General features: G+C 64.0%; 50 protein-coding genes (1 of these 50 only partly in view). 17 read left to right on the top strand and 33 right to left on the bottom strand.

What is annotated here, in order from left to right:
- The 3 genes in view from KVT37_RS09265 to KVT37_RS09255 are tightly spaced (at most 27 nt apart) and all read right to left on the bottom strand, a layout consistent with a single transcriptional unit that may run on beyond the window.
- Positions 1-971, bottom strand: partial view of a CaiB/BaiF CoA-transferase family protein gene (locus KVT37_RS09265; RefSeq protein WP_217571977.1) — the 5' portion only. 208 nt of this gene lie to the left of the window's left edge; the window shows 971 of its 1,179 coding nt (coding positions 1-971); it begins with the start codon at positions 969-971; the stop codon falls past the left edge of the window.
- A 5-nt stretch (positions 972-976) separates the two neighbouring features.
- Positions 977-1,738 (bottom strand): 3-hydroxyacyl-CoA dehydrogenase, encoded by a 762-nt coding sequence (locus tag KVT37_RS09260; RefSeq protein ID WP_217571974.1) that lies wholly within the window; start codon positions 1,736-1,738, stop codon positions 977-979.
- A 27-nt stretch (positions 1,739-1,765) separates the two neighbouring features.
- Entirely contained in the window at positions 1,766-2,371 is a 606-nt protein-coding gene (locus KVT37_RS09255) for a GNAT family N-acetyltransferase (RefSeq protein WP_217571972.1), read from the bottom strand.
- Between the two features lie 292 nt (positions 2,372-2,663).
- Between KVT37_RS09255 and KVT37_RS09250 the strand changes: the two genes are divergently transcribed.
- A complete protein-coding gene (locus tag KVT37_RS09250) occupies positions 2,664-3,650 on the top strand; it encodes a glutathione S-transferase family protein (RefSeq protein ID WP_217571970.1) in 987 nt (328 codons plus the stop codon).
- Here the strand turns inward: KVT37_RS09250 and KVT37_RS09245 are convergent, their stop codons facing one another.
- A complete protein-coding gene (locus KVT37_RS09245; RefSeq protein ID WP_217571968.1) occupies positions 3,651-4,154 on the bottom strand; it encodes an NUDIX domain-containing protein in 504 nt (167 codons plus the stop codon). It abuts the gene before it with no gap.
- Between the two features lie 170 nt (positions 4,155-4,324).
- Between KVT37_RS09245 and KVT37_RS09240 the strand changes: the two genes are divergently transcribed.
- Positions 4,325-5,260 carry a metallophosphoesterase gene (locus KVT37_RS09240; protein WP_217571966.1) on the top strand — a complete coding sequence of 312 codons (936 nt, stop codon included), beginning with the start codon at positions 4,325-4,327 and terminating at the stop codon, positions 5,258-5,260.
- Here the strand turns inward: KVT37_RS09240 and KVT37_RS09235 are convergent.
- The 4 genes from KVT37_RS09235 to leuA form a co-directional block, all read right to left on the bottom strand.
- Positions 5,250-5,870, bottom strand: a complete 621-nt coding sequence (locus KVT37_RS09235; RefSeq protein ID WP_217571964.1) for a hypothetical protein — start codon at positions 5,868-5,870, stop codon at positions 5,250-5,252. The genes KVT37_RS09240 and KVT37_RS09235 overlap by 11 nt on opposite strands.
- Positions 5,871-5,942: 72 nt before the next feature.
- Positions 5,943-6,743, bottom strand: coding sequence for an alpha/beta fold hydrolase (locus KVT37_RS09230; RefSeq protein WP_217571962.1), 801 nt, complete (start codon positions 6,741-6,743; stop codon positions 5,943-5,945).
- 260 nt (positions 6,744-7,003) lie between these two features.
- Positions 7,004-8,785: a hypothetical protein gene (locus KVT37_RS09225; RefSeq protein ID WP_217571960.1), complete on the bottom strand. Its 1,782-nt coding sequence runs from the start codon at positions 8,783-8,785 to the stop codon at positions 7,004-7,006.
- Between the two features lie 182 nt (positions 8,786-8,967).
- Positions 8,968-10,707 (bottom strand): 2-isopropylmalate synthase, encoded by a 1,740-nt coding sequence (gene leuA, locus KVT37_RS09220; protein ID WP_217571958.1) that lies wholly within the window; start codon positions 10,705-10,707, stop codon positions 8,968-8,970.
- A gap of 432 nt (positions 10,708-11,139) precedes the next feature.
- On the opposite strand from leuA, the gene KVT37_RS09215 reads away from it, so the two are divergent.
- The 4 genes from KVT37_RS09215 to KVT37_RS09200 all read left to right on the top strand — a co-directional run bounded on the left by KVT37_RS09215 (position 11,140) and on the right by KVT37_RS09200 (position 14,637).
- Positions 11,140-12,306 carry an ATP-grasp domain-containing protein gene (locus tag KVT37_RS09215; RefSeq protein ID WP_217571956.1) on the top strand — a complete coding sequence of 389 codons (1,167 nt, stop codon included), beginning with the start codon at positions 11,140-11,142 and terminating at the stop codon, positions 12,304-12,306.
- A gap of 4 nt (positions 12,307-12,310) precedes the next feature.
- Entirely contained in the window at positions 12,311-13,087 is a 777-nt protein-coding gene (locus tag KVT37_RS09210; RefSeq protein WP_217571954.1) for an esterase family protein, read from the top strand.
- Positions 13,087-13,401, top strand: a complete 315-nt coding sequence (locus tag KVT37_RS09205) for a nuclear transport factor 2 family protein (protein WP_217571952.1) — start codon at positions 13,087-13,089, stop codon at positions 13,399-13,401. Before KVT37_RS09210 ends, KVT37_RS09205 begins: the two co-directional genes overlap by 1 nt.
- A 216-nt stretch (positions 13,402-13,617) precedes the next feature.
- The gene (locus tag KVT37_RS09200; protein ID WP_254633924.1) at positions 13,618-14,637 is read left to right on the top strand and encodes a siderophore-interacting protein; all 1,020 of its coding nucleotides are present in this window, start codon (positions 13,618-13,620) and stop codon (positions 14,635-14,637) included.
- A gap of 19 nt (positions 14,638-14,656) precedes the next feature.
- Here the strand turns inward: KVT37_RS09200 and KVT37_RS09195 are convergent, their stop codons facing one another.
- On the bottom strand, positions 14,657-16,768 hold the full coding sequence (locus KVT37_RS09195) for a TonB-dependent siderophore receptor (RefSeq protein WP_217571948.1): 2,112 nt from the start codon (positions 16,766-16,768) through the stop codon (positions 14,657-14,659).
- Between the two features lie 101 nt (positions 16,769-16,869).
- The gene (locus KVT37_RS09190; protein ID WP_217571946.1) at positions 16,870-18,405 is read right to left on the bottom strand and encodes an MFS transporter; all 1,536 of its coding nucleotides are present in this window, start codon (positions 18,403-18,405) and stop codon (positions 16,870-16,872) included.
- 146 nt (positions 18,406-18,551) lie between these two features.
- Here KVT37_RS09190 and KVT37_RS09185 point away from each other — a divergent pair, with 146 nt between their 5' ends.
- On the top strand, positions 18,552-19,439 hold the full coding sequence (locus KVT37_RS09185; RefSeq protein WP_217571944.1) for a LysR family transcriptional regulator: 888 nt from the start codon (positions 18,552-18,554) through the stop codon (positions 19,437-19,439).
- A gap of 23 nt (positions 19,440-19,462) precedes the next feature.
- Here KVT37_RS09185 and KVT37_RS09180 read toward each other — a convergent pair whose 3' ends face one another.
- The 6 genes from KVT37_RS09180 to KVT37_RS09155 all read right to left on the bottom strand — a co-directional run bounded on the left by KVT37_RS09180 (position 19,463) and on the right by KVT37_RS09155 (position 24,086).
- Positions 19,463-20,227 (bottom strand): SDR family NAD(P)-dependent oxidoreductase, encoded by a 765-nt coding sequence (locus KVT37_RS09180; RefSeq protein ID WP_217571942.1) that lies wholly within the window; start codon positions 20,225-20,227, stop codon positions 19,463-19,465.
- A gap of 37 nt (positions 20,228-20,264) precedes the next feature.
- Entirely contained in the window at positions 20,265-21,347 is a 1,083-nt protein-coding gene (locus KVT37_RS09175) for an AbrB family transcriptional regulator (RefSeq protein WP_254633904.1), read from the bottom strand.
- Between the two features lie 178 nt (positions 21,348-21,525).
- Positions 21,526-22,209, bottom strand: a complete 684-nt coding sequence (locus tag KVT37_RS09170; protein WP_217571940.1) for a hypothetical protein — start codon at positions 22,207-22,209, stop codon at positions 21,526-21,528.
- Positions 22,210-22,435: 226 nt separating this feature from the next.
- Positions 22,436-22,744 (bottom strand): putative quinol monooxygenase, encoded by a 309-nt coding sequence (locus KVT37_RS09165; RefSeq protein ID WP_217571938.1) that lies wholly within the window; start codon positions 22,742-22,744, stop codon positions 22,436-22,438.
- 51 nt (positions 22,745-22,795) lie between these two features.
- Positions 22,796-23,569, bottom strand: coding sequence for an SDR family NAD(P)-dependent oxidoreductase (locus KVT37_RS09160; protein WP_217571936.1), 774 nt, complete (start codon positions 23,567-23,569; stop codon positions 22,796-22,798).
- Positions 23,570-23,651: 82 nt separating this feature from the next.
- Complete coding sequence (locus KVT37_RS09155; RefSeq protein WP_217571934.1) at positions 23,652-24,086, bottom strand: DsrE family protein; 435 nt, start codon at positions 24,084-24,086, stop codon at positions 23,652-23,654.
- A 97-nt stretch (positions 24,087-24,183) separates the two neighbouring features.
- On the opposite strand from KVT37_RS09155, the gene KVT37_RS09150 reads away from it, so the two are divergent.
- The gene (locus KVT37_RS09150; RefSeq protein ID WP_217571932.1) at positions 24,184-25,284 is read left to right on the top strand and encodes a hypothetical protein; all 1,101 of its coding nucleotides are present in this window, start codon (positions 24,184-24,186) and stop codon (positions 25,282-25,284) included.
- 224 nt (positions 25,285-25,508) lie between these two features.
- On the opposite strand, the gene KVT37_RS09145 is transcribed toward KVT37_RS09150, so the two are convergent.
- The 6 genes from KVT37_RS09145 to KVT37_RS09120 all read right to left on the bottom strand — a co-directional run bounded on the left by KVT37_RS09145 (position 25,509) and on the right by KVT37_RS09120 (position 33,161).
- Complete coding sequence (locus KVT37_RS09145; protein WP_217571930.1) at positions 25,509-26,456, bottom strand: cation diffusion facilitator family transporter; 948 nt, start codon at positions 26,454-26,456, stop codon at positions 25,509-25,511.
- 5 nt (positions 26,457-26,461) lie between these two features.
- Positions 26,462-28,651: an anthranilate synthase gene (locus tag KVT37_RS09140; RefSeq protein ID WP_217571928.1), complete on the bottom strand. Its 2,190-nt coding sequence runs from the start codon at positions 28,649-28,651 to the stop codon at positions 26,462-26,464.
- A gap of 237 nt (positions 28,652-28,888) precedes the next feature.
- Positions 28,889-29,944: a succinylglutamate desuccinylase/aspartoacylase family protein gene (locus KVT37_RS09135; RefSeq protein ID WP_217571926.1), complete on the bottom strand. Its 1,056-nt coding sequence runs from the start codon at positions 29,942-29,944 to the stop codon at positions 28,889-28,891.
- Positions 29,945-30,036: 92 nt separating this feature from the next.
- Complete coding sequence (locus tag KVT37_RS09130; protein WP_217571924.1) at positions 30,037-31,209, bottom strand: MFS transporter; 1,173 nt, start codon at positions 31,207-31,209, stop codon at positions 30,037-30,039.
- Between the two features lie 117 nt (positions 31,210-31,326).
- Complete coding sequence (locus tag KVT37_RS09125) at positions 31,327-32,703, bottom strand: FAD-containing oxidoreductase (RefSeq protein WP_217571923.1); 1,377 nt, start codon at positions 32,701-32,703, stop codon at positions 31,327-31,329.
- Positions 32,700-33,161 carry a DUF4126 domain-containing protein gene (locus KVT37_RS09120; RefSeq protein WP_217571921.1) on the bottom strand — a complete coding sequence of 154 codons (462 nt, stop codon included), beginning with the start codon at positions 33,159-33,161 and terminating at the stop codon, positions 32,700-32,702. Before KVT37_RS09120 ends, KVT37_RS09125 begins: the two co-directional genes overlap by 4 nt.
- 191 nt (positions 33,162-33,352) lie before the next feature.
- Here KVT37_RS09120 and KVT37_RS09115 point away from each other — a divergent pair, with 191 nt between their 5' ends.
- Positions 33,353-33,910, top strand: a complete 558-nt coding sequence (locus KVT37_RS09115; protein ID WP_217571919.1) for a sugar O-acetyltransferase — start codon at positions 33,353-33,355, stop codon at positions 33,908-33,910.
- Here the strand turns inward: KVT37_RS09115 and KVT37_RS09110 are convergent.
- On the bottom strand, positions 33,897-34,874 hold the full coding sequence (locus tag KVT37_RS09110; RefSeq protein ID WP_217571917.1) for a helix-turn-helix domain-containing protein: 978 nt from the start codon (positions 34,872-34,874) through the stop codon (positions 33,897-33,899). The two genes, KVT37_RS09115 and KVT37_RS09110, sit on opposite strands and share 14 nt — an antisense overlap.
- Positions 34,875-35,001: 127 nt before the next feature.
- On the opposite strand from KVT37_RS09110, the gene KVT37_RS09105 reads away from it, so the two are divergent.
- Both KVT37_RS09105 and KVT37_RS09100 read left to right on the top strand, forming a co-directional pair.
- Complete coding sequence (locus KVT37_RS09105) at positions 35,002-35,643, top strand: cysteine hydrolase family protein (RefSeq protein WP_217571915.1); 642 nt, start codon at positions 35,002-35,004, stop codon at positions 35,641-35,643.
- A gap of 390 nt (positions 35,644-36,033) precedes the next feature.
- Positions 36,034-37,347: a hypothetical protein gene (locus tag KVT37_RS09100; RefSeq protein WP_217571913.1), complete on the top strand. Its 1,314-nt coding sequence runs from the start codon at positions 36,034-36,036 to the stop codon at positions 37,345-37,347.
- 65 nt (positions 37,348-37,412) lie between these two features.
- Here the strand turns inward: KVT37_RS09100 and KVT37_RS09095 are convergent, their stop codons facing one another.
- The 9 genes from KVT37_RS09095 to KVT37_RS09055 all read right to left on the bottom strand — a co-directional run bounded on the left by KVT37_RS09095 (position 37,413) and on the right by KVT37_RS09055 (position 48,387).
- Positions 37,413-39,092, bottom strand: a complete 1,680-nt coding sequence (locus tag KVT37_RS09095) for a formate--tetrahydrofolate ligase (protein WP_217571911.1) — start codon at positions 39,090-39,092, stop codon at positions 37,413-37,415.
- Between the two features lie 320 nt (positions 39,093-39,412).
- A complete protein-coding gene (locus tag KVT37_RS09090) occupies positions 39,413-40,537 on the bottom strand; it encodes a DUF2333 family protein (RefSeq protein WP_217571909.1) in 1,125 nt (374 codons plus the stop codon).
- A gap of 105 nt (positions 40,538-40,642) precedes the next feature.
- Entirely contained in the window at positions 40,643-41,938 is a 1,296-nt protein-coding gene (locus tag KVT37_RS09085; protein ID WP_217571907.1) for a DUF6638 family protein, read from the bottom strand.
- A gap of 67 nt (positions 41,939-42,005) precedes the next feature.
- On the bottom strand, positions 42,006-42,416 hold the full coding sequence (locus tag KVT37_RS09080) for an endonuclease domain-containing protein (RefSeq protein WP_217571905.1): 411 nt from the start codon (positions 42,414-42,416) through the stop codon (positions 42,006-42,008).
- 61 nt (positions 42,417-42,477) lie between these two features.
- The gene (locus KVT37_RS09075; RefSeq protein ID WP_217571903.1) at positions 42,478-44,382 is read right to left on the bottom strand and encodes an ATP-binding protein; all 1,905 of its coding nucleotides are present in this window, start codon (positions 44,380-44,382) and stop codon (positions 42,478-42,480) included.
- Between the two features lie 24 nt (positions 44,383-44,406).
- On the bottom strand, positions 44,407-45,555 hold the full coding sequence (locus KVT37_RS09070) for a hypothetical protein (protein ID WP_217571901.1): 1,149 nt from the start codon (positions 45,553-45,555) through the stop codon (positions 44,407-44,409).
- Between the two features lie 136 nt (positions 45,556-45,691).
- Positions 45,692-46,780: a hypothetical protein gene (locus tag KVT37_RS09065; RefSeq protein WP_217571899.1), complete on the bottom strand. Its 1,089-nt coding sequence runs from the start codon at positions 46,778-46,780 to the stop codon at positions 45,692-45,694.
- Positions 46,781-47,055: 275 nt separating this feature from the next.
- Entirely contained in the window at positions 47,056-47,445 is a 390-nt protein-coding gene (locus tag KVT37_RS09060; protein ID WP_217571897.1) for a cytochrome c family protein, read from the bottom strand.
- Between the two features lie 84 nt (positions 47,446-47,529).
- On the bottom strand, positions 47,530-48,387 hold the full coding sequence (locus KVT37_RS09055) for a LysR substrate-binding domain-containing protein (RefSeq protein ID WP_217571895.1): 858 nt from the start codon (positions 48,385-48,387) through the stop codon (positions 47,530-47,532).
- Positions 48,388-48,486: 99 nt separating this feature from the next.
- Here KVT37_RS09055 and KVT37_RS09050 point away from each other — a divergent pair, with 99 nt between their 5' ends.
- The gene (locus tag KVT37_RS09050) at positions 48,487-49,383 is read left to right on the top strand and encodes a DMT family transporter (protein ID WP_217571893.1); all 897 of its coding nucleotides are present in this window, start codon (positions 48,487-48,489) and stop codon (positions 49,381-49,383) included.
- A 6-nt stretch (positions 49,384-49,389) separates the two neighbouring features.
- Here KVT37_RS09050 and KVT37_RS09045 read toward each other — a convergent pair whose 3' ends face one another.
- On the bottom strand, positions 49,390-50,001 hold the full coding sequence (locus tag KVT37_RS09045) for a thymidine kinase (protein ID WP_217571891.1): 612 nt from the start codon (positions 49,999-50,001) through the stop codon (positions 49,390-49,392).
- Positions 50,002-50,250: 249 nt separating this feature from the next.
- Here KVT37_RS09045 and choX point away from each other — a divergent pair, with 249 nt between their 5' ends.
- The 5 genes from choX (at position 50,251) to KVT37_RS09020 (ending at position 56,764) form a co-directional block, all read left to right on the top strand.
- The gene (gene choX / locus KVT37_RS09040; protein WP_217571889.1) at positions 50,251-51,186 is read left to right on the top strand and encodes a choline ABC transporter substrate-binding protein; all 936 of its coding nucleotides are present in this window, start codon (positions 50,251-50,253) and stop codon (positions 51,184-51,186) included.
- Positions 51,187-51,387: 201 nt separating this feature from the next.
- The gene (gene choW / locus KVT37_RS09035; RefSeq protein ID WP_217571887.1) at positions 51,388-52,242 is read left to right on the top strand and encodes a choline ABC transporter permease subunit; all 855 of its coding nucleotides are present in this window, start codon (positions 51,388-51,390) and stop codon (positions 52,240-52,242) included.
- Complete coding sequence (gene choV, locus KVT37_RS09030; RefSeq protein ID WP_217571885.1) at positions 52,239-53,420, top strand: choline ABC transporter ATP-binding protein; 1,182 nt, start codon at positions 52,239-52,241, stop codon at positions 53,418-53,420. The genes choW and choV overlap by 4 nt, the downstream gene beginning before the upstream one ends.
- Positions 53,421-53,530: 110 nt before the next feature.
- Positions 53,531-55,561 carry an autotransporter outer membrane beta-barrel domain-containing protein gene (locus KVT37_RS09025; protein ID WP_217571883.1) on the top strand — a complete coding sequence of 677 codons (2,031 nt, stop codon included), beginning with the start codon at positions 53,531-53,533 and terminating at the stop codon, positions 55,559-55,561.
- A 165-nt stretch (positions 55,562-55,726) separates the two neighbouring features.
- On the top strand, positions 55,727-56,764 hold the full coding sequence (locus KVT37_RS09020) for an MBL fold metallo-hydrolase (protein WP_217571881.1): 1,038 nt from the start codon (positions 55,727-55,729) through the stop codon (positions 56,762-56,764).
- Positions 56,765-56,937: the final 173 nt, after the last annotated feature.

The raw sequence follows: 56,937 nt of genomic DNA, 5'->3' as shown, positions 1-56,937 counted from the left end.
TGCCTGGCTTCGGCCAGCGACAGCACCGGCGCCACGCAGGCATCGGTGGCCGCGAACAGTTCGGCCCATTGGTCGCGCGTTTTCTCCTTGACCCGTCCGGCGATGGCGGCGCGCAGCGCGGGCCATAGCGACCTGTCGTACTGGCCGCCGGCAAAATGCTCGGCGAGCGGCAGCAGCCTGGCGAATTCGGCGAAGAAGCGCGGTTCGAGGCAGCCGACGGCGATGTGTTTTCCATCGGCCGTCTCATAGGTGTCGTAGAACGGCGCGCCGGAATCGAGCAGGTTCTCGCCGCGCCTGTCGCTCCACAGACCCGCCGCCATATAGGCGTGGATCGGCGCCGCCAGCATCGAGGCGCCCTCGATCATCGAGGCATCGACCACCTGGCCCTTTCCGGTCCGTGAACGCTGGAAAAGGGCGGCGAGCACGCCGGCGATCAGCATCATGGCGCCGCCGCCCTGGTCCGCGACGAGGTTGAGCGGCGGCACCGGCGGCGCGCCCCGCCTGCCGATCGCATGCAAGAGACCGGCATAGGCGAGATAGGTGATGTCGTGCCCGGCTCGCCCGGACAGCGGCCCGTCCTGGCCGAACCCGGTCAGGCGGCCGTAGATCAGCGCCGGATTGCGTTCGAGCAGGATATCGGGCCCGAGACCGAGCCGCTCCATCACGCCGGGGCGGAAGCCTTCGACAAGCAGATCGGCCGCCGCCGCGAGGCGCAGCATCAGTTCCGCGTCCGCCGGACGCTTCAGGTCGAGCTTGAGGATGGAACGGCCGTGGCGGTCGAGATCGTAGTCTTCCGGCAGGCTGAGCAACGGCTGGCCGGCATCGGCGCGTTCGATGCGTAGCACCTCGGCGCCCATCTCCGACAGCATCAGGGCGGCGAGCGGCACCGGGCCGAGCCCGGCCATCTCGATGACTTTCAGGCCGGCGAGCGGGCCGGTCTTTTCGGTGGAACCACCGGCGCCTGTCGGCATTCGGCTTATTTCGGCGCCATGCGGATGGCGCCGTCGAGGCGGATGGTCTCGCCGTTGAGCATCTGGTTCTCGACGATGTGGAGCGCAAGGGCCGCATATTCCGACGGCTCGCCCAGCCGGGGCGGGAAGGGCACCGAGGCGCCGAGCGAATCCTGCACCTCCTGCGGCATGCCGGCCATCATCGGCGTCTTGAAGATGCCGGGCGCGATGGTGCAGACGCGGATGCCGGATCGCGCCAGATCGCGCGCCACCGGCAGCGTCATGCCGACGACGCCGCCCTTGGAGGCCGAATAGGCGGCCTGACCGATCTGGCCGTCATAGGCGGCGACCGAGGCGGTGTTGACGATGACGCCGCGCTCGCCGCCGGCGAGCGGGTCGAGTTTCGCCGCCCGGTCGGCAACCAGGCGGATCATGTTGAAGGTGCCGATCAGGTTGATCTCGATCACCTTGCGGTACTGGTCGAGCGGATGCGGCCCGTCCTTGCCGATCGTCTTCACGCCGATGGCGATGCCGGCGCAATTGACCAGGATGCGCGGCGGCCCGAGCTTTTCAGCCGCTTCGGCGATCGCGGCCGTGGCGCTGTCGCCGCTGGAGACATCGCATTGGACGGCAATGCCGCCGATATCGGCCGCGACTTTCGCCGCGCGCTCGATGCCGACGTCGAGGATGGCGACGCGGGCGCCCTTGCTCGCCAAGGCGCGCGCCGTCGCTTCGCCCAGGCCCGATCCGCCGCCGGTGACGATCGCGATCTGGCCGTTCGGGTTCATGCAAGCCTCCCAGGATTTCGGACTATGCTACGAAGCCCGCAACGGCGGCGCAACCGCAATAGCCGGGTCGATCGAGGGCGACGCACTTGCCGCCGGGCGCGCCAAGGCCGGGGCAAATTCGGCAACCCTAGCCGTGTTGGCGTGACAGACATCGCCGGCAAAGCGTGCGACGGCGCCCGGCTTGATTTCGTGATGCAGCAGCCGGTCGAGGTCGACCGGGCGCGGCATGGTTATCTGGCCGCGCGGGAAGCGCTTGAAGCCGAGCGGCCCGTAATACGGCTCGTCGCCAACCAGGATGACGGCGGGCGCGCCGGCCTTCCTGGCCTCCTCCAGTGCGATCGCGACCAGCTTGCGGCCGATGCCGAGGTTCTTGAAGGCAGGGCGCACCGCAAGCGGGCCAAGCATCATGGCGCGGCCGGCGCCCGCCGCCACGCGCGTCATGCGCACGGAAGCGATCACCGCGCTGTCCTTGACCGCGACGAAGGACATCGAGCGGTCATGCCCGCCCGACTCGCGGATCTTGTAGGCGGCAAGCACGAAACGGCCGGGGCCGAAGGCCTCGTCGTTGATGGCTTCGATTTCAGCATCATGCGCCGGGGTTTCCGGCAGGTATTTCACGTCGGCAAGGCTCATGGTCTTTGCGTTCCGGTATGCGAGGAAGGTTTGCTGCAAAGCGGCAGCGTTCGCCAGTCAGCGCTGTTTAAGCGCGGGCGCCCTTTCGTCGTCGGTCGAACCGGATCGAGGCAAAGTCGAACATGGGCGCCTCCGCTAGCACCAATTTTGTTTCGCTGCAATCGCGGCTATTCGCCTCCTTTGCGTCATTTTGACGAACCCGTTCATCGTTTGACGGACTGTTCAGTGCCTCGGGACCTTCGCCGGCTCGGTCAGTGGCCTAGATAAGGTGAAACCGCCGGGAGATTTTCGCATGGGATTGCTGATCGAAGGAAAATGGCAGGACCGCTCGCGCAACACCGATGGCGGCGGGCGATTTGTGCGGACGGAGTCGCAATGGCGTGACTGGATCACGCGCGATGGCAAGCCGGCGCAGGGCCGCACGCGCGGCTTCAAGGCGGAGCCGGGCCGCTATCATCTCTATGTCTCGCTCGCTTGCCCTTGGGCGCACCGCACGCTGATCTTCCGTGCCCTGAAAAGGCTGGAGGGCATCATCTCGGTGTCGGTGGTGCACCACTTCATGGGCGAAAACGGCTGGACTTTCAAAGCCGAGGACGGCGCCACCGGCGACACGCTCTACGGCCTCGATTTCCTGCACCAGATCTATGCCAAGGCAGATCCGGCCTATTCGGGCCGCGTGACGGTGCCGGTGCTGTGGGACAAGCAGGAAAAGACCATCGTCAACAACGAATCCTCCGAGATCATCCGGATGCTCAACACCGCTTTCGACGAATGGGGCGAGGCGGGTCTCGACTTCTATCCGCCAGCGCTGCGCGCGGAAATCGACAAGATCAACGGGCTGGTCTATCCGGCGATCAACAACGGCGTCTATCGCGCCGGCTTCGCCATCACGCAGAGCGCCTATGACGAAGCGTTCGGCGAATTGTTCTCGGCGCTGGATACGATCGAGGAGCGGCTGTCGCGACAGCGCTACCTGGCCGGCGAACACATCACCGAGGCGGACTGGCGGCTGTTCACGACGCTGGTGCGCTTCGATCCAGTCTATGTCGGCCACTTCAAATGCAATCTGCGTCGCATCGCCGACTATCCGAACCTGTCGAACTATCTGCGCGATCTTTATCAGGTTCCGGGCGTGTCAGGCACGGTCAACCTGCACCACATCAAGGCGCATTATTACGGCAGCCATAGATCGATCAATCCGACCGGGATCGTTCCGGTGGGGCCGGAGCTTGACTACGCGGCGTCGCATGATCGGAGCAGGTTCAGGAAGGCCGCCTGATTACCAGTAGGCCGAGATCCGCTCGCCGCCAAAAATCTCCTTGATCCGCCGCAGCGTCGCCGGGGTGGTGTCCTTGGGCAAGCGATCGATCGGGAAGAAGCCGGCTTCGGCAATCTCGTGGTCCGGCAGTTTCGGCGCCGTCTGGCTGAAGGCCTCGATCAGGTAAAGGCCGACATGGTCGCGGTTGCTGGAGCGGCGGTTGAAGTGCATCGACTTCAGCACCGGCGGCGCGGTCAGCGCGATGTTGCCTTCCTCGGCCAGCTCGCGCGCCAGCGCTTCTTCGAGGGTCTCGCCGGACTCGACCCCTCCGCCGGGCAATTGCCAGCCCGGAACATAGGTGTGGCGGATCAGGAAGACGGCGTTGGAGGCACGGTCATGAACCAGACCGCGCACGCCGAGCGTCATCGGGCGGCGCAGCAGAAAGTAAAAATGGAAGAGTCTAGCCCGCAGGCCCGGCCAGCCGGTCTGGCGGAAGGCTTCTTCCGGATCGGCGCGGCGGTTCATGCAACGATCCCCATGCAGATGTTCGTGGGTAGCCCCACCAGCATCTGCTTGGCCTTTCTCGTTTTTCGCAGGGTCTGGCCGCAAAACCGTCGGACACTTTTGCGGAACCTGCTTGGGCGAACAGCAAAGGGTGAGTGGAAAGCCTCGTCGGCGTCGCTTAAGAAGGGGCCATGTTCAGGCTCGCGCATATTTCCGATGCTCATCTGGGACCGCTGCCCGATGTAACCTATCGCGACCTCGCGTCCAAGCGCGTGCTGGGCTATGTCAACTGGCAACGCAACCGCCGCCGCCATATGCATGACGCGGTGATCGACAGCCTCGTCGCCGACATCAAGGCCAGCGCGCCCGACCACCTCGCCATCACCGGCGACCTCGTCAACCTGGCGCTCGACGGCGAGATCGAGATGGCGAAGCACTGGCTGGAGACGCTCGGGTCGCCGCACGACGTTTCGGTGGTTCCCGGCAATCACGACGCCTATGTGCCGAGCGCCTTCGACAAGGTCTGCCGGGCGTGGGCTCCGTGGATGACCGGCGACGGCGTCAACAGCCCGGTCGACCGCAACTCGTTTCCATATCTGCGCGTGCGCGGCGATGTCGCGCTGATCGGCGTCACCACGGCGCGCGCCACCGCGCCCTTCATGGCCAACGGCTTCTTCATGGAGGGGCAGGCCGAACGGCTCGGCAAGGTTCTCGACGATACGGCGAGACAAGGGCTGTTCCGGGCCATCATGATCCACCACCCGCCGGTGCGCGGCGCCGTCCCGCAGCACAAGCGGCTGTTCGGCATCGCCCGTTTCCACAAGGTCATTCGCCGGCATGGCGCCGAACTCGTCCTGCACGGCCATTCGCATTTGCCGTCGCTGTTCACCATCGGGCCAAAGGCGGCCAAGGTGCCCGTGGTCGGGGTTGCCGCCGCCGGCCAGGCGCCCGGTGGCAAGCACCCGGCAGCGCAGTACAACATATTCGAAATCGACGGCGAAAAGGGCAGCTGGCGCCTGCGCCTGATCCGGCGCGGCCTCACCGGACCGGCGATGCCGCCTTCGGACCTGCAGACCATGGACCTCGAGGTGCCCGCCGGGCCGGCTCGCCAACTCGTCAGAAGCTGATCTTCATCTGCATGATGCGGTCCCAGAACAAGGCCAGCGAAACCGCCAGGCCGACGAGCGCGCCAGCGGCGATCAGGCCGAGGCCGGCGAAGAAGGTCGTCCAACCGCCGTTGCGGCGGGTTTCGGATTGAATGGGCGGCTGCGCTTCCTGGACCACGGCGCGATGCAGGCCGGGAACGGCGCTCTCGATGCCGCCTTCCATCATGCGCTGCCGCTCGACGACGCGTTCCGCCACATAGCGCGTCACCGCATCGGCGACGGCTTTCATCTCTGTCGATTCGGCCAGCATCACACGGCCGACGCGCGTATCCTTGAGGAAGCGGTAGGTGCGGCGGTCGCGGCCCATGGCGACGTGGCTCACGGCATCGATCCATAACCGCGGCTGCAGGCCGGACGAGACGGCGAAGTCGAAGCTGTCCATGTCGGCCGGGACATCGGCAAAGACCGGGGCAAGCTCGCTCGCCAGCAGCTCGAGCCGCATGCGGTGCGCCTCGCGCATGTCGACCACGACGTCATCGCGGTCGGCGAAGGCGTTTTTGATGTCGCGAATGGCATCGGAAAGCTTGCGCGACGGCTCGGTCGGGGTGATTTTGTCGCCTGCATCTTTCATGGCGGCTGTCTCGCGTTGGTTAACAGCGGGTTAACACAATCGCTGGCAAAATGCACTGAATGATGGCGCCCGTCAGCTTGCCGCGGCGCCGAACACCGGCCGTTGCCGCCTGCCGCGGCGGCGCGTGTTGCGGCGCACGATCTCGGCAACCAGGTCCGGAGCCTCCTCGACCAGCATGTGACCGGCATCGAGGACATGGTGCAGATGGAAACGCGACGGCAGAGCCTCGCTCTGTTCGACGGGCAGCAGCGGATCCTCCGCTCCCCAAACGACCATGACCGGCATTTCGAGCGTATCCAGTTGTGCGCTCGGAATGACCCCTTGCCGGTCATCCCTGGTCATTGCGGCCGCCATGTCGATCAAGGCCTGCGCCTGGCCCGGCCGTTTGCGCATCTGGCAGAGCGCGTCCACCACATGCTCCGGCGGCACGCTCCGCCGGCCCGACATGGCGGCAAGGCAGGCGCGAACCTTTCTCTTGTCGGCCGCGGCCGCATAGCGGCGCAGCAGGGGTGCGTTGATTTCAGGACCGAAGCCGCCGGGCGCCAGCAAAGTCAGCGAGGCAACCCTGCCGGGATCGGCAAGCGCCATCAAGGTCGCGACGGCGCCGCCCATGGAATGGCCGACGAGGTGGACCCTGTGCAGCCGACGGGCGGCAAGGTCGGCAAGGATTGTTCGGGCAGCTTGCTTGGCGCTCATGCCTCCGCATTCCAGCGAATGGCCGTGTCCGGGGAGATCGTAGGCCAGCACTCTCATGCCTGGCACAAGCGATGCGGCCACGTCACGCCAGATCGCCCGGCAGGAACCGAAGCCGTGCAAAAGCACGACCGTTTTCGGGCCTGCGCCGCATTCGACAGCATGGGGGGATGACGACATGAAAACGAGGGTAGCGAGGCAAGAGGGGCAACAATTGCGAATTGTGGCTGGATTGCTCCCGGGCCAGATCGATAGCCAGTAAAATCTTTGCGACCTTTTCGCCCCTTTGCCGCCTGCGCCCGGAAGCGCACGGCACGATGGTCCGGTATCCAGGAAAGTCCATCCTAATCGTCTTAACCGCTTGTTTTTGCGTAGCTTAGGCAAAGCCGGGCGCAAGCGACCGGCGGACCTGGCGGAACAGCCGCGCCGGGCAATTGCCGTCAGCTCGGGTTGCCTATCCCAGCTTCGCGCAAAGCTTGTACCAGCCGCTCGGTCAGGTCGGCAGGGTATTTGCGGTCGACGAATGTCGCGCGCGGATCGGCGGCGAATTTCGGGAATTCGGCGGTCAACTGGTTGGCAAGCTCGCTCGCCAGCTTGTCGCGGCCGGAAATCCTGGCGCCGATCAGGCGCGCGGCCAGATAGTGCGATTTGGACGCCGTCGTGCGCAGCGACTCGCTGGCGATCGCGGCCTTCTTCATGTCGCCCTGCATGAAGGCTCCGACGAACAGGCCGTAGTCCCACCAGGTCGGGTGACCGCTGAAGGCCTCGACCGCGTGGCTCAGGATCGGCGTTCCCTCACCATATTTGCCGGTGAAGATCAGGCCGTAGCCATAGGCGGCGGCCATGCCGAGATCATAAGTGTTCAGTTCGTAAGCTTTGCGCATCAAGCGGATCGCTTCGTCGGCGTTGCCGAGACGCGAGTTAAGGTAGCCGAGGGCGCGATGCGCGTGTGGGCTCATCGGCCCCATCTGGACAGCGCGGTGCGCAAGCGACATGGCCTTTTCAAGCGTCGCTTCCGGCGGATAGGCATAGTGCGCGGTGACGGCCTCCACATGAAGCGCGGCCAGTTCCGCATAGACGAGCGACGATTTGGTGCCTTCGGCGGCGAGCTTCTCCAGGCAGCGATACGCAACCTCGTGCGTCTGGGCGTTCATGTCGAGGTAATAGCGGTCGTCGAGCACCAGGCACCCGATCTGGCTGGTCCGGATGTCGCTCTGGTCAATATAGCTATAGATCGCGCCGGAGGCGGGAACCGTCGAGGTGAGCAGGCTGGCGATGTTGCTTTCGACCATACCGGGCGCGCTTTCGACCGATGTCAGGTTGCGCGACAACAGAACCCGTCCGGTCGCGACGCTCTGCAGTTCCACCGTCACGTCACCGGCGGCGGGCCCGGGAGCGATATCGAAGACGAAACTGACCGGGTCGGCAGACTGGTCGCGCGTCGAATCCGCATCGCGCCCGATGAAATCGATGGTGTCGAAACCCGCGAGGCCGGCGCGCAGCGATGTTGCGACGCGGGCCGCCTCAGGGCCATCGGCTTTCACGGCGATGTAGATCAGCGGCAGGGAGTCGAATATCGGCTGAGCGGCCGCGCCCGCCGTCTCGACCGGTGCGGCCGTGTCGGCGCTGCCAAGGAACGCATTGCTTTGACGTGCGATGAGCACACCGAGCATCACGATGACCAGGACCATGGCGGCCCAGAAGAAGCGCAGCTGCCGCGTCAGCGACGGGGCAGGCGCCGCCGGTGCCATCAGCGGCACAGGCTCGCCAGGCGCATGGTGGTCTGGATGCTCGGCTGCGGCCGGAGCCGCTTCGGCCGATGCGTCGGGCCGCTGCGCGATGGTGCCGGAGGCGGACTTGGCATCGCCTGGCAGCCGGATCGCGTTCAGCTCATAGGATGGGACATAACCGCCGCGCGGGATCGCGATGCGTACCGGCTCGGCGACGCCTTCATTGGCGAAATATTGCTCCAGAAGCTCGCGCAGCCGGCCGGCCTGGACCCGGACCACGGCGTCGGTGGAGGCGTCGAAATCGCCGTCCTTGCCGAAGACGTCCATGGCGATGGAGACGCCCTTCAGCCTGTCCGCCTCGCCGGCCTGCTCGCGTTCGACAAGATAGCGTAAAAGCCTGCGTGCACGTTCGGATCGTCCGAACGTTTCGCTGGCAAGCAGTCGCTCCAATGTCTCGCGCACTGCGGGGGCGGCAGGCGGGGCATGCTCCAAGTGTCGATCCTTCCGAACGGCACAGGTTAGGGCGCGATCATATAGCGCCCGCGCCGGCGCACAAGGATGCTTCTTGTTATGCGATCGCGTAAGCACCGGAAATTCCCCCGCCGGTTAACGAACAACGGGGGAATTGCGTCTGTTTTGCAACGAGGCGCGCCTTGCGGACACGCCGTGTTCGCTTAGCCGGCCTTGCGACCAAGGATACGGTTGGCGGCCGAAACCACGGCCTCCAGTGAAGCGGCGACGATGTTGGTATTGATGCCGGCGCCGAACAGCTTGCCGCCCGGATGCTCCATCTCGACATAGGAGATCGCCGAGGCGTTGGAGCCACGCTGCAAGGAATGCTCGGAATAGTCGAGCACCGACATGTCGACGCCGACATGACGCGAGAGCGCATCGACAAAGCCGTCGATCGGGCCGGTGCCCGAGCCGGTGATCGTTACTTCCTTGCCGTTGTCGAGGATATCCGCCTCGACCATGCGCCGGCCCTTCACCTCGGTGTCGGGATAGGTGCGGTGGTCGAGGAATTTCAGCCGCGCGCCGGGCTGGTCGACATAGGTTTCGAGGAAGCGATCGTGAATGCGCTTGGCGGGCACTTCCTTGCCTTCGGCATCGGTGATCGCCTGGATCGCCTGGCTGAACTCGATCTGCAGGTTGCGCGGCAGATTGAGGCCGTAATCGGCCTGCAGCACATAGGCGATGCCGCCCTTGCCCGACTGCGAATTGATGCGGATGATCGCCTCGTAGGTGCGGCCGACATCGGCCGGGTCGATCGGCAGATAAGGCACCTCCCAGATCGGCGTATTGGCCTTCTTCAGCGCCTTCATGCCCTTGTTGATGGCATCCTGGTGCGAACCGGAGAAGGCCGTGTAGACCAGTTCGCCGACATAAGGGTGGCGCTCCGGGATCTTCAGCTGGTTGGAATACTCGTAGACATCCTTCATCCGGTTGATGTCGGAGCAATCGAGATCCGGATCGACGCCCTGGGTGAACATGTTCAACGCCAGCGTGACGATGTCGACATTGCCGGTGCGCTCGCCATTGCCGAACAGCGTGCCCTCGACGCGATCGGCGCCGGCCATCAGGCCGAGCTCGGTGGTCGCGATGCCGGTGCCGCGGTCATTGTGCGGATGCAGCGAGATGATCAGGTTCTCGCGGTTGTCGAGGTTGCGGCACATCCATTCGATGCGGTCGGCATAGATGTTGGGCGTCGACATCTCGACCGTCGAAGGCAGGTTGATGATCAGCTTGTTGTCGGCCGTCGGCTTCACGATCTCGGTGACGGCGTTGCAGATCTCCAGCGCGACGTCGAGCTCGGTGCCGGTGAAGCTTTCGGGCGAATATTCGAAGCGATAGCCGCCGCCGGCCTTGGCCGCCATGTCGGTGATCATCTTGGCGGCGTCGGTGGCGATACGCTTGATGCCGGCGACGTCCTTTTCGAAGACGACGCGACGCTGCAACTCGCTGGTCGAGTTGTAGAAATGCACGATCGGGCGGTGCGCGCCGTTCAGCGCCTCGAAGGTCCGCGTGATCAGCTCGGGCCGGCATTGCACCAGCACCTGGAGCGACACGTCGCGAGGCACGCCGCCTTCCTCGATGCACCAGCGGGCAAAGTCGAAATCCGTCTGCGAGGCCGAGGGGAAGCCGATCTCGATCTCCTTGAAGCCCATGTCGAGCAACAGTGCGAACATGCGCGCCTTGCGCTCATGGCCCATCGGGTCGATCAGCGCCTGGTTGCCGTCGCGCAGATCGACCGAGCACCAGATCGGCGCCTTGTCGATGACCTTGTTGGGCCAGGTGCGGTCGATCAGGCCGACGGTCGGGTAGGACTGGTATTTGCGTGCTGCGTCCGGCATGTGGCCGGCCGCGCGCTTGTCGGCTTCAGCCTCGCCGGCGCGGATTTCTTCTCGTGCGTTCATCGTCATTTCTCCCGGCGGCTCGCATGCCCGCCCTGGGCGGATTGGTGGCGAGCGTCGCCTCTACCAGAATTTCGTTCGCTTGATATGACTTTGCCAAGGAGCCTGCGCCTTAAGCGGCGGGTATCGACCGCCGGGCGCTCCTTCAGCGAACCCGGCGATCGCCGATAAGGCCGAGAAGAAGCAGGGTCGAAGCGAGCGCGCGCGCGGTCTCGCCGGCAAAGCCGGTGCGAGCGGAAGCGACGGTGCGGACGCGCGTGGTCATGCCGGCTCTCTTACAGGAGCGGCCCGTCAGAGGCAAGCGCGGCGGATAGCTGACCACGATCCGCCTCATGCCAGCCCGACGCGGATGGACTTCCCCGCGCCTCGCAAATGCGCCAGACTTGGTTTTGAAGGCTTGGCTACCGATGAGAGACACCGGGGAGGGGGTCATCCATGAATTTCGTGTTCTTCTCGCCGCATTTTCCGGCCAACGGCGCCGATTTCTGCGACCGGCTGAAGAAGGCGGGCGCCACCGTGCTCGGCATCGGCGATGCGCCTTACGAGAGCTTGAACAGCAAGCTCAAGCCGGCGCTTTCGGAATATTACCGCATCGCCGACATGGAGGACTATGATGCGGTGTTCCGGGCGATGGGGCATTTCATCCACAAATGGGGCCGCATCGACCGCTTCGAGTCGCTCAACGAGCATTGGCTGGAGCTCGAAGCCAACATCCGCACCGACTTCAACATCTACGGCACCAAGCTCGATTTCGTGAAGAATTTGAAGCGCAAGAGCCGCATGCGCGCCTTCTTCCGCAAGAGCGGCGTCGAGACCATCCCGCAGCGCAAATGCTCCGACCGCGCCGGCGCCATGACCTTCATCCGCCGCGTCGGCTATCCGGTGGTGGTCAAGCCGGATTCAGGTTCCGGCGCATCGAACACCTTCAAGATCTCCAACGCCAGGGAGCTCGACCAGTTCTTCAGGGACAAGCCGGAGGGAGTCACCTTCGTCATGGAGCAGTTCATCGAAGGGCTGGTGGTGACCTTCGACGGACTGGTCAACCGCGACGGCGAGGTGGTGCTGGCGGCCAGCCACCGTTACGACCAGAGCATCATGGATGCGGTCAACAAGGACCGCCACATGAGCTACACCTGCTTTCCCGAGATCACGCCGGCGGTGGAAGAGGCCGGCCGCAAGATCCTGAAGGCGTTCGACGTGCGCGAGCGCTTCTTCCACATCGAGCTGTTCGAGACCAAGGACAATCGCGTCATCGCGCTCGAGGTCAACATGCGTCCGCCCGGCGCCTGGATGACCGACGCCATCAACTACACATTCGATATCGACGTCTATGCCGCCTGGGCCGACATGGTGGTCAAGGATGCGGCCGGCGGCCCTTACAAGGGCAAGTATTTCACCGCCTATGCCAGCCGCAAACGCCATATCGACTATTTGCACAGCCATGCGGACGTGCTAGCCGCGCACGGCGACAAGATCGTCCATCACCAGGCCATCGAAGAGGTTTTTAGCCGCGCCATGGGCAATTACGCCTACCAGATGCGTTCGAAGGACCAGAAGGCGCTGCGCCAGGCGGTCGACTATATCCACGCGGAAAAGGCCTGAGCCGATGGACGTCTCCTATCACAAGGGCCATGCCCGCAATCTCGGCCGCGACATGGAATACAAACGCTACGGCCATGCCGGGCGCCCGGTGGTGGTGTTCCCGACCTCGCAAGGGCGGTTCTACCAGTTCGAGGATTCGGGCGGGGTCGGCGCGCTTGCCGAGTTCATCGACACCGGCCGCATCCAGCTGTTCACGCTGGACGGCATCGATTCGGAATCCTTCTTCAACAAGCATGCCGATCCGGCGCATCGGATTGCCCGCCACGAAGCCTATTTCCGCTATGTGCGCGAAGAGGCGCTGCCTGAGCTGCAGGCGGTCGCCGCCAAGGCCAATGGCGGGCGCGTTCTCAAGCCGCTATTCAGCGGCTGCTCGATGGGCGGCTACCACTCGTCGAATTTCGTGTTCCGCTTTCCGGAGCTGGCGAGCGGCGTCATCTCGCTTTCCGGCGTCTATTCCGCCCGCGATTTCTTCGGCCGGGCGCTGGAAGGCAACATCTACTTCAACTCGCCGCTCGACTACCTGCCTGGCATCGTCGACCAGAAGCTGCTCGGGCGGCTGCGGGGCCTGCGGCTGATCTTCTGCTGCGGCCAGGGCGCCTGGGAAGAGCGCATGCTTGTCGAAACGCGCGAGCTGGAACAGGTGCTGCGCGACAAGTCCATTCCCGCCTGGGTCGACTATTGGGGCGGCGACGTCAGCCATGACTGGCCGTGGTGGCACAAGCAACTGGTCTATTTCTTCGGCCGGTGGCTGGATGATGACCTGATGCACAGGTTGGACTGATGACCACGCCCGATCCGATCCGCCGCTTTGTCGAAGCCACCAACGCAGGTGACACCGCAGCCTTTCTCGACGCATTTACTGACGACGCTTTTCTCAGCGACTGGGGCCGCGACTTCCATGGCCGCGACGGGGTCGCGCGGTGGAACCAGTCGGACAATATCGGCGTGCAATCCAAGCTTAGCATCGTCCGCGTCACGCAGCGCGACGGCGTCCACCACGTCCGCGTCGCCGTGACGGGTAATGGCTTCAACGGCGAGGGCGACATGGCCTTCACGCTGAACGGCGAGCGCATCGCAAGCCTGATCATCAGCTGAAACCGGAGGCGTGACGGGCGCGCCTCCCTGCGGTTCGGTTAAAAATATGACTTTTATATTCATGTTTTTATGGCAATGCCGCCGAGGCTGTGGCATGCCGATGCCATGGCGACCTCGGGCTTCGGCCGATGCCGCCGCAATCGGTATCGAAAAGGCCCGGCGATGAATCTCTTGAGCGCGCAAACCCGAATCCGGAACGATGATATCCGCGCGGTGATGGACAGGCTGCGCGCCGAGCACAGCGACGACGAGATCGACACCGGCGACGCCGGCCGATGGGAATTCCGCATGCATTACGGCTCGTTGAATGCCGCGTTCGACGACGGTGGCGTGCTGGTCCGGGTCGCGGCGGAAGACGAGACCTGCCTCTCCTACATGAAGATGATCTTTGCCGGCCACATCGCAGCGCATCTCAGCACGACCGAATGCCTGCGCTGGCAAGGCGACGGCACCGATGCCGGGACACCTATTTTCTTCCGCGAGATTTCGGTCCTGTCCTCGACGCGGCTGTCGCCGCATATGCAGCGCGTGCGCTTCTCAGGCCGCGACCTCGGCCGTCTCGCCCATGGCGGGTTGCATGTCCGGCTTCTGCTGCCGCCGGCCGGACGGCAAGCGGTTTGGCCGACCATGGGTGCCGATGGCCTCATCGTCTGGCCGTCGGGCGAGGACGCGCTGACCGTGCGTGTCTATACGATCCGCGCGCTCGACGCGCTGAGCGGCTGGCTCGACATCGACTTCGTGCTGCATCCGGGCGCCGAGACGCCAGCCGCGAGCTTCGCGCAGAATGCGCGGCCCGGCGATGTCATCGGCATGATCGGCCCCGGTGGCGGCGGCGTGCCGGAAGCGCGGAACCTGCTACTCATCGGCGACGATACCGCGTTGCCGGCGATCGCCAGGATATTGGAAGAGCTTGCGCCATCGAGCAGCGCCGAGGCCTATATCGAGGTCGATGGTCCGGAAGACCGGATCGCGTTGGCGCGAGGCAAGAACATCGCCGTCCACTGGCTTTACCGGCACGGCCGTGAAGCCGGCGGCGCCGGCCTGCTGCCGGCGGCGCTGCGCGAGCGCGGCCATCCGGCCGACGATCTCCATGTCTGGGCGGGGTGCGAGTTCGCCGACTTCCGCGACATCCGCAAGATCGTGCGCAAGGAATGGGGCCTGCCGCGCGACCGGCATTTCGTCACTGCCTACTGGCGCCGCGGCGCGCAGGGCGGGGACGGAGGCGGTGACGAGTAGTCACCGCCTGGCACTGTTTTCAGAACCTGTAGCGCAGACTGCCGAACAGCGAGCGCCCTTCGTCGCGGTAGCAATAGCCGGCCGAGCAGATGGTCTGCCGGTTGTCGAACAGGTTCTTGGCGTTGAGCTGCAGCTTCACGCCTTCGAGCTTCGGATTGCGGTAGCCGAAGTCGTAGGACACAGACGCGTCGACGAAGGCGCGCGCATCGTTCTTGAAGGTGTTGGTGTCGTCGCCATAACTCGCGCCGGCGAAGCGCACGCCTGCGCCGAGCCCAAGCCCTTCCAGCGTGCCGTTCTCGAATTGATAATGGCCCCAGAGCGACAGGATGTGGTTCGGCGTCGCCGACAGTTGCTTGCCGTCGGTGCCTTCGGCGCCGCGCTCGATCTTCACGCGCAGATAGGTGTAGGAGGCTATGACGCTGAAGCCGTTGTCCAAAGAGGCATTGGCTTCCAGTTCGACGCCGCGCGAGTTGAGGTCGAGCTGCCGCTGCTTGTTGATGCCGGACGAAGCGTCGAAGACGACGCCGTCCTTCTGGTCGATGTCGAACAGCGCGGCGCTCACAGTCGCGTTCTGGTCGGGGATCTCGTATTTGACGCCGATCTCCTTCTGCGCGGCGATGGTCGGACGGGCGACGCGGCCGACAGGGCTGGTGACGTCGTCATAGACAAAGCCGATGTTGGGTGAGAACGAGGTCGAATAATTGACGTAGGGGATGATGCCCCATTCGGTCCGGTAGGAGAGGCCGACGCGGCCGGAGAAGGCGCTGTCCTTCTGCTTCGACTGGCTGAAATCAGCGGCGGTGGAGGTAGTATCGACCCAATCGTAGCGACCGCTGGTGAACAGGGTGAAATCGTCCCATTCCATCTGGTCGTGCAGGTAGACGCCGAGCTGGTTCATCTGCTGCCCACCGGAATAAGGAACAGGCGCCGCCTTGATGTCATCGACTGAGACATAGGAGAGCCCGCTGCCCGCGTCATAGTCCGACCAGGCATAGTCGATGCCGGCAATCGCGGTGTGCTGGACCGGGCCGGTGTCGAATTCGAGCTGCGCCATGTTGTCGACGACGAAGTTCTTCATCGTCTCGGTGTAATGGCCCCAGTAGCGCTGCAGCGGCTGGCCGGCGCCGACCGAATAATGGCCGCTATATTCGATGTCGGAATCGACGGCGTCGTAGCGCAGGTTCTGGCGCACCGTCAGCCAATCGTTGAAGCGGTGCTCGAACTCGTAGCCGATGCGGCCTTGATCCTGCTTGAAATCGTTCCAGGCCGGGTCGCCTTCATAGATATTCGACAGCTCGCCATAGGCGGAGTTGTAGAAGGCCGCAGTGCCTCCGGTGACCGACTTCGAATACTCGCCGAGGATGGTGAGCCTGGTGTCCTCGTCCGGTTTGAAGGTGACGGCCGGCGCCAGATAGAGCTTGTCGTCCGGATAGGCGGGCAGATCGGTCTCGCTCAGGCGGCCGAGGCTGGTGAAGCGATAGAGGATGCTGCCGTCGTCGTTGACCGGGCCGGAGGCGTCGAGCGCCGCCTGGAAGCGGTTGTGCCCGCCGGCCAGCAATTCGATCTCATGGAACGGCTCGTCCTTGGGCCGCTTGGTGACGACGTTGACGATGCCGCCCGGACCGCTGACACCGTAAAGCGACGAGGCCGGACCCTTCAGGATAGTGACGCCCTCGATGCCGTAGGGCTCGGTCTTGAACCAGGCCGAGGGGCCGTTGTACTGGCGCAGCCCGTCGCGGAACATGCCGTTGTAGAAGGCCTGGAAGCCGCGCAGGAAGAAGGCGTCGTAGCGCGTATCGAACCCGAAGCTGTTGGGGTTGGCGCTGGCCGTATAGCCCAGCGCATCGTTCAGCGTGCGCGGCTTCTGGTCCTCGATCTGCTTTTGCGTCACCACCGAAACCGCCTGCGGTATCCTGGCGATCGGCGTGTCGGTCTTGGTGCCGATGCGGTCCTTCTTGGCGACATAACCGTCCTGCTTCAGGATATCGTTGCTCTCGGCGGTCACCTCGATCCGGTCGAGAACGGTGGCGTCGCCGCGATCCTGTGCCATCGCCGGCCAGACCTGGCCGAGAATGGCGCTGCCCGCCAGCAATGATAGTCCCCGGCGCCACGTCCTCGACCGCTTGCGCATAAACTTGTCTCCTGTACTCATATTTTATTGCGCTCTCAAATATGAGTATGTGAGTCAAGTATTTTTTGAGGCCGCGCCGGACTTGATGGCGTCACGTGGCGTCAGCCTTCCTGGCAGGCCGGCAGAGGAGCGGTGTCTTGTTCGGCCGCCGATCCGCGACGCAGGCCGAGGAAGACGACGATGGCGGTGAGCACGGTGATGGTCGCCAGCACGACGAGCAGCCGGTCGAAAGCCGTCTCATAGGCCTGGATGACGGCACTGGCGTTGGCCAAAGGCAGATGTTGCGCCGTTCCGACGACATTGCCGGTCACCAGCATTTGCGCGGCCGATGCCGCATCGGCGGGCGCAGCCAGCCCCTGAGCGCCGAGCTGCGCGGCGGTGAAGCCCGACAGGACCGCCATGACGATCGCCAGCGCCACGCCCTCGCAAGCGACGCGGGTGGTGTTGAAGATGCCGACGGCCATACCGGCGCGCTCCTTCGGCACGACGCTGACGGCAAGCCCGTCCATCAGCCCCCAGGGCAAGGCGATGCCGACGCCGATCAGGACCAGCGGGGCCACCAATGCGCTGTCCGCCGCGGGAACTCGGCTGAGCCAGACGAGGCCGGCGGCCGCGACCAGCAGGCCGACGCCGCAGATCGTGGCCGGGGCGATCCAGCGCGCCAGCTGGCCGGCAAGCAGCGGCAGTATCAGCAGCGGTCCGGAGAGGCAGATCATCAGTTGCCCGGCCTTGATCTCGCTCATCCCTTCGATACCGATGAAACGGATCGGCAGGAGCACGAGCAGGACGACAAAGGCATAGGCAGGCGCGGCGGCAAGGAATTGGACGCCGACGAAACGCGGGAAGCGGAACAGCGTCAGGTCCAGCATCGGCCGGCGCGCGCGCTGCTCGACAATGACGAAAGTGGCAAAGCCGATGGCAGCCGTGCCAAGAAGCACGATGACGAGAGGATCGGCCCAGCCGTTCTGCGGCGCGAGCAGCACGCCACTGGTCAGCGCGGCAAGGGCGATGGTGAAGGTTCCGGCCCCCGCCCAGTCGAGCCCGGTCGCATCCGGGTCGCGCGATTCGGTGATGGTACGCAGGCCGAGGACTGCCGCGGCAACCGCGAGCAGCGCCACCAGAGAAAAGATCGCCCGCCAGCCGAATGCATCGATGAGCAGGCCCGAGGCTATAGGGCCGAAGGCAAGGCCGATACCGAAGCTGGTGCCGAGGAAGCTGAAGGCGCGCAGCCGCGCTTGGCCGTCGAACTCCTGGGCAAGGGCGGAGGCGCCGCCGGCAAAGGCGGCGGCGCCGCCTATGCCTTGCAGGGCCCTGAAGATGTCGAACCAGACGATGTCGGGCGCCAGCGTGGAGCCCAGCGCGGCAAGGACATAGGTGGCGAGGCCAATGAGGAATATCCGCTTGCGGCCATGATTGTCGGCCAATGCGCCGGCCGCCATCAGGCTGGCGCCGAAGGTCAGCATGAAGGCATTCGTCACCCAATTGAGCTCGATCGGACTGCCGCCGAGATCAGCGGCAATGCGCGAGAGCGCCACGGCGGGACCGGTGAAGCTCAACGGCATCGTCATGGCGGCAAGGCACACCGCCAGCAGCACGAGCCATTTGCCGGCCGGGCCGGTTCTGGTCATCAAAGTCATGGATTTTCCTATCTGAGCGGGGTTTGCCGGCTTGCCGCGCACTGGCGGCGCCGATCGCAACGACAAGATAGGGCCGCGACATTTCCGGCAAAATAGTATTAAATCTCCGATCATACCGGAATGAAACGCTCGAATGGATTCAAGCGATGGATCGTCTCAACGGCCTTCTGGCTTTCGCCCGCACCGCCGAGTTCGGGAGTTTCGTCAGCGCGGGGCGGGCGCTCGGCATCTCGGCTTCAGCCGTCGGCAAGAGCGTCGCCCGGCTCGAGCAGGAGCTCGGCGTGCGGCTCCTGCAGCGCAGCACGCGGCGCATCGGCTTGACCGAGGAGGGCAAGTTGTTCAACGAGCGGGTGCGCCGCATCCTCGACGACATCGAAGACGCCGAGGCGATGCTGTCGCGGACGCGCGAAACGCCGCATGGGCGGCTACGCATCTCGACGCCGATCGTCACCTATCATCTGCTCTTGCCGGTGCTGTCGGAATTCATGGCCCGCTATCCCGAAGTCGAGCTCGACATCGATTTCAACGATCGCGTCGTCGACGTCATCGACGAGGGAATCGACGTCGCGATCCGCAGCGGTGAGCTGCCCGATTCACGATTGGTGTCGAGACCGGTCGCGCCTTTTCGCATGATCTTGTGCGCGGCCGCTTCCTACCTCGATCGCCATGGCACGCCCGGCACTCCGGCGGACCTTTCGGCACATTTCGGCATCCACTTCCGTTTTCTCAACAGCGGCAGGCTGCTGCACTGGCCGTTCATTACCGGGAGCGCCGAGCCGCAGATCCGCTCGATGCTGACCTGCAACAATATGGAGGCGTTGAAGGGCGCCACGCTTGCCGGTCTTGGCATCGCCTGCATGCCCGATTTCCTGGTGCGCGAGGCGCTCTATGACGGAAGGCTGCGCACCGTGCTCGACGACCATGTCGACGGCCGCGGCCAGTTCCGCATGCTGTGGCCGTCCAATCGCCACCTCTCGCCGAAGGTCCGCGTCTTCGTCGATTTCCTACCCGAGCGGCTTGCGGGCGGGCGATAGGTTTCGCCGCAGGCGGCCTGCGGTCAATAGGTCGTGCGTCCGCCGGAGAGATCGAAAGTCGCGCCGGTGGTGAAGGAGTTCTCGTCCGACAGCATGAAGGCGATCATGGCGGCCGCCTCTTCGACTTCGACGAAGCGGCCGCGCGGCACCTTGCCCAGCATGTAGGCGACCTGCGCCTCGTTGAGCTGCTCCAGAATGCGGGTGCGGGCGGGCGAGGGCGTCAGCGCGTTGACGGCGATGTCGTGTCCGGCGAGTTCCTTGCCGAGCGACTTGGTCAGCGCCAGCACGCCGGCCTTGGCGGCCGAATAGGCGGCGGCATTCGGATTGCCTTCCTTGCCCGCCACCGAGGAAATGTTGACGATGCGGCCGTAGTTGCGCGCGACCATGCCTGGCACCAGGCGCTTGCAGCAGTAGAAGACGCCGTTGAGATCGATGTCGATGATCTGCCGCCAGGCGGCGGGGTCGTAATCCACCACCGTCGCCGCCGGCCCGGCAATGCCGGCATTGTTGACGAGGAGATCGACGGGACCGAGCGTCCGTTCGGTCTCGGCGGCCGCGCGATCGACCGCCTCGACCTGCGACTGGTCGCAGAGAATGGCCTCAACGCGGCCGAGCGAAGCGAGCTCGGCGACAGCCTTGGTCATCGCGGCCTGGTCGACGTCCCAGATGGCGACGGCGGCGCCGGACGACAGCAGGCGCCGGGCGACCGCAAGGCCGATGCCTTGCGCGCCGCCCGTCACCACGGCGACGCGGCCGGAAAGATCGACGGCGTTCGGACGGCGGCTCATGGGCATTTTCCTCGCTCCCGCCTTGCAATAGCGCGGATCAGGCCCTGACGTTTCGCGCCACCAGCCTGGCTACGCTTGGCCCAATGAGCAGCACGACCAGGAAGCGCGCCGACTGCAGAGCCATGACGAAGGAGATGTCGACGTTCTGCGCCGCGGCGGCGATGATGGCGACGCTGTCCATGCCGCCGGGGCTGGTCGCCAGATAGGCCGTCAGCGGGTCGATGCCGAGCAGGCGGCTGATGACGAAGGCCATGCCGCCGCAAAAGGCGATCAGCGCCACGATCGAGCCGATGATCTGAGGCAGGGCGCGCGCCGCGTGGCGCAGGATCGGCCGGGTGAAGTTCAGCCCGATCGACCAGCCGACCATGGCGTAGCTGGCCGCCAGCAGCCAGGGCGGCAGTTGCATCGGCACGCCAAGGCCGAGATGAATCACCGCACCGAAAATGAAGGTGCCGAGGAAGAAGGGCGAAGGCAGTCTGACAAGCTTTCCGATCAGGCCACCGACGATCGCGATGCCGAGTGTGGCGGCAAAAGCGAAAGGATCGATCGGCGGAAACCAGACGATGGGCGGCACCACGACGCCGGACGTGTCGACCCACATCTTGGCAACGAGCGCTGCCGTCATCGAGACGAAGATGACGCGCAGATACTGCATGAAGGCGACGAGACGCTGATCGGCGCCGAAGGCCCCGGCCATCAGCACCATGGCGGTCGCGGCGCCGGGCGAGGAGCCCCAGACTGCCGTGGTGCCGGGCAGGATGCGCCAGCGGCTGATCAGCCAGCCGAGCAGGCTGGAGGCGGCGACGGTCGCGACCACGGCGAGGAAAAGCGGCCATTCGGCGTAGAACACCGGAAAGATGTCGGCGGAGATCGAGCTGGCGACCAGACAGCCGACGATCGCCTGGGCCGAGCCGAACAGCGGGCGCGGCACGCGCACGGTGGCGCCGTTGGTGCCGGCCAGGATCGCGGCAAGCATCGGACCGATCAGCAGCGCCGCAGGCAGCGCGACAAGCTCCAGCGCGCCGGCGAAGAGCAGCGAAAACACCAGCAGCACCAGCCACTGCTGCGGCCGGCGCAGGCGGCCCATGCGCCCGACTGTTGGCGGGGTCGACGAGTTCATATCTGGCTCTTAGATCGACCGCGGACAAATGCGAAGCCATTTCCGGCAGGAAAGTCCAGATTGGCGCCTACGAGCGATCGGGAGGATGAGCCGCTACGTGCTCACTGCATGGGTTGAAATCATTGGACTAGGATTTTGCGCGAAATTCGTGATTTATCCGCATGCGGCCAGACAGCGCCTAACCAAAAAGCTGGCTCAGAAGGTATATGACTTGGTCATATATATCCTTCATCGCCTTCGTAGTGCTTGCGGCGTTCTTTAGTCGCTCTGATATGTCGTTGGCTTGTTGAGGAATTACCCGTGGAATAGTTTTTGGTGGGCTTGCCGCGGCGTCGCCCAAAAAGGCGAGAATAGCCCTCAGAAAAGCTACCAGTTCCGCTCGCAGTTCGGCGTGGTCCGGATCATTCTGAAGTGATACCTTCGACATCAAACCGAGTATTGTCCTTTTGAATTCTTGAACTATGTTTTCCTTACTCTCTATCGTAGCCGGATTTTTTACATACCCGTATCGCTCATTGTTTGAAAGAAGTTCATAAATAAATGACGTGTCGTCCTCTTGCTTGACATAATTTATTAACCGTTCCATAATGGCTCTAGAAATTTTAATACAAACATCACGTGTACTGCTATCAATAATCACCGAGTCTGCGTTAGTTTGAAATTCACCGAGTGCTTCGCGTAGTCTCTTGGCGTTATATAAACTTAAACTTGTCTCCCTTCCCAGAAAAAGTGCTTGCTGAAAGGATCTTCCTCCACCCCGTGATATATACGCCGACTCGAATTCCTTCATGCTCATATTTAAGCTTTTTATCAGGTATCTGAGCGATTTCTTCTCCGCTTCCGACAGCGCATAATTGGCCATTTGAATCCCCTCCCCGTAATTAAGCCAAAACCCGCGATGCGGGCTAAGTGTCTCGGTGACCCGACATGATCGCGATTATACTTATCACAGCACCGGTCGCTTCAATGCAAATAGTGGCATCTCGAAAACCCGTTGTTCGTTGACGTTGTTGGCGAAGAGCAAGGTCGAGCGCCAAGCAAAACGATGCGAGCTTTCGCTATATCGAAAAATGGAACTTGCGTAGGCGTCAGCCGGTCTTGCCGCCGGGAAGGCCGAAGCCGCCGACAGGATGGGTCTCGATCTGGAATTCGAAGCCGGCGATGAAGGGACGCGCCTTGGCGATCGCGGCCTGGACTTCCGGCAGCTGCAGCGAGGCCTTGTGGCTCGCCTGGTCTGTCCACACTTCGGTGACCCAGATGGCGTCGGCGTCGGCCGGATCGGTGGCGATGATGTAACTCAGGCAGCCGGGGAGCGCGGCGGTGCTTTCTCGCAGCACGTCCATGACCGCATCGCGCTGGCCGCGCGCCGCCCGCATCTTGCCGATCAGTCCGTACATGCCTTGATCTCCCTCCAGGTTGCACGCTGCATCAAGTATGCAATCGCCAGCTCACGGCATCAACTGGCCGCCATTCACCTCGATCACCTGGCCGATGATGTAGCCGCTCAACAGATCGGACGACAGGAACAGATAGGCGCCGACGCAATCCTCGGCCGTTCCTGCACGCCCTTGAGGGATGGTGGCGACCATCGCCTTGATCTGCTCCGCGCTCGAATAGCGTTCGTGGAACGGCGTCAGGATCGTGCCTGGCGCGACCGCGTTGACGCGGATGCCGAAGCCGATCAGCTCCTTCGCCATGCCGCGCGTCACGTTGGAGACGAAGGCCTTGGATGAGCCATAGAGGCCGGCGCCGCCGCCAGCGCCGTTGCGGGCGGCGATCGAGGTGGTGTTGATGATGAAGCCGCCCTGGCGCTTCAGCCACGGGATCGCCTTGCGCGAGGCGGTCAGCACCGAACGGGCGTTGAGGTCCATCACGGCGTCGTATTGCGCTTCATCCTGATCGGCATAGGCGACGCGGCCGAGCATGCCGCCGGCATTGTTGACGAGGCCGTCGAGCCGGCCGAAATGTTTCGCGCTCTCCTCGACCACACGCTCGACGTCGGCGGATACCGAAAAATCACCCTGGACCAGGAACACCTCGCCGCCATCGTCACGGATGGATTCGGCCACGGTTTCGGCGGGTGCGCGGCTGGCATTGTAGTGCAGCGCGACGCGGCATCTCTGCGCCGCGTAAGCACGGGCGAGTGCTGCACCGATGCCGGTCGAGGCGCCGGTGACCAGCACCGCCTTGCCGGCAAGATCGGGGATGTCGAGCGTCGTCATCTAAGCTGGCCTCCGGTTGCGGTCTTTCGTAGGCCATAGCCGGCCTCGTGTTCAAGTGAGGGGCGTTCAAGCGCGGGCGCGTTCAGGGCCTGAGATAGACATAGCCCTGGCGCTGCAGCTCGGCGAGTTTCACGACGCCGCCCTTCTCGGCAAGCTGGAAGCCCGGCAGCAGGTCGGTCAGCGTAATGTCCATGCCATGCAAAGTGTTGCCGCAGGCCTGCGGGACAAGGCCCTGCTGGACGAGGCCGGCAAAGCGGCTGGAAACAGCGCCCGAAGCGCCCTTGGATTTGAAGGCGGCGAGAGCCGGACCGTGCACCACAAGCACAATGTCGACATTGCCGCCGGTGCCTTCATAGTGGTTCTTGATGTTGCCGAGAACGAAATTGACCTTGTCAGCGTCGCTGAGGTGATAGGCGACTTTCAGCTTCTCCCCGGTCGTCGCCGCGTTTGCCCGGCTCAGGCCGAATAGGCTTGCGGCGCCGGCAAGACCGGCGCGAAAGATGTCACGGCGCAGCATCGTATCCTCCTTGACTTGCCGCTCCCGCGATTTTGCATGGTCCGGGCGGCACTCCTGGACTAGCATACCCCAGTCCGGTCGGTGGGAGGAGGATCACATGACATCGAGGACCATGGTAGCGAGGACCATGGCTGGCGCGCTGCTTTGCGCTGCCCTTGCCGCTTTCGCCGGCGCGGCGCGCGCCGACAATGCTCTCAGCCTCAAGGAACTCAGCCCCAACGGCGCCGACGCCTGCTTCGGCCGTATCTATGACGCCGCCCATCTCAAGGCGCACCCGCACCAGAAGGTGGCGCGCATCTTCTTTTACTACGGCCATGACCCGGTCAGCCGGCCGAATGAGGAACCCGCCGCCAATCAGGATACGTCCTATACCGGCTTCCTCACCACCACGGTGCGCGACGCGAAGAAGCCGGAATGGGCGGGCAGCTGGTGCAACAAGAACGACCCGAGCGACCCGACGAGCGGCATCCGCTGCGGGATGGACTGCGACCGCACCCTTGCCTCGCTGAAGGTCGACGACAAGGGCAAGCTGCTGCTGTCCGGTCTTTCCCCCGACATCTATCTCGACCCGGACGCCTCCGACCAGATGAGCAAGGCGGAGTACAACAGGCAGGCGCTGGGCAGCGAGGACGACAATTTCAAGCTCGACCCGATGCCGGCCGACAGCTGCAAGGCGGAGTTCGCGCGCATCGACCCGATCGACCCGGCGCTGGGCGATCCGCTGCGCGTACGGCTGAAGCCCGACCAGCCCTTCTGCTTCGGGCGTGACTACGACGATGCGCATCTGAAGTCGCATCCCAGCCAGCTGACGCGATCGATCCGCGTCTTCCGCGGCCCTGTCGAGCTCGCCTCGTTCGCTGCAGGCGGGGATACCGCGAACTGGCCGGATGGCGCCGACATCGCCGTTTCGGTGACGACCAGGCAAAAGGGCGCCAAGGTCACGCAGACCTATTCCTGCCAGGGCGAGGCCGACCAGTGGCGCTGCTCCGCAAGCTCGAAGATGAGCGACTTTTCCTGCGACATCTCGCAGAAGGAGATTTTCCTGAAGCGCGGCGCCAACGGCACGATGATGATGGCAAACCCCAACAATGCGGTCGCGGTGGTCGATCTCTGCTCGAAGGCGGCGCATGGCAAGACCAAGTCCGACGACAAGGTGTATCGGCTGCAGCCGATGCCGCAGTCGGCCTGCGCTCCGTAAGGTCTGCCGATATTCAGGTGAGGCCGGCCTGCGAACGACGGTTTCCTGCGCTTCCGGTGCTCACGTACTTCAAGTACGCTCCGCTCCGGCCTTCGCCGGCCGAAGCCCTCATAAGTGTCTCCGCTCTATGAAGGCTACGGCCGGCGTAGGCCGGTTCTCGGAAACCACCATTTTCGGCTCGGCCTGACCTGAATCTCGCCAGACCTCGGAGCCACACTTTTAGACTAGGCGAACGGCACCGCCGTGGTGCCTTTCGGCAGCTTTGCCTCGTCGTCCGGCTCGACATGGATGGTGACGCGCACCGAGGGGATTTCGGCCTTCAGCGCGTCCTCGATGCGGTCGCAGATGACATGGCTGGCGCCGACCGACATGTCGGCGTCGACGACCAGGTGGAACTCGATGAAGGTGGCGCGGCCGGCGATACGCGTCTTGAGGTCATGCACCTCCAGCGCGCCCTTCGAATTGGCCGAGATGATGTCGCGGATCTGCATGTGTTCGTGGTTGTCGACGGCGCGGTCCATCAGCCCGTTCATCGATGAGCCGATGACGTGCCAGCCCTGCCACAGGATGTTGAGCGCGACGATGACGGCAAGCGCCGGATCGAGGATCTGCCATCCGGTGAGAATTGCGCCGACAAGGCCGCCGAACACACCGATCGAGGTCACCACGTCGGTCATGATGTGCTGGCCGTCGGCAACGAGGGCCGGCGACTTAGCGTTGAGGCCGGTGCGGATCAGCGCCCAGGCCCAGATCGCGTTGATCACCGTCGCCACGCCGTTGACGGCAAGGCCCTCCCAGGGCTGCTCGAGCGGGGCGGGATGTTGCCAGGACTGCCAGACCTCGTTGAGGATCAGCAATGCGGCGACGACGATCAGCACCCCTTCGAGCACGGCCGAGAAATATTCGGCCTTGTGGTGGCCGAAGGGATGGTCCTGGTCGGCGGGCTTGTAGCTGACCTGGATCGCCCAGAAGGCGGCGGCCGAAGCAATCACGTTGACGATCGATTCCAACGCATCGGAATAGAGCGCGACGGAGCCGGTGATGTACCAGGCGGCAAGCTTCAGGACCAGCACGACGCCGGCGACGAGGATCGACCAGAAGGCGAGCCTGGCAACCTTCTCGCGGGTCGCGGCTTTCGCCGCGGCCGCCGTCGTGTCCTGCGTTGCGGCCATAGTTCCTACGCGGCCTTTTCCTTGGCCTTGCGCGGCAGATGCGCGACGATATTCTCGATGATGCGCATGCCGGCATTGTGACCGAGCGTCATGATCGATTCCGGATGGAACTGCACCGCGGCGATCGGCTCCTTGCGGTGCTCGAAGGCCATGATGATGCCGTCCTCGGTCTCGGCGGTGACGACGAAACCGTCGGGCAGCCGCACCGGATCGGCGAAGATCGAGTGATAGCGGCCGACGGTCACTTCCTTGGGCAGCCCCGAGAAGATGATGCCGGGCTTGGAGACGCGGACGCGCGACGGCTTGCCATGCATCGGGATGTGCAACTGCCTGAGCTCGCCGCCATAGGCTTCGGCAAGCGCCTGCAGGCCGAGGCAGACGCCGAAGATCGGCAGGTCGCGGGCGCGCGCCTTCTTGATGGTGGCGGCGCAGTCGAAATCCTTCGGCGTGCCCGGGCCGGGCGACAGCACGACGAGATCGGGCTTCAGCCGCTCGAACACTTCCTCCGGTACCGGCGAACGCACCGTCGACACGTTGGCGCCGGTCTGGCGGAAGTAGTTGGCCAGCGTGTGGACGAAAGAGTCCTCATGGTCGACGAGCAGGATGTTGACGCCGTCGCCGACGCGCGCGGTGGTGCGCTCGGTTCCGGTGGCGTTGCCGGTCTTGGCGTCGCGGATGGCGGAGAGCATGGCGGATGCCTTCAGTTCGGTTTCGGCTTCTTCTTCCTCGGGAACGCTGTCGAAAAGCAGCGTGGCGCCGGCGCGCACCTCGGCGATGCCGTCCTTGATGCGGATGGTGCGCAGGGTCAGTCCGGTGTTCATGTCGCCGTTGAAATTGACCATGCCGATCGCGCCGCCATACCAGGCGCGCGGGCTCTTCTCGTTCTGCTCGATGAAGCGCATGGCCCACAGTTTCGGCGCGCCGGTGACGGTGACCGCCCAGGCGTGCGATAAAAACGCGTCGAAAGCGTCCATGCCTTCGCGCAGCCGCCCTTCGATATGGTCGACGGTGTGGATGAGGCGCGAATACATCTCGATCTGGCGGCGGCCGATGACACGCACCGAGCCCGGCTCGCAGACGCGCGACTTGTCGTTGCGGTCGACATCCGAGCACATGGTGAGCTCGGACTCGTCCTTCTTGGAGTTGAGCAGCTTCAGGATCTGCTCGCTATCGGAGATGGCGTCGTCGCCGCGCTTGATGGTGCCGGAGATCGGGCAGGTCTCGACGCGGCGGCCGTTGACGCGCACGAACATCTCCGGCGAGGCGCCGATCAGATATTCGTTCTCGCCGAGATTGATGAAGAAGGAATAGGGCGAGGGATTGATCGACTTCAGCTTGCGCGAGATGTCGGAGGGCTGGGTCTCGCAGCGCTCGTAGAACATCTGTCCAGGCACCACCTCGAACAGGTCGCCGCGCTTGAAGCTCTCCATGGCGCGGCGAACCAGGTTGGCGTATTCGCCGGGCTCATGGTCGCCGCGCGGCGGGATGCGGTCGGCGGTCTTGAACGGCTCGGCATGAGCGTCGCGCGCCAGGCCCTCGGTCGAAAAACCGTCGCCGGAATAGTCGTAGCGGTCGGTCCAGGCCTTGGTCGAGTAATGGTCGACGACGAGGATCTCGTCGGGCAGGAACAGCACCAGATCGCGCTGGCTCTCTCTGCGCTCGAGCTTGTAGTCGACCGGGTCGAACTGGAAGGCAAGGTCATAGCCGAAGGCGCCGTAAAGGCCGAGATTGGCGTCCTCGGCGGTCTTGAACAAGGCGGTGATGGCGCGCAGCACGGTGAACACCGACGGAACGCGGCTGCGCTCCTCCTCGGTGAAGACACGGCCGGGCTTAGCGACATCAAGCCGGATGAGCGTCTTCGAGGTCTCGGCGATCGTCACTTCGCTCAAGCCGCCAAGCGCCTTGCCGATCACCGGCAGCAGCGCCTCGCCGCGGCCGTTCAGCGCTTCGATGCGCATGGCGCGGCCGCGCGCGGAGATCACCAGCGGCGGATCGATGATGGCCGTATCCCAGCGCGTGTAACGTCCCGGATATTCGTAATTGGAGGAAAACACCGCACCGCGGCGCGAATTCAGGCCGTCGACATAGGCATCGATCGCGCCTTCATAGGGCCGGTCGTGCCGTTCGCGGGTGATCGTCACGCCGCCGGCGGTGACGAAGCGCTCGGCCCCGTTGTCCAGAACTTTAGTCGTCATTGCCGTCTCCATCAGCGTTTTGGGCAACGGACCCGGGAATGGCTTTAAAAAACAAATGGCCGCCCGGACATTCCGTTGCGGCCACCCTCTCTTTACGCACGCGCGTTCGAACCGGCCGCTGTCAGCGAGCCCACCACCAAACGGTCTTGTTCGAACGCATGTTCATGGCGACTCCCATAGCTGCGAATGGAGGCCGGCGCAACTGGATTTCACGCGGATGGTGAAGGCCATGCGCCCTTAATCCTCGAGCGTGCCGGACCTTGCATCGTCGCTGCGCTTGTCGCCGGTGAGCTTCAGAAGATCCTCGCCGGCGCGGATGATGCGGCGCGAGCGGCGGGTCAGGATGAAGCCCGATTGCGGAGCGAACACTTCCGTGCGGCCGTCGATCTCGCCCGGCGTGTGGACGATCGTCGCCAGCCTGTCGCCCTTCTTGACGCGATCGCCGGGCTTGACGTCGTAGAGGATCGCGCCGGCCCTGGGCGAGGGCATCATGTCGATGTTCTCGAGCGGCACGACAGGGCCGGCGAATTTGCCGAATTTCGGAACCGACGGATCCTGAATGACGCCGCGCGTCACCAGCAGGCGGTAGAGCCCCGCGGCGTCGGACGCGGCGAGCGCGCCGTCGACATCCAGCATGCCGCGATATTCGACAGTGGTGACGACGCGCCGGTCGAAGCGCGCGACGCTCGACGGCACGTTCTGGTAGGGCATGATCGAGGCGCCTTCGAAGGTGCCGGTATTGTCCTCGCTCCACAAAAGCACAGCCTCGGCGCCCATGGCCGCCGCGCAGTCGGCCATCTGCGGCCACAGGCTGGTGTGGATGTAGAGATAGGCGAGGCCTTCGTCGTCGCAGTGGAGGTCGAGCACGATGTCGGTGCCGAGCGAGAGCTGGACGAGCCGGTTCTTCAGCCGGCGATCGGCGCCGCCAAGGCTGACATCGGGCAACAGCCTGGCGTCGGGTGTCGCAAGCAGCGGAAAGGAGCGGTTGAAATTGGTTCGGGTGCCGAGGTTGAAGCGGCCCTGATGCTCGCCGAAATGATATTGCGCGCGGCCGATCGGATTGGCCCAGGGCACGATCGTGATAGGGCCTCTGATGCGGCCCTCGGCCTCGGCCTTGGTCAGCATCGGCATCAGCGCGTCGATGGCGACGACGCCGGGTAGTTCACCGGCATGCAAGGCTGCCTGGAGATAGGCGGAAGGGGCTGCCTTGTCCTTGCCCTCGAAGCGGAGCACCGGGAATTCGTAGATGGTGCCTTCGGCGTCGCCAGCGAGGCGTTCGATGGTCTTCTGCATGGGGCCTCCGAATGAAGAGGCCACCCAAATGCCTGTTTGGGGCCGGGATGTCGAGTGGTCCAGCCGGGCGGGGCTGTCGGCGCAGGGTGCGGCTATTCGGCCGGCTGTGTCTGTGGGACCGCGCGGCGGTCGAGCGCCTGCGACAGTACCGCCACCGCGACAGCCAGAAGCGCTAGCGCCGCGCCGACCAGCGGCAGGTTGGCATAGGACACGCCCCAGGAGATGGCGAGGCCTCCGATCCAGGCGCCGCTGGCATTGCCGACATTGAAGGCGCCCTGGTTGAGCGTGGCGGCGAGGTTCGGGCCTTCGGCGGCGGCCTCGACGACCCGGATCTGCAGCGGCGGCACGACGATGAAGATGAGCATGCCCCACAGGAAGACGATGGCGACGGCGACCGTGGCAATCACGCCAAGCTTGGCAAAGACCAGGAACAGCACGGCCATGGCGAGCAGCGTGCCGATTACCGTCGGCATCAGCTTCCAGTCGGCCAGCCTGCCGCCGATGATGTTGCCGATGGTCATGCCGGCGCCGAACAAGAGCAGCACCCAGGTGACGGTGGCGGTCGACAGGCCGGAGACGTCGGTCAGATACGGTTTGATGTAGGTGAAGACGGCGAAGAGGCTGGCCGAGGCGAGCGAGGCGATCAGCATCGCTAGCCAGACCTGCAGCTTGCCAAGCACGCGCAACTCGCCGCGCAGGCCGCCGCCGCTGGGTTCAGCGACATCCGACGGCACCAGCCAGGCGATGGCGGCGACCGAGATGAGGCCGATGCCGACCACGGCCACGAAGGTGGCCCGCCAGCCAAAGGCCTCGCCGAGAGCAGTGCCGGCGGGAACCCCTAGAATGTTCGAAAGCGTCAGGCCGGCAAACATCAGCGCCATGGCGCTGGCGCGTTTGTTGCGCGGCACCAGGCTGGCGGCAACGACCGAGCCGATGCCGAAGAAAGCCCCGTGCCCAAGAGCGGTGAAGACGCGCGCGGCCATCAGCGTCCAATAATCAGGCGCGATGGCGCAGAACAGATTGCCGACGACGAATGAAGCCGTGAGCCCGACCAGCACCGGCTTGCGCGGCAGATGCGCGGTTGCCATGGCGACGATCGGCGCGCCGAACACGACGCCCAGCGCATAGCCGGTGACCAGGAGGCCGGCCGAGGGGATGGAGACGCCGAGGTCGCCAGCCACTTCCGGCAGCAGGCCCATGATAACGAATTCGGTGGTGCCGATGCAGAAGGATGCAATGGCAAGCGCGAGGATCGGCAGCGGCATGGGATGTCCGGACTGAATCGGTTCAAGTCGCCAGACTGATCGTGGACGCGGCCGGCGCGCAATCGCCATTGTTGCAATGCTGCATTGCAGAAATGGAAGGGCGAACGCTGAAGCCCCTCAGGTGAGCGGTTTCAGCTCCTGGGCAATGGTCGGCAGCAGTTCCGAGACATTCGGATGGATGTGCATGGCGCGCGCCAGCGTCGAGATCGGCGCCTTGGCATACATGAGGTCGAGCACGCAGTGGATCGCCTCGTCGCCGCCTGGCCCGAGCACGGAGCAGCCGAGGATCTCGCCGGTGTCGGCGTCGGCCAGGATCTTCATGAAGCCCTGTGTCTCGCCCTTCTCGACGGCGCGGCCGACACGCGTCATCGGCCGCTGGCCGACGAGCGCGCGGCGGCCGGATTTCTTGACCGCCGCCTCCGTCATGCCGCAGCGGCCGAGCGGCGGGTCGATATAGAGCGCATAGGCCTCGATGCGGTCGCTGACCTTGCGCGGATCGTTGTCGAGCAGGTTGGCGGCGACGATCTCGTAGTCGTTGTAGGAAGTGTGGGTGAAGGCGCCCTTGCCGTTGCAGTCACCCATGGCCCAGATGCCGGGAACATTGGTGCGCAACTGGTCGTCGACGACGATGAAGCCGCGCTGGTCGACCGCGACGCCGGCCTTGTCGAGGCCGAGATCGTCGGTGTTGGGCACCCGGCCGAGCGCCAGCAGAACATGCGAGCCGACCGCCGGCACCTTGCCGGCGGAGAAGGTGACGGCGATCCCATTGCCTTCCCTCGCAAACGCGATCTCGTCGGCCCCGACATGGACCGCGATGCCTTCGTTTTCGAGGATGGACCGGATGGCCGCCGACGTGTCCTCGTCCTCGCGCCCGGTCAGCCGCGGCGCTTTCTCGATCACCGTCACCTCGGAGCCGAAGCGACGGAACATCTGCGCGAATTCGAGCGAGATGTAGCTGCCGCCGACGACGACCAGATGGCCGGGCAGCACATCGAGGTCCATCATCGAGGAATTGGTGAGATAGGGGATATCGTGAACGCCGGGCAGGTCGGGCACGGAGGCGCGCCCCCCGGTGTTGAGGAATATCTTCGGCGCGGTCAGCAGCTCGTCACCGACGCGCACGGTCTCGGCAGATTCGAAGCGTGCATGGCCGCGATAGAGCGAGCACTTCTCCATGCCCGCGATCCAGGTCTCCAGCCCGGTGCGGGAAGCGCCCGACACCTTGTCCTTGCGCGCCTTGATCGCTTTGTAGTCGACACCGACGGGACCGGACACCGTCACGCCATAGTCGGCGGCGCGGCGGGCGAGGTGGGCGGCATAGGCGCTCGCCACCATCGTCTTGGTCGGGATGCAGCCGGTGTTGACGCAGGTGCCGCCGACCAGCTTGCGCTCGATCAGCGCCACGCTCATGCCGGCGGCATTGAGCCGGCCGGCGAGCGGCGTGCCGGCCTGGCCGGCGCCGATGACGATGGCGTCGAAGGCTTTCGCGCTCATGCGACGGCAGCCACGATCAGCAGCCCGCCGATGATCGCAACCGCGTCCTCGATGAAGGCGGCGGGCGGATCCTTGCCGAAGGCGGCGGCCAGCCTGCCGCGCGCCTCGGCGCCGCCCAGCGTGCCGATCACCGCGCCGATCGCGCCGGCGATGAGCCCGCCGATGGTGGCGCCGCCGGTCGCGCCGATGACCGCGCCGGTGAAGGCGCCCGTGACGATACGGGCGCCGAACTGCTGCGGCACCTTGCGGCTCGGCGTCGACGGCAACTGGTCGGTGACGAGCTCGACGATGGCGAGAATGGTGAAGATGCCGACGGCGATCCAGTGGCCCATGAAGCTCGCCCAGGTGCCCGTGACCGGCAGCCAGCCGAGATATGAGCCCCAGGCGACGGCGGCGGGCGCGGTCATGGCGCGCAGGCCGGCAATGACACCTATCAGCAGCGCAAGCAGGTAAAGCATGAATGACCCCCTCAAAATCGGAACCTCGCAGGTTCCGGCAAAGGCAGGCTAGCATAGGCCGGGCGTTTGACCACGGGCTTTTGAGTCGAGGGGAGGAAGCATGATGTCGACCGAAAACCGCTCCACACTTTTCGGCATCATGCTCTAGGGATGGATTATGCTTTGGCAGCAGACAAAGCGGGAGGCGCGCCATGACCACAAGTGAACGAGCGAAGATGACGGCGGGCGAATGGTACACCTGCATCGACGACGAGCTGGAGGCGCTGCGCGTTGCCGCGCGCGATGCTCTGTTCGAGCACAACAACCTGCCGCCGCGGCAGCGCGGCAATATCGCCCCGGCCTTGCGGGCGCTGCTCAGCGGCGCGGGCGAGGGGGCGCGCATCGAAGCGCCGTTCCATTGCGCCTATGGCTTCAACCTGTTCCTCGGCGACCGCGCCTTCCTCAATGCCGACTGCACCATCCTCGACACCGCGCCGGTGCGCATCGGCAAGGGGACGCTGCTCGGGCCGAATGTGCAGATCTATTGCGCCGAGCATCATCGCGAAGCCACTGGACGGCTGGCCGGACTGGAGATCGCCAAGCCGGTGACGATCGGCGACAATGCCTGGATCGGCGGCAGCGCGATCATCCTGGCCGGCGTCAGCATAGGCGAGGGCGCTATCGTCGGGGCAGGCGCGGTAGTGACGCGCGATGTTGCGGCCAATACGACCGTCGTGGGCAACCCGGCGCGGGTGGTCACGCCGCGCTGAGCGCGCCCGCGGTTTTGGAAAACTCCCGCCGGTACTGCATCGGCGAGGTTCTGAGCCTTGAGGCGAAATGCTGGCGCAGCGAGGTGGCGCTGCCGAAGCCGGCTTCGAAGGCCACCATATCCATCGACTTGTCCGTCTGCTCCAGCAACCTTTGCGCCAGCGCGACACGCTGGTCGGCAAGCCAGTCGCCGAAACTGGTGCCGATCGACTTCTGGAAGCGGCGCGTGAAGGTGCGGCGGGTAAGCACGGCCATCTCGGCGACGCTGTCGAGACTGTGCGGTTCGTCGAGCGTTGCCCGTACCTGGTCAAGAGCGTGCGTGAACCGGTCCGCATTTGGCGTCGGCGCAACCGGACGCTCGATGAACTGCGCCTGGCCGCCCTGCCGGTGCGGCGACAGCACGACGTGCCGGGCGAGCCGCAGTGCTGCCTCGGCGCCATAGCGGGCGCGCACGATGTGCAGGCAGCAGTCGAGCCCGGCGGCGACGCCGGCGGAGGTGATGATGTCGCCGTCGTCGACATAAAGCACGTCCGCGTCGATCGCGAGGTCCGGATGCAGCGCCTGCAACTGGTCCGTGTAGGCCCAGTGGGTGGTTGCCTTTCTCCCCGCGAGCAGGCCGGCGCCGGCGATGGCGAAGGTGCCGAGGCACAAGCCCACGATCAGCGCGCCGCGCCGATGGGCGCGTTGCAGCGCATCCTTGAACGGCGCGGCCAGAGGCGCTTCGAGATCCTTCCAGCTGGGAATGATGACGATGTCGGCCTGGTCGAGCGCGGCAAGCCCATGCGGCACGACGATGCTCAAACCGGCATCGGTATGGATGGGTCCTTCCTCCATCGCGCAGACGCGGAAGTCGAAGCGCGGCAGGCCAAGCTTGGTGCGGTCCGCGCCGAACACCAGGCAAGGCACGGAGAGGTGGAAGGGGCTGATGCCGTCGAAGGCGACGGCGGCGATGATCGGATTCTTCATGGCTGACTTCGTCTGGGGTTGAATGACGAATGTCCCAATTCTTTCGAATGATGTCAATCGGGACACTTTCTGGAACCGAAGCATCCGCCTAGCTTCGACCTATCAACCCGGTCGAAAGGAAACCGCCATGTCAGCACCAGCCACCCAGCCACGCCGCGCGCTTGTCGTCGTCGACGTTCAGAACGATTACAATGGCGGCAATCTCGCAATCCAGCATCCGCCCTTCGCCGAGACCGTCGCCAATGTGGCGCGGGCCATGGATGCTGCGACGGCGGCCGGCATCAAGGTCGTCGTCATCAAGCAGATGGCGCCCGAGACCTCGCCGATCTTCGCAAAGGGCAGCCACGGCGGCGAACTGCATCCCGAGATCGCCAGGCGTGGCCGCGACCATTATGTCGAAAAGACGCTGCCGTCGGCTTTCACCGGCACGGACCTGGAGGCCTGGCTGCGCGCCAATGAAATCGATACGATCGCGGTCGTCGGCTACATGACCCACAATTGCGATCTGTCGACCATCATCCATGCCGTCCATATGGGCTTTGCCGTCGAGTTTTTGTCCGATGCCAGTGGCTCGGTGCCCTATGTCAACAGCGCCGGCTATGCCTCGGCCGAGGATATCCATCGGGTGGTGAGCGTCATCCTGCAGTCGCGCTTCGCCGCGGTGCTGAAGACCGCGGACTGGATCGATTGCCTGAAGACCGGCAAGTTGCCGGAGCGCGACACGATCTACGCCTCGAACCAGCGGGCCTTGAAGCGAAACGCTGCCTGAATCGCGCAGCTCCGGGCCAGCGGGAGGCGCCGTAGCGATGCGGCGCCTTTTGAGCTTAACCATATTCCAAGAAGACGTGATCCATTTCACAGAAATCGGTCCTATTCTTCCCGAGAGTCACGCTGCTTTGAGGTTAGCGCGGGTGGCTGGGGGCTGAAGTGAAAGCGCGCGTCGCAAGAACTGTCCTCGTTCTGGCTCTCGCTGCCAGCGCCGCGCTATTGCCTTGGCCCGCCTTCGCGCAAGTTCCGCCGCACGCGCCGGGAACGATCTGCTTCACGCAATTCTTCTGGTGCTGGGCGCAGCCGCCGGGGCCTCCCGGTTATCCCTGCGGATGCCCGTCGCAATATGGCTTCGTGCCGGGCTATCTGGGCTAGTCGTCGGAGGGCTGAGATGACGGCATCCCACGATCCTCTTGTCTCCGGCCTGCTGGCGGATGCGAAGCTGGTCGCCGGCTATGGCCGCTACGGCGTGTTCAAGGACAGCGCGCTGTTCGCGGCGATCGGCGATGCGGAAAAGCTGACCGATGTGACGGCAAGCCAGCCCGAGGTGGTGAAACTGCAGTCGGTGCTCAACGACTGTTCCAGCACAGTGCCGTTCTCCACCCTGGCCGCACTGCGCACCGGCTGGTCGCCAGGCGACATGTCGCGCCGCACCGCGCTTGCGACCTATTTCCTCGTGGCGCTGTCGGTGACGATGATGATCATCATCGGCAAGCTGACCTATGTGTACAACAGGGGCGTGTCGATCAGCGCCGAGCTGCAGGAGATCGACAACAACGATTTCAGCGCCCGGTTCGGACAATCGATCCGGCAGGTCTGGGCAACCAAGAAACAGCTGAGTTCGGCCACGACGCAGCCGGCATCGACGACCGACCTGACGCTGCTCAAGGACGCCTACTACAATTCCGTCGACAATTTGCATTCGCTCGACCAGCGCTTTTCCTCGCTGCTGGTGAGGGCGCAAGGGTTCATGACGCAGGAGGCGCCGTTCCCGATCTGGGGCATGGAGTGGGCCTATTGCAAGATCTCCGCCTCCGCCGCCAAGGCCGGCGCGCCACTCGATTTCTCGAACCCGAGGCAGATGGCGATAAACCAGTTCTGCAACCAGCAGGTCGCGCTGGCACAGCAGCAAAGCGGGGCTGAAAGCAGCCAGCCGCTCAAACAATCGGATTTCGACTGCAAGAATGGCGACAACGGCCAACCCAAGACCGAGGTCGTCAGCGCCACCGGCACGGCGGGCGGGGTCGAGGACGTGAACGCGGATTTCGAGGAGGCGACGCGCAACCTGCAATGCGAAGGCGTCATCACGATCACGCCGAACTCGATCTCGACGCTGACATTGCAGGCCAAGACGCTGGGCGAGGTGCTCAGCCCTTATGCGCTGTGGATCCTGCCGGCGCTCTACGGCGCGCTTGGCGGCATCATGTTCCACATGCGCATGATCCTCAATCCGCTGTTGCCCAATCCGCCGTTGGCGAGGCTTATCCACCGCATCGCGCTCGGCGCCCTGGCCGGCATGATCCTGGCCTGGTTCATGGCGCCGGGCACCAAGCTTGGCGGCGAGGTCACCGGCATAGGCTTCAGCCTGTTCACCTTCGCCTTCCTGTTTGGCTTCAGCCTGGATATCTTCTTCACCATCCTCGACCAGTTCGTCTCGATGTCGGTTGCCGGCATCAAGAAGTTCGGCACCTCGACGGTGGCCTGAAAAGCGCAAGCAAAAAAGGGCGCCGCCACAGCGACGCCCTTTCATTTTCTGTCTGTTGAACGGTCTTAGAACAGGCCTTCGATCTGACCCTGCTCGTTCAGGAAGATCTTCTCCGACGACGGCTTGCTCGGCAGGCCTGGCATGGTCATGACCTCGCCGCAGATGATGACGACGAAACCGGCGCCGGCCGAGAGCCTGACCTCGCGCACCGGCACGGTGTGGCCGGTCGGCGCGCCGCGCAGGTTCGGGTCGGTCGAGAAGGAATATTGCGTCTTGGCCATGCAGACCGGCAAATTGCCGTAGCCGGCCTGTTCCCAGGCATGCAGTTGGTCGCGCACCGACTTGTCGGCGATCGCCTCGTCGCCGCGATAGATGCGCTTGACGATGGTGTTGACCTTCTCGAACAGCGGCATCTCGTCCGGATAGAGCGGCGAGAACTGCGAGGCGCCGGATTCGGCGATCTCGACGACCTTCCTGGCCAGGTCCTCGATGCCGGCCGAGCCTTGCGCCCAGTGCTTGCACAGGATCGCCTCAGCGCCCTGCGCCTTGACGAAATCCTTCATCGCCTGGATCTCGGTCTCGGTGTCGGTGGTGAAGTGGTTGATCGCCACCACCGCCGGCACGCCGAACTGCTTCACGTTCTCGATGTGGCGGCCGAGGTTTAGACAGCCCTTCTTGACCGCCTCGATGTTTTCCTTGCCGAGGTCTTCCTTCTTGACGCCGCCATTCATCTTCATTGCGCGCACGGTGGCGACGATGACGGCCGCGGACGGCTTCAGGCCGGCCTTGCGGCACTTGATGTCGAAGAATTTTTCAGCGCCCAGATCGGCGCCGAAGCCGGCTTCGGTCACCACATAGTCGGCAAGCTTCAGCGCCGTCGTGGTGGCGACGACCGAGTTGCAGCCATGCGCGATGTTGGCGAACGGGCCGCCATGCACGAAGGCCGGGTTGTTCTCCAACGTCTGCACGAGGTTCGGCTGCATGGCGTCCTTGAGCAGGACCGCCATGGCGCCGTCGGCCTTGAGGTCACGGGCAAAGACCGGCGTCTTGTCGCGGCGATAGGCGACGATGATGTCGCCGAGGCGCTTTTCGAGGTCCTTGAGGTCGGTGGCGAGGCACAGGATCGCCATCACTTCCGAGGCGACGGTGATGTCGAAGCCGGCTTCACGCGGATAACCGTTGGCGACGCCGCCGAGCGAGCAGATGATCTCGCGCAGCGCCCGGTCGTTCATGTCCATGACGCGGCGCCAGGCGACGCGGCGGGTGTCGATGCCGAGCTCGTTGCCCCAGTAGATGTGGTTGTCGATCAGCGCCGAAAGCAGGTTGTGCGCCGTGGTGATGGCGTGGAAGTCGCCGGTAAAGTGGAGGTTCATGTCCTCCATCGGCACCACCTGCGCGTAACCGCCGCCGGCGGCGCCGCCCTTGACGCCGAAATTCGGGCCGAGCGAGGCTTCGCGGATGCAGACGATCGCCTTCTTGCCGATGCGGTTCAGGCCGTCGCCGAGGCCGACCGTGGTGGTCGTCTTGCCTTCGCCGGCCGGCGTCGGGTTGATGGCGGTGACCAGGATCAGCTTGCCGTCCTTGTTGCCCTTCACCGACTTGATGAATTCGGCCGAGACCTTCGCCTTGTCATGGCCATAGGGGAGCAGATGCTCGTTCGGGATGCCGATCTTGGCGCCGATCTCCTGAATCTGTTTCTTTTTCGCGGCGCGGGCGATCTCGATGTCGGACTTCACTTCGGCCATGACGGCTTTCCTCTGGATTGGGCGTTGGAAGGGACGGTTTTGATCAATTGTGCATGTTCGAAACGCCGCACGGGCGCAGGGGCATTTTCTAACCCTGTCGCGGCCCAGGCGTCAACTTTCATGCAACTATGTTTCCTGTAAAGAAAGAATATTACTGTTCCCGGTTCGACCCGCTTCGGGTCTTGGGCGCCCGGTCGCTTGCGGCGTATAGAAGCCAGAGCGGCGGCTGCTCCGCCGTCTCAAAACAGCCGCCCAATGCGCGAAAAGCGACAGGGGCGAAGGCGCAAATCCGCCATCGCCCCGACTGACGGACGCCAGCCTTACTGCGTCAGCACGTTGCTGATCTCGACCATGTTGGAGCGCACCCTGAGGATATAGAAGCCCATGGTCGTCAGATGCGTCGGCAACAGCCAGCCATCCTCGCGGCCATTGGCGATGATGAAAGGCTGGATGCGCAGCGCCGAGACGAACTGTGCGTCCATCGTGTCCCACAGGCTCTGCAGGTGCTTTTCCTTGATCACGTCGTCGAAGTCGGCCTGGGCACCCTTCATCAGGCCGTAATAGGCGTAGAGCTGGCCATAGGCGAACCAGAAACGATCGTCGGCCCGGGTATCGAACCAGCCATTATTGTGGTTTTCGGCGCGCTCCTTGAGGATCGCCGAGGTCGAGCCGATATCCGAGGAGATGCGGTCGATATATTGCTTCAGATTGTCGGCGCGGGCGTCGAAGGTCGCCTGGCAGGTGGCGAGCCGGGCGTTGAAGGAGCGCAGCTTGCGCACCGCGTCGCGATAGTAGCTCGGCGTCGGCGTCTTGGGGCCGAACGGGTTAAGGCCGAAATACCAGGTGTATTCGTCGAACTGCAGATTGCCGCGCGCGTCCTGCAGGTCGGCGTCGATCTGCGAGGTGGTGCGCACGCGGCCGAGATTGTCGGCAAGCTCGGTCGCGGTGCGCCGCACCGCCTGGTTGATGCCGCGCTGGAAGGACGCCTTGTTGTCCATCCACGGCGTGTCGTCCCAGTTGATGCTGAACAGGCCGAGCTTGTACAGGATCATCGACGAGATCCAGGCATTCTGGTTGACGTTGAAGTCCGTCAGGTCGGCCGCCACCTGGGCGATCGCCGAGTTGCCGCAGGTCTTGGCCGTATCGGTGCCGGTGCCAGCCGAAACCTGCTCGCCGGCCGACACGTTTCGCTTCTCGAAGGTGTACTTATCGGGATAGTTCGGATCGAAATTGTTCCACCACTGGGTGGCGTAGAAGAAATTGGCGTAAAGGCCGATCAGCACCAGAAGGGCGAGGCCGACGACGGCCTTGAGGATCCAACCGCGCTGGCCATACCAGCGGCCAACCCACATGAACGGCCACAGGATGATACCGATGATGAAGCCGATGCCGCGGCCGATCCATTGGAAGATCCGGGTGAAGAAGTTCACGATCGGGTCGAGCATGGCTGTGGCACCCCCTTAGAGCATTTCACCGTTTCAAGGGAAACGGCGACCTGCCCTAACCCTTTGTTTTGGCGCAATTCCGGGCGGAGAACCGCCCAGACTTTTCTAGTCAGTCAAGCCGTAAAGGCGCGCGCGGAACGCCAGCTTGTCCTTCAAATATGTGGTTTTCAGAACGTCCACAACATGCGAGCGCCAGGCGTCGCTGTAGCCGTCATAGTCCTTGTAGAAGCCGGGCTTGTTGAAGACGTAGCGCGAGACGAAATCCTGCGGCACGAAATCCGAGATCAGCTGGTTGGTCAGCCAGGCATCGGGATGATCGGGCTTGGCGCGCACGACCAGGAAGCGCTGGCGCGGCGGCACATCCTCGATCTTGAGGTGGCCGAACTGGGCGATCTCGCGCTTGGCGGCGTTGAGGAACGGGAAATTGCCGTCGCTCGCGATCAGGTCGGCATGGCCGTGGATCCAGGTCTGCAGCCAGACCTTGTCGACGTCGGTCAGATTGCGGTTGGGCTCGGCGTCGCGGATCAGCGCGCGCACGACCATCTCGGCGCGATGCTCGAGATAGCCGGAAGGCTCAATCCAGGAGGCGCGCGGCAGGTCCAGGCGGCCAGTGGCGGCGAGGAAGCGGAACACCTTGTCGGCGTCGTTGATCGACAGGTAGCTGACTTGCCAGGGACGCGAACGGCGGAAGCCGGGCGCCGACGGATCGCTGATCACCGTCGTCATGTCGGGATCGACAAAGACATAGAGCCCGCCGAAATGACTGGTCCAATAGGCGTTGTGGCGAAAGATCACCTGGTCGGGCACCAGCGCGTTCTCGCGGATATCGCCGCAGACCTTGGCGAGATCGACCATGCGCTGGAGCATGGCGTTGTCGCGCCACGCGTCGGGCTCCTGCTTCAGCCGGTCGACGAGCTTGCCGAGCTCGGCCGCCTTGCCGAGCACGTCCTCGGCCGACAGCACCTTGAACTCGACCTGGTTGATCGACAGCAGGTCCTCGATGTCGTTGACCTTGGGAACCGAGTCCTCGATCTCGCCGTAGATGACGTCCTTGATGGTCAGCGCGTCGATGGCGCGCTGGTTCTTCGACATGAACTCGAACATCAGCTGCGAGGTGTTGGAGAAGGCGGTGTGGACCACCGGCAGGTCGATCTGCGACGGCGTCAGGATGATGAAGCGGCGATTGACCTCGTTGGGGTCGAGATAGTCGAAGTCGCCGCATTCCTCGGCGATTTCGGGCGAGAAGCCGGTGCGGTCGATCTGGAAGGTTGTCAGCTTGGTCGGTTCGAGGCCGAAAGCTGCCATCGCCTTGTTGTAGCGCTGGATGAGATGCGGCTCGTCCACCGTCAGCAGGCGGCCGTAGATCAGGTCGTTGTCGCGAAGGAGGTCGGGTTTTTTCACTTTCCCTTGTCCCCGTTCACGGGGAGAAGGTGCCCGAAGGGCGGATGAGGGGCGGCGCCGACGCTCATCATCCTTGCTCCGATCTTGCTGCCGGCGGAAACTTCGCATCGACACCAATCATCTTGCGGTCCAGCCGACCATCCAATGCTGCAACTATCGTATCCAGCACGCTCGAAAGGCTCGTCAAAACATCCGCGTGCCATACCCTCAATACCGACCAACCGTTGTCGTTCATCGTCTCGTCCCTGTATCGATCCCGGAACCGACTTGCATGTTGGCTACCGTCGACCTCGACAACCAGATTGGCTTCGCGGCAAGCGAAATCCGCGAAATAGGGGCCGATCGGCAGTTGGCGAACAAATTTGTGGCCGTTCAATCGCCGTCCTCGCAGTTCATGCCACAGCCGTTCCTCGGCATCGTTCTCGACTTTCCGCAGCTCGCGGGCTCTTGCAACCTTTGGCTCATTTCTGCCGCGCATGGCGCCGCCCCTCATCCGCCCTTCGGGCACCTTCTCCCCGTTAACGGGGAGAAGGAAAAGATCACAACGAACCCTTCTTCTTCATCTCCTCCATCTCGCGCGCCGCGCGTTCTCTCAGCCGCGCATCGCGCAGCAGCTTCTCGACCGCTGCGTCGTCGGATTTGTCGGAATAGCGGAACTCGCTATCGGCGTAGCGGTTGATCTCCTGCATGACCATGCCCATCGAGAACGGCCCGCGCAGTTCCTCGATCATCGCCTTCTTGTCGTCGTAGCTTTTGTGCATGAAGGCTTCCGGTTTCTCGAACCAGTCGTCGGGCAGCTCGATGTCCATGGCGCGCATCTTGATGGCGTCGGTGACGTTCTTGATGGCGCGGCCGGTGAAGCGGGGTTCGGCATCCTTGATCATGTGCAGGTAGGTGCCGACATCGGCCATGGTCTTCGGCGCGCCGTTCTCCTTCATGTAGCGCTCATAGACCTTCATCAGCCCGTCTTCCTGCGGCTTCTCATGCTCTTCATAGGCCTCGGTCACGGCGCGCTGGATTTCCTGCGCGGCATAAAGCTCGTGCTCGCCCAGCGGAATCTTGTGGTTCTTGCCGGCAAGCAGCACGAAGATGTCGATATAGTCGTCGCGGGTCTGCGGGCCGTCGACCAGCCAGCGCGCGCCGGCGCGCTGGCGCAGCGCGTCGTCGACATTTTCCGGATAGTTGGAAAACATGCCGAAGGAGCAGTTGCCGCGCACGACTGTCGCGGCGCCGGCGAAGGCGTCCATCAGGACGCCGGTGATCTCCTGCTGACCGGCCGATGCGCGGTCGTCGGAACGGCGCGCCGCGACCTGGTCGATGTCGTCGATGGTGCCGAAACCGATGACGCGCGGATTGAGCACATTGTTGATGAACTGGCGGCAGTTCTGGCCCGACTTGCCCTGATAGGACGAGATCTGGTCGACGCCGAAATTCTCATAGGCGAAAGGATAGCCGGCGACCTGGCAGTAGCCATTGACGAGGCCGGCGATCATCTGGATCAGCGTCGTTTTGCCGGTGCCGGGCGCGCCGTCGCCGATGAAGGTGAAGAGGAAGCCGCCGAGCTCGACGAAAGGGTTCAACTCGCGTTCGAAGTCGTAGGCCATCAGCATTTTGGCCAGCCTGACCGACTGGAATTTGGCGATGTGGTTGCCGACGACCTCCTCCGGTTTCTTGAAGGTCATCACCAGCGGCTTGGAACGCTTGCCGGGCGCGACGTCGAAGCCGTCGAGGGTGAAGTCGTCGACATCGATGCGGATATGGGCGTTCTCGAACGGGCCGATGCCGTCGAAGCGGCCCTTTCGCGCCAGCAGCCCGTCGATGGCGACGCGGGCAAAGGCGCGGGCGCGTGTCGTCAGGTCGCCGTCGTCCTTGGTGCCGGCAATCGCCTTGTCGAGGCCGGCGACGATCGACTTCACCGCGTCCTGCGGCGTGTCGAACAGGAAGTCGGGCTCGGGGATGTCGTTCGGCGCCTCGCCATCGCTGTCGATTAGCTGAAAGAGGTAGGACGCAAAGCTGAAGGCGGAGACGTAAGCCGAGGCGGACAGAAGCTTCTTGAAGGTCGAGGCCTCGTCGCCTTCGAGCGGCGCGCGGGCGTTTTTCGCCTGCAGGCTTTCAAGGTCCGAGCCTTCGGCAAAGACATCCGAGATGGCCAGCGCAATCGCCAGGCCACGGCGGGCGCGATAGAGCAGCGTGTGCTGCGGGATGCTCATCAACTGGTCGTCGGGGTGGATGGCCGCGACCGTCTTCGTCAGCTCGACCTCGCGCGTGCGGCGCACCGAGCCGACCGACACGGTCGAGACGAAGCGGCGATTGGTGCCGGCGAGCGCGGTACCGGATTCGCGCGAAGGGTCCTCCAGCACGACGATGCGGGTGATGAAGCTCTGCGCGGTCGCGCGGTGCTTCTCGATTGCGGCTTCAGAGATCGTGGTCAGGCCGGTGTCCATGAAGGATGCTCCGCGGTTTGACTGTCAGACATCGCTGATGACCTGCCCGTTGGACAGGATGTGGACCTTGTAGCCGGAAAAGATCTTCTGCGCCTCGCCCGCGGCGTAGAGCGCCTGGTAGGCCTCGTGCGGGATCAGCGCATGGTTCTCGTAGCTCGACACGCCCTGGCGCGCGGCTTCGAGATCATCGGTGTTGATGAAGAATTCCTGCGTCGTCTTCTCGCTGGAGAACAGCCCCTTGCGGCCGGGCTTCTCGCTCTTGGAGAAGACCTCCTGGATGGTCCAGGTGAGCAGCCAGGCATTCGCCGGCTTGCGCACCTTGGCCAGCACCTCGGCCACGGTCGAATTGTTGTCGGTGATGCCGGCCGAATAGAAGGGACCGAGCACGACGCGCCGCAACTGCTTGGGATGCAGCGGCTCGAAATCCTTGTCGAGATTGACCGCGATGGTTGCCGGCGACAGCGTGTAGGCCGAATTCTTCTCGGTGAAATCGTCGAAGCGGTGCGCAAGTTCCGGATTGAGCAGACCGTCGACGGGAAGGGGAATGTCGACCCGCTCGTTCAGCTTGCCGGTGCTGTCGTCGACAAGCTGGCGCACCATGCTTTCGGACGAGTCCTCGACCGTCACCATATAGACCAGCGGCAGGTTGGCGCTGCCGTCGAATGCGGCCCAGTGGACGAGATAATAGGGCCGCATGGTCTTCGGGTTGACCGAGACCTTGGCCGTCTGCGCAAGCGTGAAGGGGCCGAAGGTCGCCTCGCTCTTGACGTCCTCCAGATAGAGCCGCTCGGCCATCGATCGCTGCAGCGCTTCGGGAAATTCCTTGTGGCGCAGGATGAAGTCGGCCATTTCCTCGCGCAGCTCGCCGGCCAGCGGGATGTTGGCCAGCCGCGCATCGGCCTGCTGGCGGTCGTTTTCCAGTTCGAGCAGGTTCTGGAAAACGGGATAGCCGCTGTCGGCGCGCGAGATGCGGAAGGTGTCCATGAAGCCCAGCCGGTTGCGCCAGCAGGCAAAGGACTTGTCCAGCCGCGCGATATATTCCGCGACGATCTTGGCGACAATGCCGTGCCGGTAAAGCGGCGAGCGGTCGTCTCGCATGAACACTTCCAGTCCGCTCAGCGCCGCCGTGATGGCGGAGAAATAGCGTGCGGCCGCGTCGTTCTCAGGTGTCATGTGGCTGCCGTGGAAATGAAGTCAGCGGCGCCGTCCAAGCAGATATTCGTGGGATGCCCCACGAATATCTGCTTGGATTCCTTTGTTTTTCGCAGGTTCTGACCGCAAAACCGTGGGGCACTTTTGCGGAACCTGCTTAGGACTGCACATAGTTGGCGGAATTGTGCTTCTTCATCACGTCGTCGAAACGGCGGGCGAAGGCATCGTCGGCAAGCTTCTTGCGGCGCTGGATGTCGGCACTGGCCACCATGTTCTTCTCATGCATCTCCAGGAGGTCGCCGATGTGCTTCTGCGAGGCGGCGCCGATGCCGGCCATCGTCTCCTCGGCCGTGTTGTCGACCTGGCTACCCAGCGTGTTGATCTTGTGAGCGACGTCCTGCTGGGCGGCGGTCTTCAGCGAATCTTCCAGGGCCTTGTAGAGGACGATGCGCTGCTCGGTGTCGATGGTCAGCTTGTTGATCAGCGTCGATTGCGCGGCGATCTGATTGTTGAGCGAATCGACGAAGGTCTGGAACATCGACGTGTAGCGCTCCAGCGTCTGGCTTTCGGCGAGCAACTCCTGCTCCTTGGCCTGCTTCTCGTTGTATTCGGTCGCCATTTTCGAGCGCTCGCCCTCAAGCTGGGTGCGCTCCTTCTGGGTCGTGGAGGCGGCGATCTTGTTCTCGATGTCGAGCAGCAGAGGGTTCAATTCCTCGATGCGCTTCTGCACCGCTTCAAGGTTGGTCATGGTCACCTTGCGGCGCTCGATCACCTGCGAAAGACTCGTCTCGGATGTCTTGTAGCGCTGGTCGAGAACCTGCTTCTGCGCCTTCAGGATGCCGACGATGGTGTCCGACTTCGCCAGGAGCTCCTGCAGATTGCCGGCGAGCGACATGTTGCGGACGCGGTCGGTGCGCATGCGCTGCTTGCGCTGCGCCGAAAACACGCCGACGAAGTTTTCCCAGCCGGTGTAGTTCTTCATGCTCTCGAATTCGGCGCCGAAGACGTTGGTGGCATCCTCGAGCCCGATGATGAGGTCGGCGATGTTGCCTTCCATGACCTTCTGCTGCTTGAGCACGTCCTCAATGCGGGCGTTCTCGATGTCGAAATTGGCGTCGCCGATCTTCTTGTCGGCCTGGGCAAGCGTGTCGAGCACCGTGCCGGACTGCTCGATCTTGGCGCGCATGTCCTGCACGACCTGCTTGGTCTTGGCAATTTCGGCATCGAAATTCTGCAATGTCGCCATTGGGGCCTCCTGCTTCGGCATCCGTTTCCGTGTCGTGGCGGCGAATATATGTGGGGCTTCAAGGGATTGAAAGAAGGAAGACAAGGAGAGGCGTCAAAACAAAAGAATTGCTCAGATCCTTGAAAGACAAGGCAAGCATGCGTAAAGCGGCCAGTAACACGCGCCGCGATCGAACGGCTTTAGCTTATATGCCCTAAGCGCTTGTTTTTGCGAACGGCCATGAAACAGTGCCGGCAAATCTCTTGCGGCGGCAATACCGGTCCCTCCGGAACCGATCAGGGCTTGGGGTCGGCCTTGAGATAGGCAATCACGTTGGCGATGTCGTCGTCGCTGCTCAAGCCGGTAAAGGCCATTCTGTTGCCGGGAACCTTTTGCCTGGGCGCCTTGAGATATTCGGCGAGGTTGGCTTCGTCCCAGACGAGGCCCGCGGCGCCGGCATCCTTCATGGCCTGCGAATAGTGGTCGGCAAAACTTTCCGCCGAGCCGGCCGTGCGGCCGACGACACCCATGAGATGCGGACCGACCTTGTCGCGATCTGTTGCCGCCTCATGGCAGGCGATGCAGCGGTTGAAGACCTTCTTGCCCAGCGCAGCATCGCCGCCGGCATGCGCGGCAAGGCTGCCGGCAAGCAGGAAGAGAGCGGTAGACGAAACGGCTCGAAGCATGGCTGACCCCGGAGAGTTCTCGGCCTTATAGGGGCGAGGCCTTAACAAACGCTACATCTTGTTGCCGCGCGTGATCTCCGCGGCTCAGGTCTGCTGCGCCAAGTCGCGGCGCAGAAAATCATCTAGACGATCGACCGCCGGCGTCGTCGACAGCGGGTTGCGCAGGATGCCTATCTCGAGGTCCGGCAACACCGGCAGCCCCTCATTGGTGCCGATGATGCGCAGCGACGGAGGCACGCTTCGCTGGGCAAGGCCGGCGACCGCGAGCCCGGCCTGCACGACCGCGACCAGCCCGAGCAGGGAGGCGCTGGAATAGGTGCAGCGGTAGGATCGGTCGGCACCGCCGAGTGCCTGCAGGACGCTCATGCGCGCCGCGCAGCCAGGCTCGAACAGGGCGACGGGCAACGGATCGGCCTGCCAGGCGACGTGGTTGGGCGAGGCGACCCAGACGAAGCGCTCCAGCCGGACCACGTCGAGCGGCTGCTCAGGCAGGCGGGTGACGATCGCGAGGTCAAGTCGCCCCTCCGCCAGGGTTTTCACCAGCGCGGTCGATTGCTCGCAGACCAGTTCGACGGTCACCAGCGGGTGATCCTCGGCAAAGCGCGACAGCACAGGCGGCAGCAGGAAGGCGGCGTAGTCGTCCGGTACGCCAAGGCGCACGCTGCCCGTTTCCATCGGCCGGGTGACGCTGGCCCACGCTTCGTCCGACAATTTCAGCAGCCGGCGCGCGTAGATGAGGAAATCCTCGCCGATCGCGTTGGGCGTAACCGTTCTCGGACCGCGCACCAGAAGCTGGTTGCCCACCATGTCCTCCAGCCTTTGCATCTGCATGCTGACCGCCGACTGGCTGCGGCCGACGCGGGGCGCCGCATTGGACAAGCTGCCGGTTTCGACGACGGCGACGAAGGTTTTCAAGAGGTTGAGGTCGAGCGGAGCAGCCATGGTGCTATCAGCATATCGAATAGATCTTCACAAATCTATTCGCTTGATTGGAATCGCTTCCACTGGCCAGATGGATGGCGACCGCTGGAGAGCCGTGCGATGAGAGCCATATCAATCGACCGTTTCCCTGCCGCGAGCCTCGCGCTGGCGATGGTGATCGCCGGCACGGTCGGCGCCTTCGTGACGGAGTCGGGACAGCATCCCGCCGCCGTCGTCTTCTGGCGATGCGTGTTCGGCGCGATATTTCTGACGGCGTGGTGCCTGCTGCGCGGCTACCTGCCGGATCGGACGCTGTCTCCATCCCGGCTTGCGCTCGCCGCGCTCGGCGGCGTTTGCATGGTGGCGAGCTGGACGGCCTTCTTCGCCGGCTTCGCCATGACATCGATCGCGACGACGACAATCGTCTACCATGTGCAGCCGTTCTTCGTGGTGCTGATCGGTGTCATCTTCCTCAAGGAACGGATCTCGTTCGACCAGATCCTTTGGATGCTTGGCGCGTTCCTCGGCGTCGTGCTGGCCAGTGGCCTCGTCGTCACGCATGGCCATGCCGACCCGAAATGGGCGTTGGGCATCGCGCTGACGCTCGGCGCCGCCCTGCTTTATGCGGTGGCGACGATCCTCGCCAAGGGCCTCGGGCGACAGCGCGCGGAGATCACGGTGCTTTGCCAGACGCTGGTCGGGGTCGTGCTGCTCGCTCCGTTCGCCGACATCGGCCATCCCATCCCGCTGGCGTCATGGAGCTGGCTGGCCGGGATCGGCGTGCTGCATACCGGCATCGCCTATGTGCTGATGAATTCCGCCTTTCCGCGCCTGACGACGCCGGTGATCGGCATCATCACTTTCATCTATCCCGTCGTCGCCATCATCATCGACTGGGCATTGTACGCGCATCCGCTGCGGCTGGCTCAAGCTGCCGGCATGGCGCTGATCGCGCTGGCGACACTCGGCGTGCGGCTCGGCTGGCGGTTTCCTATGTGGCGTGTCTCCGCCGCCTGAATCTGGTCAGGGCCTGACGAAGCCGATGAAGTCGTCGGGTGCGGCCCTGCCCATCTCCTCTTCCCAATGGCGGCGGCAGAGCGAAACATAGACGTCCTTGCCGATCGCCACCTGCGCGCCCTGCTTGGCCACCTTGCCGTCAGGCCCCAGTCGCACGACCATCGTCGCCTTGCGACCGCAACGGCAGATGGTGCGCACCTCGCGCAGATCGTCGGCGATGGCGAGCAGCGCCCGCGAGCCGGAGAACAGATTGCCCTGGAAATCGGTGCGCAGGCCATAGCACATGACCGGAATGCCGAGACGGTCGGCGATGCGGGCGAGCTGCCAGACCTGCTCCTCCTCGAGGAACTGCGCCTCGTCGATGAAGATGCAATGCACGGGGGCATGCTGGTGATGCTCGGCGACCCTGGCATAGAGATCGTCGCCGTCGCGGAACATCTCGGCCTCGGATTCGAGACCAATGCGCGAGGAGATCAACCCGTTGTCGCCCTTGCGATAGTGGCCGGCGACGAACAGCATCGTCGACATGCCGCGTTCGCGATAGTTGTAGGACGCCTGCAGAAGCATGGTCGTCTTGCCGGCATTCATCGTCGCGTAGTGGAAATAAAGCTTGGCCATGGGTGCTTTTTAAGCCGAGTTCGCGCGGCGCGGGGAGGGGGCGCCGGCTCCGTCCACCAAAAACTGCGTACCGTGGCAAAATTCGATGTCGTTCAAAAACCCGTCATGTCGCTTACTGGCCAGTGCGCGCCGTTCATCGTGACGTTGAACCGCTTGAAACAACTTCAAAATGGTGTTTGGCTGACGAAACAAGGCGGGCGCAAGAACCGTGACTTCGCATCGCCTGAGAATTGCAATGGGAGAAAGTTCATGTCGCGTATGAAATCTATCGCCGCGGGCCTCGGCCTGGCGGCGCTTATGACCACGACCGCCGCTTATGCCGGCGATGCGGCGAGCTGCAAGGCGGTTCGCCTTTCCGATGTCGGCTGGACCGACATCCAGGCCACGACGGGCCTGGCCTCGGTGCTGCTTACCGCGCTCGGCTACGAGCCGCAGACGATCCAGCTTTCGGTGCCGGTAACCATGGCCTCGCTGAAGAACAAGGACCTCGACGTCTTCCTCGGCAACTGGATGCCGTCGATGACCAACGACATCAAGGACTACACTGCCGACGGCTCGGTCGAGACGATCAGCACCAACCTGACCGGCGCCGGCTACGGCATCGTGGTGCCCACCTATGTGGCGGACGCCGGCGTCAAGTCGCTGACCGATCTCGGCAAGTTCAAGGACAAGTTCAACGGCAAGATCTACGGCATCGAGGCCGGCAATGACGGCAACCGCATCATCCTCGACATGATCAAGAACCCGAAGGACAACCTTGCCGGGTTCGAGCTGGTCGAGTCCTCGGAGGCCGGCATGCTGACGCAGGCCGAGCAGTCGATGAAGAACAATGAGTGGATCGCCTTCCTCGGCTGGACACCGCATCCGGTGATGGGCGCCATGAAGATCACCTATCTCGACGGCATGGGCGACAGCGGCTTCGGCGCCGCGACCGTCTATACCAATGTGCGCAAGGGTTACACCACCGAATGCCCGAACGCCGGCAAGTTCATCGCCAACCTGAAGTTCAATCTGGACATGGAAGGGCAGATGATGGACGCGATCCTGAAGGGCGGCGACGCCCAGACGGTGGCGAAGGATTGGCTGAAGAAGAATCCTGACGCGGTCGCGCCGTGGATTGCCGGCGTCACCACCTTCGATGGCGGCGACGCGGCGGCGGCCGTCAAGACCGCACTCGGGAGCTGAGCCGGCTTTGAGTCCGGAATGATCATCCGGAAGAGGGCAGCCAGGTAGAAAAGGCTGCCCTTTTTCTTAAAGCGCGTTGCGCTTTAAGTCCCTGTTTTTACGCATGTCATTTTCCCAAAACCGCTGCACACTTTTGGGTGACATGCGTTATCCTGTGAGAAGGTGACCGTACGGAAAGTGCGGCGAAGCCGAGAGGGGAAGATGGATCCGATTTCCAAATTGCTGACCGACTATAAAATCCCCATCGGGCCATGGGGCAAAGCCTTCTTCGGCTTCCTCACCGACAATTTCGACACCATCTTCCGGGCGTTTTCAAACGGGCTGAATTTCATCCTCGACGGGGCGGTGAATCTTCTGCTGATGGTGCCGCCGGTGCTTCTGGCGCTGGTCATTGCGATCATCGCCTGGCTGCTGCAGCGTTCGCGGCCGCTTGCCATTGGCGTCTTCCTCGGCCTGATCTTCATCATCAACCAGAACCTGTGGAAGCAGACGGTGCAGACGCTGGTGCTAGTGGTTGCCGCCGCCGCCATGGCGATGGCGATCGGCGTGCCGCTGGGCATCTGGGCCGCGCACAAGCCGAAGGTCTACCGCGTCATGCTGCCGGTGCTCGACTTGATGCAGACGCTGCCGACCTTCGTCTACCTGATCCCGGTGCTCACGCTGTTCGGCCTCGGCAACGCGCCGGGCCTCATCGTCACCATCATCTTCGTCATCCCGACCGCCGTGCGGCTCACCCATCTCGGCGTGGTTTCGGTGCCCAAGGCGATCATCGAGGCGGGCGAGGCGTTCGGCGCCACCAAGCGCCAGCTTCTGTGGAAGGTGGAGCTGCCGTCGGCGCTGCCCACCATCATGGCGGGGCTGACGCAATCGATCATGCTGTCGCTGTCGATGGTGGTGTTCGCCGCCCTGATCGGCGCCGGCGGCCTCGGCACGGAAATCAACCGCGCGCTCGGCTCGCGACGCATCGATCTCGGGCTTGAGGCTGGCCTCGCCATCGTCGTGCTCGCCATCGTGCTCGACCGCATGACCCGCATCGGCGTTGGAGGCAAGAAATGACCGTCGCGGTTGATTTCAAGAACGTAGACATCGTCTTCGGCGCCGATCAGGCCGGTTCGCTGGCGCTGATCGACAAGGGCGCCACCCGCGCCGAGATCCTCGAAAAGACCGGCAATGTGCTGGGTTGCGCCGGCGCCAGCCTCACCGTGCATGAAGGCGAGATCTCGGTGCTGATGGGCCTGTCCGGCTCCGGCAAGTCGACTCTGCTGAGGGCCGTCAACCGGCTGAACGTCGTGTCGCGCGGCCAGGTGCTGGTCAAGGACGGCGACCGGACAGTCGATGTCGTCACCTGCGATGAGGCGACCTTGCGGCGGCTGCGCCAGAAGCAGGTGGCGATGGTGTTCCAGCAGTTCGGCCTGCTGCCATGGCGCACGGTCGAGGAGAATGTCGGCTTCGGGCTCGAGCTTGCCGGCGTGCCGGAGGCGGAACGCAAGGAACGGGTGCGGAAACAGCTTCAACTCGTCCATCTCGACCAGTGGTCGAAGAAATACGCGCATGAGCTTTCGGGCGGCATGCAGCAGCGCGTTGGTCTCGCGCGCGCCTTTGCCACCGAGGCGCCGATCCTTTTGATGGACGAGCCATTCTCGGCGCTCGACCCGTTGATCCGCACCAAGCTGCAGGACGAACTGCTGCAGCTCCAGGCGGAGCTGAAGAAGACCATCATCTTCGTCAGCCACGACCTCGAGGAGGCGCTGAAGATCGGCAGCCACATCACCATCATGGAAGGCGGGCGCATCGTGCAGACCGGCGCGCCGGAAGACATCGTGCTCAGACCCGCCAATGACTATGTCCGCGACTTCATCGCCAATGTGAACCCGCTGTCGGTGCTGACGGCGTGGAACGTGATGCGGGACCGTCGCGACCTGGAGCAGGGCGACGACGGCTGGGTGTGGCTCGACCGGCGCAAGACGACCCGCTTCAAGATCGACGACCATGGCCTGGTGGCCGCGGCCGAGCGCGACGGCAAGCCGGCGGTGTGGGTCTCCTGCGCCGATGTCGAGAGGCAGCCGGAGGAGGGGTCTCAGGTGTTCTGGGCCAATCCCGGCACGCCGCTGAAGACGGTGATGCTGGCCATGCACCGCTCGCAGACGGCGCCGGTGGCGCTGTTCGACGAAGGTTCGCGCTTCGTCGGCGCGATCGGCATCCGCGACGTGCTGAGCGCGGTGCTGAGGCGATAGGCCTTTTCGCAGGCGCCCAGGTCCTCGACCCGGGCGCCTGCCCGCGGCTTGTCTTTCGCTTCCTTCGAGCGCAGACTCCGCTTGTTGCGTACCCATGCGCCGAGGGGGTGATGCCGACGTCGCGCAATAGGGTTCCAGGCGCGGTAGCGCTGTCTATTTTCGTTGCGCTCCCGCTGGGAAGCGGCGCGGCGTTCTCCCAAAGCTTTGTCATCGGTAACGGCGTGACTGCCGGCCAGCAGACGATGGGCAATACCGGCGATACCGGCGCCGTCAGCCCGACCGGCGTGATCGAAACATCGGGCGCCGGGGCCGATGCCGTGCGCATGCTTGGCGCGGACCAGAGGCTCACAAACAACGGGCTGATCGAAACCTTGGGCGGTGCCGCCGCCAATGTGCATTCGCAAGGCGCGGACGCGACCATCCTCAACAACGGGGCCATCCTCGCCATAGGCGACGGCTCCATCGGTGTGCTGTCCGAGGGCAATGATGTCGACGTCGTCAACTACGGTTCGATCGAAGCGCTGGGTGTCGCGACATACGGCATCATCAGCGATGGCGCGGGCGGGCGTGTGGACAATCATGGCTTTATCGGCGTTTCCGGCACCGCGGCCGCGGGCATCATCGGCGATGCGCCGGACCTGACGATCTCCAACAGCGGCGCGATCGAGGCGTACGGGATCGCCGCCGGAGGAATCCTCTGGCAGAGCAACGGCCTGCGGCTCGACAATTCCGGGTCGATCACCGTGTCAGGGCCGGCTTCCGTTGGCATCGGGGCCAGCGGCAACGACATCGCGATTGCCAACAGCGGTACGGTCGACGTCTTCGGGACAGCCTCGACCGGCATCGGCACGCTGTTCGGCAACGCCGCGATCACCAATTCAGGTTCGGTCGTCGTCGAGGGCGTGGGTGGCGTGGGCATTGCCGCCCAGGGCAGCAACTCCGTCGTGACCAATTCCGGCCGCGTCTTCAGCGACCAGAGCGTCGCGATCTATTTCGGCGCGCCCGGCGCGACGCTGAACCTTCTGGGCGGGACGGCCATTCAGGGGCCGATCGTTTTTTCCGGCGGCGGCAACACCGTGACCTTCGGCCCCGCGCTGAACGCCGTCATGAGTTTTTCGGGAACTGGCCTGCCGCAAACCGTCCTGACCGGCGGCCGGCCGTTCGTGACCAGCGGCGACAGCGTGGCGGTGGTCGACATCACCGGATTTGCGAGCAGCGCGCCGCTGCTCGGGGACCTTGTTGACGGCATAGCCGGTACGGCCGAAGCGCGCATGGCCGCCCCGGGCAGCGACTTTTTTGCGCATAAAGGTCGGGACGCCTGGATCTCCACTTTCGGCGGGATACGCTCCCAGGGCGGCTCCGGCGCATCGGCCGGGTTCAGCGAGGCGCTGGGCGGCATCGTCGCCGGCGCCGAAAAGCGCTCTGGCGACGGCTTCCTGGGTGGCTTGCTGCTGGGCGGCGCCGCCGGATCGACCGAGGTCGACGACGACGCGCAGGAGATCGTTCATCGCGGCGTGTTTGCGGGCGGCTATCTCGGCTATGACGGAGGGGCGCATTTTGCCGAGGCGACGTTCGTTGCCGGCGTGCTGCAGGAGCGCAGCCGACGCCGCGTCGCGAACAACCAGGTGCTCGACGGCGTCGAGACGGCGCGGGCCGATTTCAACGGCATCTTCCTCAGCCCGTCGGTCACGCTCGGCATACGTGTGCCGGTCGCGGCCGGTACGCTGATACCCAGCGTGCGGCTGCGTTACGCGGGGCTCTTCATCGATGGTTACGCCGAGACCGGTTCTGACGGCGATCTCGCGGTCTCGCGGCGTGACGTCCACGTCTTCGAGGCGCGTGGCCAGCTCGCGCTCGCCTTGGCGCCCGTCACCACGCCGAGCCAGAGCTGGCAAACCACGCTTCGGACCGGGATCGACGCGATAGCGCAAGACAACGGCGATGTGTCGGCGGTGCTGCTTGGCCAGGACATCTCCTTTGCCGCCGGCGGCAAAAAAATGGTGGTACGCGGCTTTGCCGGGGCGGATGTCGCGGTGGAGGTGGGCGCCGGCATGACTTTGAATGCCGGCTTCGAGGCCGGCTACGGAAGCGACAATGCCTTCACCTTCCGGGGTGGGGCTCGTCTCAGCAAAGCTTTTTGAGAATGCTGCTCGACGACCTCGGCGCCGTAGCTGCAGGGAAGACCGTCTACCGGCGAATATATTTTTCGAAATCCATTCCGATTCCGATCGCTGGTGCAGTAGAATATTGCTACGACCGGGCGGGCGAGGCGCCGGCGGTGCGAGAACCCAGCGGGGTAGTGAAAAATGATCTTCCGCCAGCTCTTCGATTCCGTCTCGGGCACCTACTCCTATCTGCTTGCCAGCCGCAAGGGCGGCGAGGCGCTGATCATCGATCCGGTGCTGGAGAAGGTCGATCGCTACCTGCAACTGGTCAACGAGCTGGACCTGAGGCTGGTCAAGGCGGTGGACACGCATCTTCATGCCGACCACATCACCGGTCTCGGCGCGCTGCGCGACAGGACGCATTGCGTGACCGTCATGGGCGAGCAGACCAAGGCCGATGTGGTCTCGATGCGGCTTGCTGATGGCGACAAGCTCGGCATCGAAGGGCTGGCGCTCGACGTCATCTACACGCCCGGCCATACCGACGATTCCTACAGCTTCATCCTGCCCGACCGTGTCTTCACCGGCGATACGCTGCTGATCCGCGGCACCGGCCGCACCGACTTCCAGAACGGTGATCCGCGCCAGCAATATGAATCGATCTTCGGCCGCCTGCTCAAGCTGCCCGACGAGACGCTGATCTTCCCGGCGCATGACTATAAGGGCGAGACCGTGTCGACCATCGGCGAGGAAAAAGCCTTCAACCCGCGCCTGCAGGTTAAGTCGGTGGACGAATATGTGAACATCATGAACAATCTGAAGCTGTCCAATCCGAAGATGATGGATGTCGCGGTGCCCGCCAACATGCGGGTCGGGCTGCACCAGGACGATATCGCGAGCCGCGGCTGGTCGGTGACCGCCGAGCAGGCGCTGGCGCTGGTCGGCCGGCCCGATGTGGCGCTGATCGACCTGCGCGAGCAGAGCGAGCGGGAACGCCACGGCGTCATCCCCGGCGCAATCCATCTGCCCTATGCGCGGCTGCAGGAAAACATCGCCGCCGGCGGCATGCTGCACGAGCTGGCGAAATCGACCAGCAAGCAATTGCTTTTCTACTGCGCCTTCGGCGAGCGCTCGGCGATGGCGGTGCAGGCGGCGCAGGACGTCGGCATTGCCAGCGCCCGCCACATCCAGGGCGGCATCGATGCCTGGCGGAAGGCCAGCGGACCGCTATCTCACTAGTTCCCCAGCGCAAACGCCGGGGATTGGTTGAAGCCGCCCCAACCTCGTCATTCTATGGCGGAGCAAGGAGCGAAGCGACGCGGCGCAGACCATAGAATCCTGTGTGTTGGTTCTGGTGTATGGTTGAAGTGGGAAGGAGACCGAGTGGATCCTGGTCGTCCTTTCGGACAGGC

Origin of the sequence: Mesorhizobium sp. GbtcB19, assembly GCF_019091085.1 — a bacterium.
GTDB lineage: Bacteria > Pseudomonadota > Alphaproteobacteria > Rhizobiales > Rhizobiaceae > Mesorhizobium.
Note: the sequence above shows the minus strand (reverse complement) of the source record. Positions and strands in the feature narration are given on the sequence as shown.

Excerpts from the sequence above, each read along its gene's own strand:
- KVT37_RS09260 (WP_217571974.1), bottom strand. The coding sequence starts at position 1,738 with ATGAACCCGAACGGCCAGATCGCGATCGTCACCGGCGGCGGATCGGGC.
- KVT37_RS09255 (WP_217571972.1), bottom strand. The coding sequence starts at position 2,371 with ATGAGCCTTGCCGACGTGAAATACCTGCCGGAAACCCCGGCGCATGAT.
- KVT37_RS09250 (WP_217571970.1), top strand. The coding sequence starts at position 2,664 with ATGGGATTGCTGATCGAAGGAAAATGGCAGGACCGCTCGCGCAACACC.
- KVT37_RS09245 (WP_217571968.1), bottom strand. The coding sequence starts at position 4,154 with ATGAACCGCCGCGCCGATCCGGAAGAAGCCTTCCGCCAGACCGGCTGG.
- KVT37_RS09240 (WP_217571966.1), top strand. The coding sequence starts at position 4,325 with ATGTTCAGGCTCGCGCATATTTCCGATGCTCATCTGGGACCGCTGCCC.
- KVT37_RS09235 (WP_217571964.1), bottom strand. The coding sequence starts at position 5,870 with ATGAAAGATGCAGGCGACAAAATCACCCCGACCGAGCCGTCGCGCAAG.
- KVT37_RS09230 (WP_217571962.1), bottom strand. The coding sequence starts at position 6,743 with ATGTCGTCATCCCCCCATGCTGTCGAATGCGGCGCAGGCCCGAAAACG.
- leuA (WP_217571958.1), bottom strand. The coding sequence starts at position 10,707 with ATGAACGCACGAGAAGAAATCCGCGCCGGCGAGGCTGAAGCCGACAAG.
- KVT37_RS09215 (WP_217571956.1), top strand. The coding sequence starts at position 11,140 with ATGAATTTCGTGTTCTTCTCGCCGCATTTTCCGGCCAACGGCGCCGAT.
- KVT37_RS09210 (WP_217571954.1), top strand. The coding sequence starts at position 12,311 with ATGGACGTCTCCTATCACAAGGGCCATGCCCGCAATCTCGGCCGCGAC.
- KVT37_RS09205 (WP_217571952.1), top strand. The coding sequence starts at position 13,087 with ATGACCACGCCCGATCCGATCCGCCGCTTTGTCGAAGCCACCAACGCA.
- KVT37_RS09200 (WP_254633924.1), top strand. The coding sequence starts at position 13,618 with ATGGACAGGCTGCGCGCCGAGCACAGCGACGACGAGATCGACACCGGC.
- KVT37_RS09195 (WP_217571948.1), bottom strand. The coding sequence starts at position 16,768 with ATGCGCAAGCGGTCGAGGACGTGGCGCCGGGGACTATCATTGCTGGCG.
- KVT37_RS09190 (WP_217571946.1), bottom strand. The coding sequence starts at position 18,405 with ATGACTTTGATGACCAGAACCGGCCCGGCCGGCAAATGGCTCGTGCTG.
- KVT37_RS09185 (WP_217571944.1), top strand. The coding sequence starts at position 18,552 with ATGGATCGTCTCAACGGCCTTCTGGCTTTCGCCCGCACCGCCGAGTTC.
- KVT37_RS09180 (WP_217571942.1), bottom strand. The coding sequence starts at position 20,227 with ATGAGCCGCCGTCCGAACGCCGTCGATCTTTCCGGCCGCGTCGCCGTG.
- KVT37_RS09175 (WP_254633904.1), bottom strand. The coding sequence starts at position 21,347 with ATGAACTCGTCGACCCCGCCAACAGTCGGGCGCATGGGCCGCCTGCGC.
- KVT37_RS09170 (WP_217571940.1), bottom strand. The coding sequence starts at position 22,209 with ATGGCCAATTATGCGCTGTCGGAAGCGGAGAAGAAATCGCTCAGATAC.
- KVT37_RS09165 (WP_217571938.1), bottom strand. The coding sequence starts at position 22,744 with ATGTACGGACTGATCGGCAAGATGCGGGCGGCGCGCGGCCAGCGCGAT.
- KVT37_RS09160 (WP_217571936.1), bottom strand. The coding sequence starts at position 23,569 with ATGACGACGCTCGACATCCCCGATCTTGCCGGCAAGGCGGTGCTGGTC.
- KVT37_RS09155 (WP_217571934.1), bottom strand. The coding sequence starts at position 24,086 with ATGCTGCGCCGTGACATCTTTCGCGCCGGTCTTGCCGGCGCCGCAAGC.
- KVT37_RS09150 (WP_217571932.1), top strand. The coding sequence starts at position 24,184 with ATGACATCGAGGACCATGGTAGCGAGGACCATGGCTGGCGCGCTGCTT.
- KVT37_RS09145 (WP_217571930.1), bottom strand. The coding sequence starts at position 26,456 with ATGGCCGCAACGCAGGACACGACGGCGGCCGCGGCGAAAGCCGCGACC.
- KVT37_RS09140 (WP_217571928.1), bottom strand. The coding sequence starts at position 28,651 with ATGACGACTAAAGTTCTGGACAACGGGGCCGAGCGCTTCGTCACCGCC.
- KVT37_RS09135 (WP_217571926.1), bottom strand. The coding sequence starts at position 29,944 with ATGCAGAAGACCATCGAACGCCTCGCTGGCGACGCCGAAGGCACCATC.
- KVT37_RS09130 (WP_217571924.1), bottom strand. The coding sequence starts at position 31,209 with ATGCCGCTGCCGATCCTCGCGCTTGCCATTGCATCCTTCTGCATCGGC.
- KVT37_RS09125 (WP_217571923.1), bottom strand. The coding sequence starts at position 32,703 with ATGAGCGCGAAAGCCTTCGACGCCATCGTCATCGGCGCCGGCCAGGCC.
- KVT37_RS09120 (WP_217571921.1), bottom strand. The coding sequence starts at position 33,161 with ATGCTTTACCTGCTTGCGCTGCTGATAGGTGTCATTGCCGGCCTGCGC.
- KVT37_RS09115 (WP_217571919.1), top strand. The coding sequence starts at position 33,353 with ATGACCACAAGTGAACGAGCGAAGATGACGGCGGGCGAATGGTACACC.
- KVT37_RS09110 (WP_217571917.1), bottom strand. The coding sequence starts at position 34,874 with ATGAAGAATCCGATCATCGCCGCCGTCGCCTTCGACGGCATCAGCCCC.
- KVT37_RS09105 (WP_217571915.1), top strand. The coding sequence starts at position 35,002 with ATGTCAGCACCAGCCACCCAGCCACGCCGCGCGCTTGTCGTCGTCGAC.
- KVT37_RS09100 (WP_217571913.1), top strand. The coding sequence starts at position 36,034 with ATGACGGCATCCCACGATCCTCTTGTCTCCGGCCTGCTGGCGGATGCG.
- KVT37_RS09095 (WP_217571911.1), bottom strand. The coding sequence starts at position 39,092 with ATGGCCGAAGTGAAGTCCGACATCGAGATCGCCCGCGCCGCGAAAAAG.
- KVT37_RS09090 (WP_217571909.1), bottom strand. The coding sequence starts at position 40,537 with ATGCTCGACCCGATCGTGAACTTCTTCACCCGGATCTTCCAATGGATC.
- KVT37_RS09080 (WP_217571905.1), bottom strand. The coding sequence starts at position 42,416 with ATGCGCGGCAGAAATGAGCCAAAGGTTGCAAGAGCCCGCGAGCTGCGG.
- KVT37_RS09075 (WP_217571903.1), bottom strand. The coding sequence starts at position 44,382 with ATGGACACCGGCCTGACCACGATCTCTGAAGCCGCAATCGAGAAGCAC.
- KVT37_RS09070 (WP_217571901.1), bottom strand. The coding sequence starts at position 45,555 with ATGACACCTGAGAACGACGCGGCCGCACGCTATTTCTCCGCCATCACG.
- KVT37_RS09065 (WP_217571899.1), bottom strand. The coding sequence starts at position 46,780 with ATGGCGACATTGCAGAATTTCGATGCCGAAATTGCCAAGACCAAGCAG.
- KVT37_RS09060 (WP_217571897.1), bottom strand. The coding sequence starts at position 47,445 with ATGCTTCGAGCCGTTTCGTCTACCGCTCTCTTCCTGCTTGCCGGCAGC.
- KVT37_RS09055 (WP_217571895.1), bottom strand. The coding sequence starts at position 48,387 with ATGGCTGCTCCGCTCGACCTCAACCTCTTGAAAACCTTCGTCGCCGTC.
- KVT37_RS09050 (WP_217571893.1), top strand. The coding sequence starts at position 48,487 with ATGAGAGCCATATCAATCGACCGTTTCCCTGCCGCGAGCCTCGCGCTG.
- KVT37_RS09045 (WP_217571891.1), bottom strand. The coding sequence starts at position 50,001 with ATGGCCAAGCTTTATTTCCACTACGCGACGATGAATGCCGGCAAGACG.
- choX (WP_217571889.1), top strand. The coding sequence starts at position 50,251 with ATGTCGCGTATGAAATCTATCGCCGCGGGCCTCGGCCTGGCGGCGCTT.
- choW (WP_217571887.1), top strand. The coding sequence starts at position 51,388 with ATGGATCCGATTTCCAAATTGCTGACCGACTATAAAATCCCCATCGGG.
- choV (WP_217571885.1), top strand. The coding sequence starts at position 52,239 with ATGACCGTCGCGGTTGATTTCAAGAACGTAGACATCGTCTTCGGCGCC.
- KVT37_RS09025 (WP_217571883.1), top strand. The coding sequence starts at position 53,531 with ATGCCGACGTCGCGCAATAGGGTTCCAGGCGCGGTAGCGCTGTCTATT.
- KVT37_RS09020 (WP_217571881.1), top strand. The coding sequence starts at position 55,727 with ATGATCTTCCGCCAGCTCTTCGATTCCGTCTCGGGCACCTACTCCTAT.